48 protein-coding genes and 1 pseudogene (1 of these 49 running past the window's edge) are annotated in these 57,671 nt (G+C 38.6%); 20 read left to right on the forward strand and 29 right to left on the reverse strand.

Features of this window, described 5'->3' with window-relative positions:
- Positions 1–25: 25 nt before the first annotated feature.
- Positions 26–951, reverse strand: a pseudogene (locus P20495_RS09140) (manganese-dependent inorganic pyrophosphatase).
- Positions 952–1,069: 118 nt separating this feature from the next.
- Between P20495_RS09140 and P20495_RS09135 the strand changes: the two are divergent.
- Together P20495_RS09135 and mutM are read left to right on the forward strand one after the other, a co-directional pair.
- Positions 1,070–1,585, forward strand: a complete 516-nt coding sequence (locus P20495_RS09135) for a hypothetical protein (RefSeq protein WP_007581940.1) — start codon at positions 1,070–1,072, stop codon at positions 1,583–1,585.
- Positions 1,585–2,394 carry a bifunctional DNA-formamidopyrimidine glycosylase/DNA-(apurinic or apyrimidinic site) lyase gene (gene mutM, locus P20495_RS09130; protein ID WP_008136585.1) on the forward strand — a complete coding sequence of 270 codons (810 nt, stop codon included), beginning with the start codon at positions 1,585–1,587 and terminating at the stop codon, positions 2,392–2,394. The genes P20495_RS09135 and mutM overlap by 1 nt, the downstream gene beginning before the upstream one ends.
- 218 nt (positions 2,395–2,612) lie before the next feature.
- Here the strand turns inward: mutM and P20495_RS09125 are convergent, their stop codons facing one another.
- The 7 genes from P20495_RS09125 to lptD all read right to left on the reverse strand — a co-directional run bounded on the left by P20495_RS09125 (position 2,613) and on the right by lptD (position 11,353).
- Entirely contained in the window at positions 2,613–4,628 is a 2,016-nt protein-coding gene (locus tag P20495_RS09125) for a methyl-accepting chemotaxis protein (protein WP_007376556.1), read from the reverse strand.
- 137 nt (positions 4,629–4,765) lie between these two features.
- A complete protein-coding gene (locus P20495_RS09120) occupies positions 4,766–5,584 on the reverse strand; it encodes a symmetrical bis(5'-nucleosyl)-tetraphosphatase (protein WP_008136587.1) in 819 nt (272 codons plus the stop codon).
- A gap of 16 nt (positions 5,585–5,600) precedes the next feature.
- The gene (apaG, locus tag P20495_RS09115) at positions 5,601–5,990 is read right to left on the reverse strand and encodes a Co2+/Mg2+ efflux protein ApaG (protein ID WP_007376554.1); all 390 of its coding nucleotides are present in this window, start codon (positions 5,988–5,990) and stop codon (positions 5,601–5,603) included.
- Positions 5,974–6,780: a 16S rRNA (adenine(1518)-N(6)/adenine(1519)-N(6))-dimethyltransferase RsmA gene (gene rsmA / locus P20495_RS09110; RefSeq protein ID WP_007376553.1), complete on the reverse strand. Its 807-nt coding sequence runs from the start codon at positions 6,778–6,780 to the stop codon at positions 5,974–5,976. The genes apaG and rsmA overlap by 17 nt, the downstream gene beginning before the upstream one ends.
- A complete protein-coding gene (gene pdxA / locus P20495_RS09105; RefSeq protein WP_008136591.1) occupies positions 6,777–7,769 on the reverse strand; it encodes a 4-hydroxythreonine-4-phosphate dehydrogenase PdxA in 993 nt (330 codons plus the stop codon). The genes rsmA and pdxA overlap by 4 nt, the downstream gene beginning before the upstream one ends.
- Before the next feature lie 2 nt (positions 7,770–7,771).
- Positions 7,772–9,067, reverse strand: a complete 1,296-nt coding sequence (gene surA / locus P20495_RS09100; RefSeq protein WP_008136592.1) for a peptidylprolyl isomerase SurA — start codon at positions 9,065–9,067, stop codon at positions 7,772–7,774.
- A 39-nt stretch (positions 9,068–9,106) separates the two neighbouring features.
- Positions 9,107–11,353, reverse strand: a complete 2,247-nt coding sequence (lptD, locus tag P20495_RS09095) for an LPS assembly protein LptD (protein WP_008136593.1) — start codon at positions 11,351–11,353, stop codon at positions 9,107–9,109.
- Positions 11,354–11,465: 112 nt separating this feature from the next.
- Between lptD and P20495_RS09090 the strand changes: the two genes are divergently transcribed.
- The 3 genes from P20495_RS09090 to djlA are packed head-to-tail and all read left to right on the forward strand — an operon-like array spanning position 11,466 to position 14,019.
- Positions 11,466–12,467, forward strand: a complete 1,002-nt coding sequence (locus P20495_RS09090) for an aminoglycoside phosphotransferase family protein (protein ID WP_007376549.1) — start codon at positions 11,466–11,468, stop codon at positions 12,465–12,467.
- Positions 12,464–13,123: an N-acetylmuramate alpha-1-phosphate uridylyltransferase MurU gene (murU, locus tag P20495_RS09085; protein ID WP_007376548.1), complete on the forward strand. Its 660-nt coding sequence runs from the start codon at positions 12,464–12,466 to the stop codon at positions 13,121–13,123. The genes P20495_RS09090 and murU overlap by 4 nt, the downstream gene beginning before the upstream one ends.
- A gap of 29 nt (positions 13,124–13,152) precedes the next feature.
- Positions 13,153–14,019 (forward strand): co-chaperone DjlA, encoded by an 867-nt coding sequence (djlA, locus tag P20495_RS09080; RefSeq protein WP_007376547.1) that lies wholly within the window; start codon positions 13,153–13,155, stop codon positions 14,017–14,019.
- Here djlA and P20495_RS09075 read toward each other — a convergent pair.
- Together P20495_RS09075 and rluA are read right to left on the reverse strand one after the other, a co-directional pair.
- Positions 14,002–14,892, reverse strand: coding sequence for a DUF3530 family protein (locus P20495_RS09075; RefSeq protein ID WP_374700025.1), 891 nt, complete (start codon positions 14,890–14,892; stop codon positions 14,002–14,004). The two genes, djlA and P20495_RS09075, sit on opposite strands and share 18 nt — an antisense overlap.
- A 133-nt stretch (positions 14,893–15,025) precedes the next feature.
- Positions 15,026–15,679 (reverse strand): bifunctional tRNA pseudouridine(32) synthase/23S rRNA pseudouridine(746) synthase RluA, encoded by a 654-nt coding sequence (rluA, locus tag P20495_RS09070; protein WP_008136599.1) that lies wholly within the window; start codon positions 15,677–15,679, stop codon positions 15,026–15,028.
- 130 nt (positions 15,680–15,809) lie between these two features.
- Between rluA and P20495_RS09065 the strand changes: the two genes are divergently transcribed.
- The 3 genes from P20495_RS09065 to P20495_RS09055 are packed head-to-tail and all read left to right on the forward strand — an operon-like array spanning position 15,810 to position 17,180.
- A complete protein-coding gene (locus P20495_RS09065) occupies positions 15,810–16,037 on the forward strand; it encodes a hypothetical protein (RefSeq protein WP_008136600.1) in 228 nt (75 codons plus the stop codon).
- Positions 16,037–16,324: a type II toxin-antitoxin system RelE/ParE family toxin gene (locus P20495_RS09060; RefSeq protein WP_008136603.1), complete on the forward strand. Its 288-nt coding sequence runs from the start codon at positions 16,037–16,039 to the stop codon at positions 16,322–16,324. The genes P20495_RS09065 and P20495_RS09060 overlap by 1 nt, the downstream gene beginning before the upstream one ends.
- A 34-nt stretch (positions 16,325–16,358) precedes the next feature.
- Complete coding sequence (locus tag P20495_RS09055) at positions 16,359–17,180, forward strand: hypothetical protein (protein WP_008136604.1); 822 nt, start codon at positions 16,359–16,361, stop codon at positions 17,178–17,180.
- 128 nt (positions 17,181–17,308) lie between these two features.
- Here P20495_RS09055 and rapA read toward each other — a convergent pair whose 3' ends face one another.
- The gene (gene rapA / locus P20495_RS09050; protein WP_008136606.1) at positions 17,309–20,203 is read right to left on the reverse strand and encodes an RNA polymerase-associated protein RapA; all 2,895 of its coding nucleotides are present in this window, start codon (positions 20,201–20,203) and stop codon (positions 17,309–17,311) included.
- 305 nt (positions 20,204–20,508) lie between these two features.
- Between rapA and P20495_RS09045 the strand changes: the two genes are divergently transcribed.
- The 3 genes from P20495_RS09045 (at position 20,509) to P20495_RS09035 (ending at position 26,650) form a co-directional block, all read left to right on the forward strand.
- Positions 20,509–21,906, forward strand: coding sequence for a PhoH family protein (locus P20495_RS09045; protein WP_008136608.1), 1,398 nt, complete (start codon positions 20,509–20,511; stop codon positions 21,904–21,906).
- Between the two features lie 66 nt (positions 21,907–21,972).
- A complete protein-coding gene (locus P20495_RS09040) occupies positions 21,973–25,767 on the forward strand; it encodes a PAS domain-containing hybrid sensor histidine kinase/response regulator (protein ID WP_008136611.1) in 3,795 nt (1,264 codons plus the stop codon).
- A complete protein-coding gene (locus P20495_RS09035) occupies positions 25,751–26,650 on the forward strand; it encodes a diguanylate cyclase (RefSeq protein ID WP_007376541.1) in 900 nt (299 codons plus the stop codon). The genes P20495_RS09040 and P20495_RS09035 overlap by 17 nt, the downstream gene beginning before the upstream one ends.
- A gap of 363 nt (positions 26,651–27,013) precedes the next feature.
- Here the strand turns inward: P20495_RS09035 and P20495_RS09030 are convergent, their stop codons facing one another.
- Both P20495_RS09030 and P20495_RS09025 read right to left on the reverse strand, forming a co-directional pair.
- On the reverse strand, positions 27,014–27,394 hold the full coding sequence (locus tag P20495_RS09030) for a DUF3192 domain-containing protein (protein ID WP_008136613.1): 381 nt from the start codon (positions 27,392–27,394) through the stop codon (positions 27,014–27,016).
- Between the two features lie 185 nt (positions 27,395–27,579).
- Positions 27,580–28,524: a D-2-hydroxyacid dehydrogenase gene (locus P20495_RS09025; RefSeq protein ID WP_007376539.1), complete on the reverse strand. Its 945-nt coding sequence runs from the start codon at positions 28,522–28,524 to the stop codon at positions 27,580–27,582.
- 388 nt (positions 28,525–28,912) lie between these two features.
- Between P20495_RS09025 and P20495_RS09020 the strand changes: the two genes are divergently transcribed.
- From P20495_RS09020 to P20495_RS09000, 5 genes are all read left to right on the forward strand, one after another.
- Positions 28,913–30,046, forward strand: a complete 1,134-nt coding sequence (locus P20495_RS09020) for a 1-acyl-sn-glycerol-3-phosphate acyltransferase (RefSeq protein WP_033015877.1) — start codon at positions 28,913–28,915, stop codon at positions 30,044–30,046.
- A 270-nt stretch (positions 30,047–30,316) separates the two neighbouring features.
- Positions 30,317–30,562: a DUF1289 domain-containing protein gene (locus tag P20495_RS09015; protein ID WP_007376537.1), complete on the forward strand. Its 246-nt coding sequence runs from the start codon at positions 30,317–30,319 to the stop codon at positions 30,560–30,562.
- A gap of 443 nt (positions 30,563–31,005) precedes the next feature.
- Entirely contained in the window at positions 31,006–31,209 is a 204-nt protein-coding gene (locus P20495_RS09010; RefSeq protein WP_008136617.1) for a DUF3283 family protein, read from the forward strand.
- Between the two features lie 2 nt (positions 31,210–31,211).
- Positions 31,212–31,613, forward strand: coding sequence for a GNAT family N-acetyltransferase (locus tag P20495_RS09005; RefSeq protein ID WP_007376535.1), 402 nt, complete (start codon positions 31,212–31,214; stop codon positions 31,611–31,613).
- A gap of 22 nt (positions 31,614–31,635) precedes the next feature.
- Positions 31,636–36,138, forward strand: a complete 4,503-nt coding sequence (locus P20495_RS09000; RefSeq protein WP_007376534.1) for an EAL domain-containing protein — start codon at positions 31,636–31,638, stop codon at positions 36,136–36,138.
- A gap of 15 nt (positions 36,139–36,153) precedes the next feature.
- On the opposite strand, the gene P20495_RS08995 is transcribed toward P20495_RS09000, so the two are convergent.
- Together P20495_RS08995 and P20495_RS08990 are read right to left on the reverse strand one after the other, a co-directional pair.
- The gene (locus P20495_RS08995; RefSeq protein ID WP_033015870.1) at positions 36,154–37,107 is read right to left on the reverse strand and encodes an ion transporter; all 954 of its coding nucleotides are present in this window, start codon (positions 37,105–37,107) and stop codon (positions 36,154–36,156) included.
- The gene (locus P20495_RS08990) at positions 37,107–39,776 is read right to left on the reverse strand and encodes a bifunctional acetate--CoA ligase family protein/GNAT family N-acetyltransferase (protein ID WP_008136618.1); all 2,670 of its coding nucleotides are present in this window, start codon (positions 39,774–39,776) and stop codon (positions 37,107–37,109) included. The genes P20495_RS08995 and P20495_RS08990 overlap by 1 nt, the downstream gene beginning before the upstream one ends.
- Before the next feature lie 114 nt (positions 39,777–39,890).
- Here P20495_RS08990 and P20495_RS08985 point away from each other — a divergent pair, with 114 nt between their 5' ends.
- The gene (locus tag P20495_RS08985) at positions 39,891–40,607 is read left to right on the forward strand and encodes an SIMPL domain-containing protein (RefSeq protein WP_008136619.1); all 717 of its coding nucleotides are present in this window, start codon (positions 39,891–39,893) and stop codon (positions 40,605–40,607) included.
- Here P20495_RS08985 and P20495_RS08980 read toward each other — a convergent pair.
- The 8 genes from P20495_RS08980 to P20495_RS08945 all read right to left on the reverse strand — a co-directional run bounded on the left by P20495_RS08980 (position 40,604) and on the right by P20495_RS08945 (position 47,629).
- Positions 40,604–41,272, reverse strand: a complete 669-nt coding sequence (locus tag P20495_RS08980; RefSeq protein WP_007376530.1) for a hypothetical protein — start codon at positions 41,270–41,272, stop codon at positions 40,604–40,606. The genes P20495_RS08985 and P20495_RS08980 overlap by 4 nt on opposite strands.
- Before the next feature lie 89 nt (positions 41,273–41,361).
- Entirely contained in the window at positions 41,362–43,197 is a 1,836-nt protein-coding gene (locus P20495_RS08975; protein ID WP_007376529.1) for a DUF885 family protein, read from the reverse strand.
- A 79-nt stretch (positions 43,198–43,276) separates the two neighbouring features.
- A complete protein-coding gene (gene hemW / locus P20495_RS08970; protein ID WP_007376528.1) occupies positions 43,277–44,413 on the reverse strand; it encodes a radical SAM family heme chaperone HemW in 1,137 nt (378 codons plus the stop codon).
- Positions 44,410–45,009, reverse strand: coding sequence for an XTP/dITP diphosphatase (locus P20495_RS08965; RefSeq protein WP_007585416.1), 600 nt, complete (start codon positions 45,007–45,009; stop codon positions 44,410–44,412). The genes hemW and P20495_RS08965 overlap by 4 nt, the downstream gene beginning before the upstream one ends.
- Positions 45,010–45,013: 4 nt before the next feature.
- Positions 45,014–45,457 carry a DUF4426 domain-containing protein gene (locus P20495_RS08960; protein WP_007376526.1) on the reverse strand — a complete coding sequence of 148 codons (444 nt, stop codon included), beginning with the start codon at positions 45,455–45,457 and terminating at the stop codon, positions 45,014–45,016.
- A 59-nt stretch (positions 45,458–45,516) separates the two neighbouring features.
- On the reverse strand, positions 45,517–46,050 hold the full coding sequence (locus P20495_RS08955) for a YggT family protein (protein ID WP_007585413.1): 534 nt from the start codon (positions 46,048–46,050) through the stop codon (positions 45,517–45,519).
- Positions 46,051–46,076: 26 nt separating this feature from the next.
- Positions 46,077–46,898 carry a pyrroline-5-carboxylate reductase gene (gene proC, locus P20495_RS08950; RefSeq protein WP_008136620.1) on the reverse strand — a complete coding sequence of 274 codons (822 nt, stop codon included), beginning with the start codon at positions 46,896–46,898 and terminating at the stop codon, positions 46,077–46,079.
- A gap of 17 nt (positions 46,899–46,915) precedes the next feature.
- Entirely contained in the window at positions 46,916–47,629 is a 714-nt protein-coding gene (locus P20495_RS08945; protein WP_033015874.1) for a YggS family pyridoxal phosphate-dependent enzyme, read from the reverse strand.
- 2 nt (positions 47,630–47,631) lie between these two features.
- Between P20495_RS08945 and P20495_RS08940 the strand changes: the two genes are divergently transcribed.
- Both P20495_RS08940 and P20495_RS08935 read left to right on the forward strand, forming a co-directional pair.
- Complete coding sequence (locus tag P20495_RS08940) at positions 47,632–48,672, forward strand: type IV pilus twitching motility protein PilT (RefSeq protein ID WP_008136622.1); 1,041 nt, start codon at positions 47,632–47,634, stop codon at positions 48,670–48,672.
- A gap of 9 nt (positions 48,673–48,681) precedes the next feature.
- Positions 48,682–49,818 (forward strand): PilT/PilU family type 4a pilus ATPase, encoded by a 1,137-nt coding sequence (locus P20495_RS08935; RefSeq protein ID WP_007376522.1) that lies wholly within the window; start codon positions 48,682–48,684, stop codon positions 49,816–49,818.
- A gap of 328 nt (positions 49,819–50,146) precedes the next feature.
- Here P20495_RS08935 and ruvX read toward each other — a convergent pair whose 3' ends face one another.
- The 6 genes from ruvX to P20495_RS08905 all read right to left on the reverse strand — a co-directional run bounded on the left by ruvX (position 50,147) and on the right by P20495_RS08905 (position 54,798).
- Positions 50,147–50,593 (reverse strand): Holliday junction resolvase RuvX, encoded by a 447-nt coding sequence (gene ruvX, locus P20495_RS08930; protein ID WP_007376521.1) that lies wholly within the window; start codon positions 50,591–50,593, stop codon positions 50,147–50,149.
- A 35-nt stretch (positions 50,594–50,628) separates the two neighbouring features.
- On the reverse strand, positions 50,629–51,186 hold the full coding sequence (locus P20495_RS08925) for a YqgE/AlgH family protein (protein WP_007376520.1): 558 nt from the start codon (positions 51,184–51,186) through the stop codon (positions 50,629–50,631).
- A gap of 155 nt (positions 51,187–51,341) precedes the next feature.
- Positions 51,342–52,292 (reverse strand): glutathione synthase, encoded by a 951-nt coding sequence (gene gshB / locus P20495_RS08920; RefSeq protein WP_007376519.1) that lies wholly within the window; start codon positions 52,290–52,292, stop codon positions 51,342–51,344.
- 54 nt (positions 52,293–52,346) lie between these two features.
- Entirely contained in the window at positions 52,347–53,081 is a 735-nt protein-coding gene (gene rsmE / locus P20495_RS08915; protein ID WP_008136625.1) for a 16S rRNA (uracil(1498)-N(3))-methyltransferase, read from the reverse strand.
- 76 nt (positions 53,082–53,157) lie between these two features.
- Positions 53,158–53,634, reverse strand: a complete 477-nt coding sequence (locus P20495_RS08910; protein WP_007376517.1) for a hypothetical protein — start codon at positions 53,632–53,634, stop codon at positions 53,158–53,160.
- A 270-nt stretch (positions 53,635–53,904) separates the two neighbouring features.
- Entirely contained in the window at positions 53,905–54,798 is an 894-nt protein-coding gene (locus P20495_RS08905; protein WP_007376516.1) for a hypothetical protein, read from the reverse strand.
- 78 nt (positions 54,799–54,876) lie between these two features.
- Here P20495_RS08905 and glnE point away from each other — a divergent pair, with 78 nt between their 5' ends.
- On the forward strand, positions 54,877–57,671 hold the 5' portion of the coding sequence (gene glnE / locus P20495_RS08900; protein WP_008136628.1) for a bifunctional [glutamate--ammonia ligase]-adenylyl-L-tyrosine phosphorylase/[glutamate--ammonia-ligase] adenylyltransferase. Its footprint extends 1 nt past the window's final position; 2,795 of the gene's 2,796 nt are visible here — the first part of the coding sequence; its start codon is at positions 54,877–54,879; the stop codon is cut by the window's right edge — 2 of its three bases fall inside, at positions 57,670–57,671.

A 57,671-nucleotide genomic window follows, 5' to 3' on the forward strand; every position in this document is an offset into this window, starting at 1 on the left:
TTTTTAGTGCTATTTGTTAAAGTTATTAGGCTTTTGAAAACGCATCTTGCAGTGGTGGAACTACTTGCTTTTTACGGCTCAGTACACCATCTAACCATACTTTATCATTCTCTGGTTTTACACCGTAAGCCTGCTCAACTAAGTTTGCATCGTCAGATACAATTAGCATTTCTGAGCCTTCTTTCATTATGTCGGTAAGCAGTAAAATACAGAGTGGCGGTTGCCCTCTACTTTTAACTTAGCAATATCGGCTGCAAGGTCTGCTTTAATATCGTCAAAAACAGCAAGGTCGATTACTTCTAGTTGGCCAATGCCTACTAGGTTACCGTTCATGTTGAAATCTTTAAAGTCACGCATTACTAAATCACGTGCTGGTGTGTTTTCTACCGCAGATTTAACGCGGAACATATCCATACCAAGTTCTTTAAAGTCTTCTACGCCTGCAATTTCAGCTAGCGCTTCAACACATTTAATATCGGCAGTAGTACATGTTGGTGATTTAAATATGACTGTGTCGCTTAAAATTGCACACAGCATAATACCAGCGATGTCTTTAGGGATTTCTACACTGTAAAAATCGTACATCATTTTAATAATGGTGTTCGAACAGCCAACAGGACGAATCCAACATTCAAGCGGAGTCGATGATGTTAAGTCACCTAGTTTATGGTGATCTACTACACCAACAACGCGAGCTTGGTCGATATCATCGGGTGCTTGTGTTTTTTCTGTGTGATCTACAATATACACATCTTCACCCGCGTAGCTTAATTTAAGCTCTGGTGCTTCGAAGCCAAATTTATCAAGGATAAATTGAGTTTCAGGTGAAATTTCACCAAGACGAGTTGGAATTGCTGGCTCATCGATTTGGTTTTTTAAATAAGCCAGTGCAATTGCACCACAAATAGAATCTGAATCTGGGATTTTATGGCCCACTACATACATAGACATTGACGGAACTCCTTTAAATTTGCCGATATTCTAACAAAGTCTGCGGCCTTTAACATATAGACAGCGCAATTAAGTTTTAGTTACACTTTAAAATCTTGAATTTACTAGGTGTATTAATATGCGACTGGGCCGTAAAGGTTGGAACAACGTTATAATATTTTCGATGTTGATTATGATCTTCTTCTTAAATGGCTGGCATAAGCAACTTTTGGGAGGGGAGGATAAACCAACATTACAAGCCGTACTCCCCCAGCAAAGTTTTGTACTGACACTGCAATTTGTTGATCAAAAAATTGAGCGAATAGGAACAAGCTGGCGTACAACCCCACTACAAAAAGACATACCGCTTGTGTGGCAAGCATCTGAGCAGCAACTTAGTGATTTAATTAACCAATGGCAAAGCGCGCAATTAATGGGCGTTAACGAATCTGTTGTTTTTAATCCTAATGCGCCTTTATATGTTGCTACATTTGAGTTGGCTGGCGAGAGTTTACCTTGGGTTTATTTGCTTTATAAAGGCGATGGGCAATATTACTTACTCGAAAAGAGTAGCCAACGAATACTCGCACTCGATTTAAAAACTGCACAGCAGTTATTTCCTAGTTTTGATTTTTCACAAAGTGAGTCTAATTAATGCCTGAATTACCAGAGGTAGAAGTGAGCCGAATGGGCATCACTCCCCACGTACAAAACCAAGTTGTTACAAAGGTAAATATTTACAATGCCAGTATGCGCTGGCCAGTGCCAGATGACGTGTATCAACTTGAAGGGCTAATTGTTACTAGTATTGAACGACGAGCTAAATACTTACTTTTACACTGTGAGCTTGGGAGCACTATTTTACATTTGGGTATGTCAGGTAATTTACGTGTTGTAGATAAAAGTGAGCCGCTTAAAAAGCATGACCATGTAGAGTTTATTTTTGGTAACGGTAAAGCACTGCGCTTAAATGATCCTCGTCGCTTTGGTTGCTGCTTATGGCAAGAGCCAGGTGAAGTGCATAAGCTACTCTCTAAGCTTGGCCCTGAGCCGCTTACCGATGATTTTTTTGCTAAACGCGTGTACGAACAGTCGCGCAATAAAAAAGTACCCGTAAAGCAATTTATTATGGATAACGCAGTGGTGGTTGGTGTTGGTAATATTTACGCGAATGAATCGTTATTCAAAGCGGGTATACATCCAAAGCGAGAAGCGGGAAAAGTATCGCTCAAACGTTATCAAGCACTTATCCCTATTATAAAAGACACGCTTGCTGCGGCCATTATGCAAGGTGGTACAACGCTTAAAGACTTTGCACAAAGCGATGGTAAACCAGGGTATTTTGCACAAGAATTATTAGTATATGGGCGTAAAGGCAAGCCATGTATGACATGTGAAAGCGAACTGCAAGAAATACGGCTAGGGCAGCGCAGCACCGTTTTTTGCAGCCATTGCCAAAAGTAATAACACCAGCCTTCTTAATGAAGCGCATTGGCATAAGTAACCTGAACTCTGGATAATAAATCTATCTGGCTAGAGAAAATAAATTTAAATATCACCATGATTCAATACGTTAGTAAACCTCTTAACCAGAGCTCAGGTTAAGTACTTTATTTAAATAAACAAAAACCCCGTTGATACTTGGTATCAACGGGGTTTTTAGTTTGCGCTAATTGCGTTATTTAAACTTTAAACTCATCGACTGATAAACGAAGTTCTTCAGCAAGTTTTGCTACTTCTGAACTTGAGATGTTTGTTTGGCTTGCGCCTTCAGCGGTTTGTTCTGCAATGGCTACGATTGATTCTAAGCGTTCACTAATCTCTTGTGCTACTTGTTGTTGCTCTAATGCAGCAGTTGATATTTCTTCACTGACATCGTGAGCTTGAGATACCGCAAATGTAATAGAATCAAGCGCACTACTAGCTAAGTCTGTTTGCTCAACACACGATACAGCACGTTGTTTACCTTTGCTCATTGCTGTTACCGCAGCTTCTGCGCCTGTTTGTAGCGATTCAATCATTGATTGAATTTCTTGAGTCGACTCTTGTGTTTTACTTGCTAAAGAGCGAACTTCATCGGCTACAACCGCAAAGCCTCGGCCATACTCACCAGCACGTGCAGCTTCAATTGCAGCATTAAGTGCTAATAAGTTTGTTTGGTCTGCAATACCGCGTATTACATCTAATATGCTACCAATTGATGCGCTATCTTGATGTAGTTTATTGATAACTTGAGAGGCGTCGTCTACTTCACGAGCAAGCTGCTCAATCGTCGCTTTATTGTTGTTAGAAATACCTTTAACGCGTTCGGCTTCTTTGTCAGCATTTTTAATTTCACTAAGCGCTTGTTGAGCACTGTTGCTAACTGTTTGCGATGTACTGCTCATTTCAGTGGTTGCAGTTGCTGCTTGTTCAACTTGTGCTTGTTGATTGCGAATTGCTTGGCTTGATTCTGCAGTAATTGCAGACGTTTCTTCTGAAGCGGCGGCCAGTTGAGTCGAGCGAGAAATAATGCCTTTAATTAAGCTGCGCAAGCTATCAATTAAAGTATTACAACTTTTAGATAGTTCGCCAAACTCATCTTTAGCAGTGTCATCTAAGCGTTGTGTCATGTCGCCACTGGCAACAATATCTAAAATACGATTAACTTCAGCAAGCGGTTTGGTTATACGACTAACTGTAATAATGGCAATTGCTATCGCTAAAAGTGTTGCGATAACCATCCCTACCCATGTCCATAAATTAGCTGAATCTACATCGCTGCGCACACCTTTTTGTAACTCAAAGGCAACATTGCTTGCTTGTGCAACTAATTCATCAATTTGATTAAGTGCCATTTTCGTTGCTTGCTCTGATTCGGCAAGCTCTCTTTCGGTCAGTGTGATTGAGTCAATTAGGCGTTTTTTATTTGCAGCTAAACCACTATTACCTTTAATATTATTTTCGAGGGTATCTACATACTCTTTTAAGTTATTGAATAAATCACTGTGAGTTTGCTCTATAGCAGGCTTTATTAACGCTAGAGTGCGTGTTACTTCATCAAAATAGTAGCTTTGTTCGTTTTTAACAATATCAAGTGTATTGAGTGTTTTAACTGTCAGCATGTCGGTACTATTACTTACAACCGACATAAAGTTATTCTCTAAATTATTAGCCGCTTGGAATGCGCGTGCATGATTTTGCTCAAAACCGTCTATGTCCAAAATGTCGAGTACGACAGAATTTGCATCTTCAGCGTTAAGTTCGATAATTTCTAATTGAGACTTTAATGTTTTATTAAGTGCTAATTGTTTACTCTTATCTACAAGCAAGCTCTCTACAGTACTTAAAAAACTTAGGTAGGTTTGTTCTACATTTCTACTGCTTTGGTTTAAAGCTGGATCATCTTTTACGACTGCTTGTAGTTCGCTATGAAGGCTATTAAATAGCTGTTTTTGTTCGAGTACTTGTTTTTTTATTGGCGCCAGTTCATTTGCAGATGAAGTGTAAAAACTCGCTTGAGCGGCTTTACTCATTAAAATGAATTCAGCTTGTAACTCAGAGCTTTTATTCAGAGCTGGAAGTGATAGTTGGTTCACTTTTTGAGTTGAGCGGTCAATATTTGCTATTTTTATTAAAGAATTGCCACCAATTATTAAAAGTAATAGCGTGATAAATATAAAACCACCCCAAATACGTTGGCTTACTGTTAGATTCATATAGGTTTCCACTCAAAAGTACTTCAGTTAGAACTTATCGGCGTTTGTACTGATAAGTTAAGTAATTAAAATCAATTACTTTAATTAATTTTAATTATTAGTCTATAAATCTAACAGATGTATTAGATTATTTCAGGTTATTTAGACAAAAGGTGGGATTTTTCTACAATTTTTTGTTTGCTAGGTAGTTTCATTAGCGTCATGCTGTTACCCCACACACACCCTGTATCTAAAGCGTGTACACATTTATGGTTTGTATTACCTTCAAGGGCAGCCCAGTGCCCAAAAATAATATCCTGTTTAATGTTTAATATATTTGGATGCATAAACCAAGGTGTTAACTCATTATTATTGATTGTTGCGCCTTTTGCACTAAGTTCTAGTTGATTATTACTTGTTAAAAAGCGCATTCGAGTAAAATAATTAACTATGCATCTAAATTTTTCAAAGTCGTCTAGATCATTATGCCATTTCACAGGGTGTGGCTTATACATTTGCTCAAAGAAGGTTTTTGCATTATTTGATTGGTAACAGCTTTGCGCAAACTGTGCATATTTTAACGCATTTTCAATTGACCAATCAGGGTTAAGACCAGCATGAGATATAAAGCTATTATATTTTTTTAAATATAAGGCAAGAGGCTGAGTTTGAAGATATTCAATGTAATGGGTGAGTTTATGGCTATTGAATATTGGGCTAAGTTTGTCTTTTGGGTTAGTTGGTTTATTTAAGTAATAGCAGGCAATCATATGCAAATCATGATTGCCAAGTGTAATCGTTATGCTGTCTTGGTTTTGGTAAATGTAATCTAAGCAGGCTAAAGAGTCTGGTCCGCGAGCGACTATATCTCCTACTAAGTAGAGGTGATCTTTACTTGGGTTAAAATCTACCCGCTGTAGCAAGGTGCTAAATTCGCTAAAGCATCCTTGTAAATCACCTATTACGTAATCAGCCATACAATTTAGTTATCATTTAATGCAAAATATTAGGGCAAGCTAAACGAAACACGTTAATAGGTGCCTGAAACTCAGAACCAAATTCATTGCGTAAAGTATAATGCCCTTGCATAGTGCCTACTGGTGTATCAAGTATAGCTCCACTGGTATATTTGTAGCTTTCACCAGGGCCTATGGTTGGCATTTCGCCAACAACACCTTCACCTTCTACTTCAGTTTCTTTGCCATTTGCATCTGTAATCAACCAATAGCGGCTAAGTAACTTAGCGCTACACAGACTATGGTTTCGAATAGTTACCGAATAGGCAAATACGTATTTTTCGATCTCTGGTTGAGACTGACCTTCTACGTAAAATGTTTCTACAGATACCTTAACAGGCGATCCAATATTACTGCTTGTTGTCATAAATCCAATTAGCTATATCAATAAATTGTTGTAAAGATAAGCGCTCAGCGCGCAACGTTATGTCTATCCCAATGCTTGTAAGCTCTTCTGCTGTTAGTAAGTTGCCCAAGCTGTTGCGCAGTGTTTTACGGCGCTGATTGAAGGCTTCCAAGCACACAGTGTTTAGAATTTTAACGCTTTTAGCCGTGCGTTGTTCTGGCTTTTTAGGGATTAAACGAATAACTGCAGAATCAACCTTAGGTGCTGGCTTAAAGCACTCAGGTGGCACTTCTATCACTGGCATTGCATTACAGTAGTATTGAGTCATTACACTTAAACGGCCAAAGGTTTTACTACCAGGGCCTGCAACCATACGCTTTACGACTTCTTTTTGTAGCATAAAATGCATGTGTTCAATATTGTCTGCAAATTCAAAAAGATGAAACAGTAAAGGCGTAGAAATATTATAAGGTAAGTTGCCAAACACTTTTAATTTTTTGTCGTCTCTTACTAGGCTTGCAAAGTCAAACGTCATTGCATCGCCTTGGTTAACGGTTAATTTAGGGCCTAAAAATGGGTGCTCAATTAAACGTTGTGCTAAATCTTTATCTAGTTCAACAACCGTTAGGTGGCCACTAAGATCAGCGACAGGCTCTGTAATAGCGCCAAGTCCAGGGCCAATTTCTACTAAGTTGTCTTCTGGTTTAGGATCGATTGCAGAGACTATTTTATCGATGATCATTTCATCAAATAAAAAGTTTTGCCCAAAACGTTTACGGGCGCGGTGTCCTAAATGTACTTTATCGGTCATTGATTTTGTGCTTTTTCTTGGGCGAGCTTAATTGCTTCGCGGATCGCTAATTCAAAACTGCCAACGTCAGCTGTACCTGTACCGGCTAAATCTAGCGCCGTACCATGATCAACTGAAGTGCGGATAAATGGTAAACCTAATGTAATATTCACAGAATTACCAAATCCCTTGTATTTTAGCACAGGTAATCCCTGATCGTGATACATAGCAAGCACAGCATCAGCTTCAGATAGATATTTATCTTGGAATAACGTGTCCGCAGGTAATGGACCTATTAAATTCATACCTTGGCTTCTAAGTACATCAAGAGTAGGTGTGATTGTTTCAATCTCTTCACGTCCTAAGTGGCCATCTTCTCCTGCATGCGGGTTTAAACCGCATACCAAAATACGTGGCTTTTCGATACCAAATTTAGTTTGTAAGTCGTGATTTAAAATACCCGCTACTTTAGTAAGACGTTCTTCGGTAATAGCACGCGATACATAAGCAAGTGGGATATGGGTTGTCACAAGTGCGACACGTAAGCCCTCAGTTGCCAGCATCATCACAACGTCAGCAGTATCTGATTGCTGTGCAAAGTATTCAGTATGGCCGCTAAAAGAGATACCAGCTTTGTTAATAATACCTTTATGGACAGGACCAGTTACAACAGCATCGAATGTACCATCCATGTTTTTTTCACTTGCGATACGCAAAGTGTCTAAAACGTATTGGCCATTACCGTCGTTTAATACCCCAAGTTCTACATCAACACCTAAATCAACTTGATGTATATAAACACTACCCGCAGGTGCTACTTTTGCGGGGGCATTTTCATCAAACTTAATTAAATTAATAGGCAAACCAAGATGTTTAGCACGTTCTTTAAGCAGTTTACCATCAGCTAGTACGACAAGCTGAGCATCCCACGCTTGCTGAGCAAGCGTAAGAAGTAAATCTGGGCCGATGCCTGCTGGCTCGCCCGGGGTAATCGCAATTCTTAAGGTCATATTTATTGGTCTGTAGGGAAAATTTCAACGTGAGCTTGCTCGCGCATTTCTTGTTGCCAGTTAAAACTTTCTTCTTTAAATTTACGATTGAACAACATGCCATGAGCACGATTGCGTTTAGCAAGCTCTGTTTTATCAGCTACACGTTTGCCAAGTAACTGAACAATATGCCAACCAAATCGAGTTCTGAATGGTTCACTAATTTCATCTTGTTTAAGAGAAAGTAAAGTATCTCTAAAAGCTGGAACGTAAGTTGTTGGATCAGTCCAATCGTATTCGCCACCTTTGAGAGCTGAACCTGGATCTTCAGAATATTCTTTAGCTAGTTCACCAAAATCAGCGGTACCAGCACGTAAGTCTTTTGCAAAACCAGCAAGCATATTTCGTGCTTTTTCTTCGCTTAAAATAATAGAGGGTTCGATTAGTATATGACGTGAGCGCACTTCAGTTGTTTCTACAACTTGTAGTCCACGAATTTCTTGTACTTTAATTATATGAAATCCAGCGCCAGAGCGAAGAGGGCCAATAATAGCACCACTTTTTTTGCCTTTAACTGCTTCTGCAAATAATGATGGCATTTCATTAATACCCATCCAGCCTAGTTGTCCGCCTTCAAGTGCTTTTGAACCGCTTGATGACGAAATGGCAATACGTTTAAATTCTTGATCATCATTTAATAGTTCTATTACTTTATCTGCTCGTGTTTTTGCTGCAGATATTTCATCAGCAGTCGCATCATTAGGAATATCGATAAGAATGTGACCGATATTATACTCTTCAGAGTTTTGTCCCTGACTTTCCATAATTTTTAGCAAATTATCAACTTCTTGATCGCTAATATAAATTCGGCGATCTACATTGGCGCGTGTAACTTGTTGAGTGGTTATTTCTTTACGGATTTCTTCACGGTATGCTTGAAAACTCTCGCCAGAACCTTCAATGGTTTTACGTAGATCAGCAATTGTACCGCCTTGCTCTTTTGCCATATTTGCTAGCGTTTGGTCTAGCTGGCTATCAGATATTTGTAATCCCATACGTTCAGCCATTTGCATCATCAATGTTTGGCTAACTAAGCGTTCTATTGCTTGTACACGTAAGGTTTCATCTTTAGGAAGTTGTTGCCCTTGCTCTTCGGCTTGTTTTTTAACACGATTTACAATGGTGTCTACTTCACTATTTAAAATAACGCCTTGGTTTACAACGCCAATCACCTTGTCGATTTCTACAGGGGCTGCTAATGCACTTTGGCAAAGGCTGATACTTAAAACTGTTGATACTAATAATTTTTTTAAAGTCATGTTCTCTTTACTACTCTTGCTAATAGTACTGTTGTGATACTAGTTACTAAGAAAATACGGTCTACGATAGCCAAAAATACCTTGTTGTAATAGTTTTTGTGCATCATAGCGGCTTTTACTACCCAGTCCTTTTAATACAAAATTAAAACCAATACTTGAGTCAAAAGTTGCTTGTTCTTGTCCTATTGACTGATTTAAGTCAGTTTCGATTTGGCGATGACCAGTAATTTGGAATGCCCAACAGCATGATTCATACTGTAATCCGCTCAATATTTCGATACTTCTGTTATTTTCAAGATCTCGATGATAGCTTGCAATAAATTGCCATTCGTCACTAATGGGAATACTTGTAAATACACCCGCTTGCTCGATTGTATTTCCTGAGACATCATTTGCATAGCGATGGTTCAATTGTACTAGCTGATTATTATCACCTTTGTAATCAAGTGTTACATTTGACTGAACCATTTGTTTACCATCTGTATCGTATTGAATACCTCCAGCAAGGTACCAACGTCGATGCCAATGTAACATGGTTTGGGCTGCAAATAGTGCATTATAATTAGTGTCTGAGTTTAAACCTTGCTCTGTTGGTTTAGCTGAGTCACTTAAATAAAATATTTGTCCAGCGCTAAAGTTAAACACTTCTTCTTGTTTTTTATCAAACAAACGCGTTGTTGCACCCAATGTAAATTGGTTTGCAGCGGCAATACGGTCAACACCCGAAAATCGAGTGTCTCTAAATAAGCCATAGTAATCGTCTTGTAGCTTAGTTGTATCGAATAACCCAATATCAGATTGGTCTTTATTGGGGGTATATAAATACTGAACTTGAGGCTCCAAAGTTTGAATACCATCTTCAATAAAAGATGATGTATTACGTTCAAAATTTAGTTGAGAATATAAACGAACTTTAGGGATTGTACGTGATACGCTTTCGCTGTATTGCGTGCCATCTAAATCACCATGTTGTTTATAATTTGTTTGCAATAAACTTACTTCAGATAAAAACGACCATGCATGTTGTTTGTAATCAAAGCGAGCTTTAGGCTCTAAATGCACTCGCGTTGCTTGATCTATAATGGCTGAGTCGTTAGTAAAATGACTGATTTCGCCAGAAACTGTAAAATCAAAATTATCAATACGCCATGGGGCTGTTTGAGTAAAGTTGATTTGAGGTATAGCGGTATATGATTCTAAGTGATCACCGAGTACTTCAAAGTTTTGCACTTTAATATCTGTACGCCATGTCTCACCTAAGTGTGTTAGTGCGCCAGTTCGGTAAAGTTGGGTATCGGTTTTATTTGCATAGTTAGAATCAAGATCAGTAATGTAATTGTCATCACTTACGTTGGTAATATCTACATTAGCTCGCCAGCTCTCACCTAAATAACTTCTTTGTTGCCAATGAAACATATAACGTGAATCAAGAGTTGGCTCTGAATCGTCTTTATTTAAGTACTCTACACCGACCAAACCTTCATGTTGCTCAGTTAAGTACCGAAACTCTGTTTGCAGTTGCAAGCCTTTACGAGACATATAGCGCGGGGTAATAGTGGCATCAAAATTTGGCGCTATGTTCCAGTAATAAGGTGTAATTGTTTCAATACCATAGCGATCTGAGCTGGAAATATTAGGCTTTAGTAATCCTGATTTACGACGTTCATCGAGTGCAAATGTAAAATAAGGCAAATATAAAACAGGTGTATCAAGAATTCTTAGTATCGCATTGTGAGTTTCACCCCAGCCTTCCTCGCGGGATAAATTAATTTCGTCTGCTTCTATTTCCCATACAGGGCTTTGACCAGGACAAGCAGTAAAGCTTGCATTCATGAGCACTAAGCCAGAATTATTCACGGTCAGCTTTTCTGCACCACCTTTACCTTGTTGATCGGTTAAACTGTAATCTGCACCAAGTAGGCTAATTTCTGAGTTGCTTAAATCGGCGTTTAGCCCTTTGCTGCTTATTTGGCTAATTGTGTCACGATAAGTAATTGGTCCGGTTGCATTTAATAAACCACGCTGTTTATCTATCAACGCAGTTTGTGCGGACAAACTCATATTAACGGTGTTAATATCAACATTGCCGGTAAATTCAGCACTTTGAGTGCCGAGGAGCTCTACATCATCAGCTTTAATATCAACAGTACCAAGCTCAAGGCCTGGAAGTGGTTGCCAAGCTCTGGTTTGCATTGAAATGCCACAAAGGTTGTGCGTCAGTTCAGTTTCGGCAAGCGATGGTGCGCTAACTACGCTTAGCATCAATATGCCCCAGGTTTTGCTCATTTATTGACCTTAATGCTTTGTGATTAAATATAATTTACACATAATAAAGGAAAATAATGGCAAATACAGTAATTGACCTAATTAACTTAGTTAAAAATAGATATCTTATAAAATGACACGCTTTGATAATTTACAACAATTTATAAACACACACTTTAATACGCAGCCTACTTTGTTAAGTGCGATAACAGGGGATGCTAGTTTCCGTCGCTATTACCGTTTAACGTGCAGTAATGAGCATTTTATTGTGATGGATTCAGAACCCCAAAAAGTAAATAACGCGCCTTATATATCACTTAATAAGGTATTTACCGAGCAAGGCTTTTTACTTCCAAAAATAATTGCTAGCGACGAGCAGCAAGGCTTTTTTATACTAAGTGATTTAGGCAGTAAGCATTTGGCTGATATGCTAGATGATGAAAATCGTATTGAGTATTACAAAGCTTTAATAAGTTTAAGTGCTCAATGGGCAAAAACACCACCCTCAGCTGTTATGCAAGCTTACAATAAAGACTTTATAAAACTTGAGCTCGATATATTTAGTCAGTGGTTAGTAAACGACTTTATAGATGAATCCCCAACTGCAGCGTATCAAGCTATGTGGCAAACAAGCTGTGAGTTACTCACTCAGGCTATGCTTGTGCAGCCTACAGTAACCGTGCACCGTGATTATCACAGTCGAAATATTATGAATAGTAATGGCCTGTGGGCGATTATAGATTATCAAGATGCGGTACGTGGTCCGCTTTGTTACGATTTAGTATCGCTGCTTCGAGATTGCTATTTTAAACTTCCGGCAAAAGAGCTAACAAGCTTGCTTAATTTTGCTTATAGCGAGTTCACTGCTCAAAATTTAATGGTTAATACCTCATTTGATGAGTTTAAATATTGGTTTGATTTAACCGGTATTCAGCGCCACTTAAAAGCAGCTGGTATATTTTGTCGATTATATTTACGCGACGGGAAAACAGGTTATTTAGATAATATTTTACCCACACTTGATTATATTATTGAAGTGGCTGCTAATTATCCCGAGCTTAAAGCATTGAGTGATTGGACTAAACATACCATAGTGCCAAAAGTGACTGAAAAGTTAGCAAAGGAGCGCACATGAAAGCGTTGATTTTAGCCGCAGGACGCGGACAGAGGATGATGCCGCTAACACAGCATATGCCAAAGCCAATGTTAAAAGTAGCAGAAAAACCACTTATTGAGCATCATATAAATAACCTCAAAGCTGCCGGAATTACCGATATTGTAATAAACCTCGCTTGGCAAGGTGATAAAATAAAAGATTACTTTAACGATGGCAGTCAATTTGGGGTAAACATACTTTACAGTCAAGAAGTTGAAGGTGGTCTTGAAACTGCTGGCGGTATTATTCAGGCGCTACCTCTGCTTGGAGAGTCTTTCATTGTAGTTAATGGCGATGTATATACCGATTATGATGTAAGTGCGCTAATGCAGCTGCATTTGCAAGCGGGTGAGGCGCATATTGTGCTAATACAAAACCCACCACATAATCCAGATGGTGATTTTGCATTAAGTCATTTATCGCCAGAGAGTCAAAAGTATACATTCTCAGGGATCAGTCGGTATCAGGCTGATTTTTTCAAAGGGTTAACGCAAGGGAGGCGTCCTTTAGGGCCTATTTTACGTGAAAAGCTAAGTAAGCATTTAATCTCTACTGAGCTTTATATTGGTCAGTGGGATGATATAGGTACACCCGAACGTTTGAATGACTTAAACAAACGCCTTGCGGCGCATTAACTAAATTTTTTAAAAAGGCAGCATTATAAATGTGGGGAAAAATACTCGGTTTTTGTTTTGGCTTTATGTTTGGCAAAATTTTTGGTGCCATTTTAGGTTTATACCTTGGCCATTTATTTGATAAAAGCTTAAAAAGTAACTTTGATAAAGCGGGTGGCTTTTCAAGCTTGTTTAACGATGCAGATGTAAACGAGCGCCAAGCTTTGTTCTTTTCGAGCTGTTTTGCCGTAATGGGGCATATTGCTAAATCGAATGGCAGAGTTAGCGAAATGCATATAAAAGCCGCCAACTTGTTTATGGATGAAATGGGTTTGAAAGGCGAAGAGCGCCGCGAAGCACAGCAGGCTTTTCAGTCGGGTAAAGAGGGCGACTTCTCACTTAAAGAAACCGTGCACGACTTTAAAGAACGCTTTGCTAAGCGAAACGACTTGATGCAATTGTTTTTAGAAATACAAATTCAAATGGCATTCTCTGATGGGGTGTTAGCCGAACAAGAAAAGCAATTGTTAGCAGAGGTAAGTAAGCAGTTAGGGATTTCGAAAACGCATTTTGCATTTGTATTAAAACGCTATCAAGCAGAATTTAACTTTAGAAAGCAACAACAGCGCTTTAATCAACAGCAACAAAGCCAAGGGCAAAGTAGCAGCTACCGTGAAGGCTCGGGTCATCATGTCCCACCCAATAATAATATGAATCGTACACAGGCATTGGCGTTATTAGGGCTTAATGATGGTGTGACTGAGCGTGAGATAAAAGTAGCGTACCGTAAACTTATGTCCCAACATCACCCAGATAAATTGGTATCGCAAGGTTTACCAAAACACATGATGGAGCTTGCAGTTAAAAAGAGCCAAGATATTCAAGCAGCTTATGAATATTTAAAAAAGGCGGCGTAAAAAGCCGTCTATTTCTTTTGTTAGACGTGCGTGTTGATCCGGTTGATCGCGCAGGCCAAATAGCTGGCGTTGGCGATAATCAAATTTAGCATTTCGGTTAACCCAGCGTTGGCGATTTTTAAGGCTCATTAAAATATCATTGCTGTCATTAGCATAGTAAATATCGAGTAAAGCTGGCGTAACAAGTGACGTTGTTTGGCTCAAATCTTTATTACGTTTAGTATTAGGTAAGTAACTGCTTAAACTTATAAATGCATCTACTCTCTGTTCTGGAAAGTCGGCATAGTGCTCAAGTAATACGCCAGCACTGGTACCTTGTGCAATAACCACTACGTTACCTGGCTCTTGCATTGCAGTTTGGTATAGCGCATTAAAGCGAGCAATCAGATTTATTTTATAATTGTCGAGTACTTCATTAGTCACTTTTTCTAAAGCATTAACATAATGAGGTTCTGCATTTTTCTTCATATCTGCAGTCGCAGGCTCTGTGCTTGTAGCTGCATCAGGTGTCGTTGTTTCTGCAGACATTTCTGTTGATGAGTCTGGTATTTTGCTGGCTTGCCAGTCTATGTCGGGTACCGTCATTGCGTAAGTGGTATAGCCTAAGTTATTAAGTTCTTTTCGTAAAAAACTCATGCCAGCATTGTTTGTTGGCACTGATTGCCAGTCGGGTATAAGTAATACAACACCTCTAAAGTCGGCGCTCATATATTCGCTGTATAAACTCAAAAACTCGGTTTCACCTGCAAGTATTGATTTTATTTCGTCATTTGGAAGCAAGCGTTCAATATCGTTGTTTTCAATACTTGATAATGTAGGAGGGGCAATATGCTCAGCAGCTGTTACCTGTACGCTTAAAAATAGCGTACACATTAGTAATACGTTAAGTATACTTTTTAAAAACTGCGCAGATACCATAAGAAGCTCAAATAATGAATACTAATTAGGTATCGGCGTACTACGGTAAAAGTTTAGCACTATGGCTTAATAATCATTAATGCAATGATTAAAACTCAGGTTCGGCTTCAAATGTAAGTACTTGCTCAGTTGTAGGGTGCTTCAACTTCAGCATTTGTGCGTGTAATTGTAAGCGAGGAGCTGCGGCAAGTGCGTCTTTATGGGCATAGAGCCTATCACCTAAAATAGGATGTCCTAAACTTAGCATATGTACACGTAACTGATGTGAGCGCCCAGTTATTGGCGTTAGCTCTACACGGGTAGCATCGGCTTCGCGCTCAAGTATTTTAAAGTGCGTAAGCGATGGCTTACCATTTTCGTGATCAACCATTTGTTTAGGGCGATTAGGCCAATCACAAATAAGCGGCAGATCCACGGTTCCCGTATCGACCTCAAGCTGCCCAAATACACGTGCAATATAACGCTTAGCTGTTTCGCGTTCTTGAAACTGCATACTTAAATGCCTGTGCGCTGCTTTATTCATAGCAAGGCAAAGTATGCCTGATGTTGCCATATCTAAACGATGAACTATTTTAGCTGTTGGAAAAACACGATTAACACGGTTAATTAAGCTGTCGGCGTGTTTAGGATCTTTACCAGGGACTGTTAATAACTCGCTTGGCTTATTAACGATGAGCAAGTCGTCATCTTGATACAGTATTGTTAAATACGGATTCATTGGGGGATTGTAATTAACTAACACGGCCGACCTTAATGATTTTTAAGGGCGCTATTTTAGTGGAGCGAGACTGAAGGCTCAAGGGAAAAATTTATTGCGTGTTTTTTGTTCTGGTGTAAAATTACACCAACTATTGCAAGCAAGGTTTAATGTTATGGCTAGACAAAGTATTACGCTTACTGAGAAAAATGATTTATGGCTGCGTAATCACGTTGAAAACGTGGGTGATTACGCAAATAAAAGTGAACTGGTAAACGACCTGATCAGGCGTGCTCGAAGAGCTGAGGTAATAAATAGTAAGCTTGTAAAGTCTGAGCAAAGTGGCTTTAGCACTCAATCTGCAGATGAAATGCTAGCAGAATTCAAATCAAGCACGAAGTAATGCGTACATACAAGCTTTCAAACGATGCTAAAGAAGATTTACGTCGCATTTACCAGTACGGCTGTGATGAATATTCACAACAGCAAGCAGATAATTATTTTTATGCTTTTTTTACTATGTTTGAAAAACTAGCAGCAAACCCTTATTTCTACCAATCAGTTGAGCATATACGTAAGGGTTATCGGCGAGCAGTCTGTGGTTCAGACAGTATTTATTACAGGGTTACCGAAGAAAATGTAGAAATTATGGCTATTTTGGGTGGACAAAATACACAAGAGTGGTTGTGAAAATTTAATCTGGATACCAAGCAAAGGAGGTTTCATGTATGGAAATATAGAGTTTTATTGCAGTCGATGTGGTGAATTAAATAGTCATGAGCCCGATTCTAATAATGACTTACCTCTTGCTATTGACGGGGAGGTTGAGCACCAATTAGAAATCCTTAATTGCACTAACTGTGACAATCCTTTTCAGGTGCATGTAAGTAAAGATCCTAACTCTTTAAATTTTGATTATCACCTAAATGATGGTTATAAGCTAGGAGAAGGAGAAAGTGAGTATCAAGCTGTATTTAAAAGTGCCGTATTTAACTTAGAGCAATTAACCTATCATCTTTTATCAGAAAACTATGTCAATAATACTTATTTTAATAGACTGTTTTATACTCAATGTATCATTACGTTGGAGACTTACTTTGGTGATGCATTAAGGTGCCATGTACTCAGTTCAGATGAGTATATAAAAAAGTTCATCCTTACTTCGGAAAAGCTTAAAAATGAGACGTACTCTCTTAAGCTTATTATTCAAAAACCTAATTTATTAGAAGATATAGTCACCGGTAGATTATCAGAAATTCTTTATCATAATCTCGGGGTAGTTAGTAAAATATATATGAATGTATTAGATATTGATCTTCAAAAGCTGATAGTAAATGAAAGGCGATATTTTGAGACTGCAATACTTATTAGGCATGATTGTGTTCATCGAAGTGGAAAGACAAAAGATGGAAAAGCTCATTATATTTCAAGGGATGATATCAAAAAGCTTGCAATCTCAGTCAGCCAATTGATTTTAAATTTACATGATGCAATGCAATATCTCGACGTGAACATAAGCGAAAATATTGGAGGTATTAGCTTCTAGTTAATATAGATTGTGAGTCTAGTGACGGAATAGTTACTGTGTTTTAGATGTATTTTTATGAAAAAAAGTGCGATATAAATACCGCACTTTTATTTAACTTACGCTTATTAGCAGTCTTTTCTGAAACCTTAGTGCGAAACAACAATTAAGCGAATGGCATCAAGTTGTAACTGCGTTTTTTCAATATACGTAGTTAGGTCGTTGCGCTGCTTATCGTAGAAGGTAATTTCTTCTTGGCGAATATTCGGGTTAATTTGTTTTAGGGCAACAAGTCGCTCTTGCTCTTCACTGAGTGACGTTTGCATTTTAACAAGCGACGCTGCGCGAATAACTTCAAGTTTTTCTTGAGCCATATCTTTAGCGCTAGTGATCATAGGGTGAACAGCGCTTTGCAGTGCACCTGCAAGCTTACTCGCTGTTTGGCGGCCAACGGCTGATAGCTGCTGATTAAAGCCTTCAAATGCCACATTCTCACCTAAGTTATTACCTGCTTTATCGAGCAATATACGAATTGGTGTAGGCGGTAAAAAGCGACCAACTTGCAATACTTTTGGTGCCATTGCTTCTGCAACAAAAATAAGCTCAACAAAAAAGGTGCCAGGCGGTAATTTTTTGTTTTTAAGCAGTGCAACTGATGCGCTACCAAAGTCATCGTCACAAATCATATCCATAGTGCCTTGCACCATAGGGTGATCCCAGCTGATAAAGTGTACGTCTTCTTGCGAAAGTGCCGTGTCGCGATCAAACGTAACCGTCATGCCATCGTCTTTAAGCGATGGGAATGAGGCACTTAACATATGTTCCGTTGGCTTTAAGATAATGGTGTTTTCGCCTTTATCTTCTTGGCTTACGCCAAATGTATCAAACACGTTGATCATGTAGCTTGGCAACTCAAACTGGTTATCGAGTTTTTCAATATCAGCTACAAGCGAATCTGCAGCACCTTGACCCGATGAATGTAGCTCTAGTAAACGATCTCGTCCGCTTTCCATTTTTTTACGCAGTACTGCATTTTGCTGTGCTACTTGCTCAAGTAATGGATCGAGTTCGTCTTCATCGCAGTTATGCGCAGAAATATATTCAAGTAAGTCATCACGGAACTCTTTATAAAGCATTTGCCCCGTTGTTGATGTAGATTCGAATGCATCTAGACCTTCGTTGTACCAACGTAGCAATACTTCTTGAGCGGTGTTTTCAAAATATGGCACATGAATGTTCACATCTTGTGTTTGACCTATACGGTCTAATCGACCAATACGCTGCTCTAGTAAATCTGGGTTCAGTGGTAAATCAAACAGTACTAAGTGATGCGAGAACTGGAAATTACGACCTTCTGAGCCAATTTCTGAACACAGTAATATTTGTGCATTATCGTACTCGTCTGCAAAAAATGCAGCAGCGCGGTCACGCTCAATAATAGACATACCTTCGTGGAATACCGACGCTTTAATTGCTTCGCGCTCACGCAGTATTTGCTCAAGGCTGATAGCTGTTTCAGCTTTAGCACATATAAGTAGTACTTTTTCGCGCTTAAGCGTTTTAAGAGTGTCGATTAACCAATCTACACGTGGATCGAATAGACCCCAGCTTGCGCTTTCGCCTTCAAACTCTTGAAATATTTTTTCAGGAAAAAGAGCGCGGTGTGCACTTAGTTCAGGGTTTTGAATGCCGCCCATATTACCGAGAACCGACATAGCCGTTTTATACTGTTTTGGCAGTGCCATAGGGTAGGCGTGTAATTTACGACTTGGGTAGCCATCAATGCCGCTGCGGCTATTTCTGAATAATATACGACCTGTGCCGTGGCGATCGAGCAGCATGTTAAGTATTTCTTTACGTGCCGGTAAATCACCTTGCTGTGCTTTTTCAAGAATATCAGTAATATCGGTTTCTTTTAATAGCTCAATTAGTGTGGCTTTGGCTGTGTCGTCTAGCCCTTGCTCTTGCAGTAATTGATTTGCAGCTTCAGCAACGTCTTTATAATTTGCTTCTTCTTCTTTAAACACGTCGTAGTCGTAAAAACGATCAGGGTCGAGTAACTGCAAACGTGCAAAGTGGCTGCTGTGACCAAGTTGATCAGGCGTTGCGGTAAGTAAAATAAGGCCCGGAATATCTTGGCTAAGCTCTGCCATACGTTGATACTCTGAGCTTGGCTTGCCGTTATTTATACTTAGGTGATGGGCTTCATCTATAACTAGTAAATCCCAATCAGCAAGCGTTGCTTGTTCAAACCAGCGTTTTTTCTTGGTTAAAAATTCAAGACTGGTAAGTACTAGTTGCTCTGTATCAAACACGTTTGGAGAATCTGCAAACGCTTCGTCGCAGCGTTCTTCATCAAAAATAGAAAAGTGTAAGTTAAAGCGGCGTAGCATTTCTACTAACCATTGGTGCTGTAGATTTTCTGGTACAACAATAAGTACGCGGCTCGCACGACCACTAATAATTTGTTGATGTAGTATCATGCCTGCTTCAATTGTTTTACCAAGGCCTACTTCATCTGATAAAAGTACGCGTGGTGCAAAACGTTTACCCACTTCTTGGGCAATATAAAGCTGGTGCGGAATAAGATTAGCACGTTGACCAATTAAGCCTTTAATAGGCGATTGCTCACGTTCAAATTTATGTAACCACGTTTGGTAGCGAAGTGTATAGCGATCAAAACGATCGACTTGGCCCGCAAATAAACGATCTTGTGGTTTATTAAACTTAATAAAATGATCTAAAAAGGTTTCTTTAAGCTTGGCAGTTTCGCCATTATCAACACGGGTGCCGTGATAACAAAGTAACTCGCCTTGTACTTCAATAGACTCTACTTCTAATTCCCATTCTTCAACGCTTTTGATCACATCGCCAGGATTAAATGCCACACGGGTAACAGGTGCTTCTGCACTAGAATAAACACGGCTCTCACCACTGGCAGGAAATAATATGCTGACCTGACGGCCTTCAATGGCAACAACGGTGCCTAATCCTAAATCTGACTCTGTATCACTGATCCAACGCTGACCTAAGGAAAAATTCATGTATGTCTCGTCTATGATGAAAAAGGCGGCTATGTTACCTGTAAGCTAACACCACTGCAAGGCGCTATTTGGCTCACTTTTAATTAATTTTGTAAGTGTTAATTATTACTATTAAAACAGCTTGTTTATGACTCTTTTTTAGGTAAATCAAAACTAATTACAGTTTGTAATAAAACGGACTTTTATGACAAATAGACTAAACTTACATTATGCCTTAGCAATTAAGTATTGCAGGTTTAAGTTTTGCCCGTTTTACTTAGTTATTTTGGTATAGCATAAAAATCATAAAACGTAAGGAAAGTGCTATGGAAAAAGCTTCGAACCTTGAAAGTAAAATGTATGTGCTAGATACCAACGTACTACTTCACGAACCACTCGCTTATTTGTCTTTTCAAGAGCATGACGTTGTTATCCCAATGACGGTGCTTGAAGAGCTTGACCACATAAAAGACAGAAAACACGACGTAAGTCGTGATGCGCGCGTCGCTATTCGTGGATTAGATGAAGTTCTTAAAAATGCAACGCCCGAACAAATGCTACAAGGCGTGGCGCTGCCAAGTAACAAAAAGGCAAAAGCGAGCTCTGCAGGTACCCTCATTATTGTAAACGACCATTTATTTGCCGACTCCATTTCTGGTTTACCAGGTAACGAAAACGACCATCGTATTATTAATTGCGCCGTGTACTTACAAAAGCAGCACAGTGATTCAAAGGTTATATTGGTTACAAAAGACATAAACATGCGCCTAAAAGCCAAAGGCGCCGGGCTTAAATATGTTGAGGATTACCGCACCGACCAACTTATTGACGATATAAGCCTGCTTACTAGTGGTTATAAAAAAATTGAAGGGGATTTTTGGGAGCATGTAGGGGAGTGTAATACTGAGCAACACGGACGTGATACGTTTCATCATGTGCCTAAAAACTTAATACCTGATGTATTTTGTAATGAATATTTACTTGATGGAGGGGATCAGTTTGCGGCACGTGTTAAATCGTACGATGACGAGCACATAACGCTAAAAGATATTGGCGTTGAGCGTTTAATGCATCAACAAGCATGGGGCGTTAAACCTAAAAACATTTATCAAGGTATGGCGCTTGATGCACTACTCGATACAAGTATTGAACTTGTTATTTTAACCGGCCCTGCGGGGTGTGGTAAAACCTTGTTAGCGCTTGCCAGCGCCCTTGAAATGGTCATCGAAAAAGGTATTTACGATAAAGTAATAGTCACCCGTAATACCCCTGAAATAGCAGAGTCCATTGGTTTTTTACCCGGCACAGAAGAGGAGAAAATGGCGCCATGGCTTGCAGCCATTACTGATACGCTGGAGGTATTGCACAAAGGCGACGAAAATCCGATATCAAGCCGAAACTACATTATGGAAAAAGCCAATGTGCAGTTTAAATCGGTTAACTTTATGCGTGGGCGTAGCATTCAAAATGCGGTGGTAATTTTAGATGAGAGCCAAAATTTAACGGCATCTCAACTTAAAACGATTATTACTCGCTGCGGCGAAGGTACTAAATTAATTTGTACGGGTAACTTGGCGCAAATAGACAGTAACTACCTAACACCGGTGACTTCGGGCTTAACGTACATAGTAGAGCGTTTTAAAAACTTTGAGGGCAGTGCAACGATAAACCTTAACGGGGTTGTACGTAGTCGCTTAGCGTCATTTGCAGAAGAAAATTTATAACTTGCGCTTAACAAATTGGCTCGATAGTCTATCGATTGATTTTCGAGCCATAACGCAGGCAGTACGTTGAATTTTTTACCTCTTAAACATTATTATCGTTCTTTATTTGTTGCGCTTTTGGTTCCATTAGTTGTAGCTCTTTTATTATGCTTACATTTATATAATATTAAGCTTGAACGCATTGTTGAAAAGCGCGAAGCCGATTTTATCAATGTATCTGCACAAGTAAGTCATGGCATGCAAGCGGCAAGTGACTTACTTACTACGATGTTTACATTGTACGAACTGCCTCCTTATAATCAATTAAATAGCACTCTTCTTGAAGGTATTAGCCAGTATGATGGTTACTACTATCGTCATTTTATAAACCAAGGCACTGAAATTGTTGGTAAAGGAGATTTTTCACTTTCTACTCGTGAGCTTTTACAGTGGCAGCAATTAGTCGCGTTAGGCCCTTCTTTTAATACGACGCTTTCGCTGATGCAGTCACTTTCAGCAGTCGCTTATGTGGATGAGCGTGGTATTGCATATGTGGCAAGGCGTAATAAAAGTAAAAGCTTTTTATTAACCGAAATTTTAGACGGGCAATTTAAACCCGAGTTTTCTCCAAATAACCTTTCATCAAGCCCAATAATTAATATAGATGGTAAAGCTTATTTTGCTATAGGCCGTCAGCGAGAACCTGGTTCAAGCGATTACATTATTTTAATTTACGATGTGCAGGCAATGTCTACTTGGCTAAAAAAAGTATCACCTAATCACGGTGAATATGTATTTATGAATCAGTTCCATCACATTATTGCCAGCTCAAAAAATCTAATTGACGAAGCCATCGATCTAAAAACCTATTGGCCAAACATCGCAGGTCCGGAGAATAAACTGACGATATTAACCAGTAATACTAATTATTTTATGCAACCAATGGGCAATTTGCCTATTCATGCTGCATTTCACGAACCTAAATCAAATTTAGTAAACTCTATTCGTTACGAAGTATTATTAGAATTTATATTTTTAACACTATTTTTAAGCATTATGTTTGGTGTGTTTTTTTGGTTAAGCCAGCGTATTTTTATAAAACCGATGACGCATTTAATGCACTATTTAGAGCAAAATGATACACAACAAAATAAACAATTAGATTATCAAATTCCTCTTAATTGGCAGCCTTGGTTTTCGAAAGTAAAACGCGTATTTGCTAAAAATAAGCAGCTGGTGGAATCACTGCAAAATGCTAATAAAGATCTTGATAAGCAAGTGCAGCTGCAATCCGAAAAGCTAAAGCGTAGCTATGAAGCAAAAGAACGCCACCTAGCATTACTCAACACGATGCTTAACAGTGTGCCCGATTTAATTTATTTTAAAAATATTGATGGTTTGTTTTTAGGGTGTAATAAGGCATTTGAAGCGTATATAGGTAAAGAGCAAACAGCGTTAGTGGGTAAACGCATGGAGGAAATTAGCAATGATGATGAACAAATTAGCGTTTTAGAAAAGCAAGTTTTACAAAATCGTCACGATGTACAACAACGAATAGACACAGAGAATAAGTCCTATCAATTAACCATAGCTCCTTTTTATAATGAGCATCAACATTTGTTGGGTACAATGGGAATAGGACGAGATATAACTGAGCAGCAACAAACGTTGTACGCTTTAAAAGCTTCAGAATCTAAATTTAGAAGTGCGATTGAATTTGCTGCTAATAGCGTTGTGCTGCTGTCGCTTGAGCACACGATTGTACAAGTTAATAAAGCGACCAGAAAATTATTTATAGAACATCCTGTTTTAGTAGGAGAGCAGCTTAAAATGCTCTTTGACGACAGCCAATGGCAAGAAATAAAAATCACTTTAGCAAAGTTACTCGACGACAAGAAAAAGGTATACCATTTAACCTTAGCGCAAGGGAAATTAGCCAATTGGTTACAATTGAGTGTATCACTTGTGTGGGATGAAAAACGTGATCCTTCTTATTATGTTATTCATTTACAGGATGTAAGCGCACTAACTAAAGCTAAGCATGATGCTGAACGAGCAACCCTTGCTAAAAGCCGTTTTATTGCTAATTTAAGCCATGAAATACGCACTCCACTTAACGCGGTATTGGGCCTACTTGATATGTTAATAGATCAGGGGCTTACCCAAAAGCAACTACAACAAACAGGCCAGGCTAAACACGCTGCGCAAAGTTTATTATTGATGCTTAACCGAATGCTGGATTTTGCACGCGTAGAAAGTGCGCAAGCTGAACTTAAGTTAGCGCCATTTAATATTGTAGAGCTAATTGATATTTGCGATAGCTTAACGGCGCCGCTGTGTGAAAATAAAAATGTTGAGTTTATTATTGATGTAGACCCTTTAATTGCTCCTGTTTTTATATGCGATAGTATCCGCTTACAGCAAATTTTAGGTAATCTACTAACGAATGCGGTTAAGTTTACAAGCTCGGGCTCTATTGTACTAAAAATGGATTTAGTACAAAGCGTAAGTATTGAACAACAGCTTATCTGTTTTCGTGTAATTGATACTGGCTGCGGGATTGATAAAGCTGATCAAAGGCGTTTGTTTGATGCTTTCACGCAAGGCGATGAATCATCAACAAGAATCCACCAAGGCGTTGGATTAGGACTCGCTATTGTTAAGCATGCGGTATCACTAATGGGTGGTGAAATTGCATTAAATAGTGAGAAAGGTCATGGTTGTGAGTTTTATTTTAGTATTTTGTTACAGGTGGATACAACAAAAAGTAGCGTATTACCAGCAAATGCATTAGCCGTTATATCTGAGCAAAGCTATGAGCTACAACGTGTTGTGGGCGCTTTACCGAAGTTAATAAGTATTGACCTAAAGGAAGCGTTAGAATATCCCATAAAGTTAACCGAAACTGAAAACTTAATTATAGATGCTGATGATTTACCTAAATTACTAAGTGTGCAAGCAATCAACGATTCATTATCTTCAAAAGCAATTTCAGTGGTTATCATCAACCATCAACACACATTAAATTTGTCAACAAGTCAGCTGCTATCAGTTCAACATGTTAAAGCATCAGCACTTGCTCAACGCTTGCTTAATTTGGATGTTGCCTCGCAGCCTAATATAAACAGTGAAATAGTAGTAACGAATGAACAGGTGTATAAAAGGGGTATAGCGGGATTATTAGTGTTAGCAATTGATGACAACCAATTAAACTTAGACATTATTAGCAGTGTGTTGCATCAAGCTAAAGTTAATGTTGTTACAGCTATGAGTGCCGTTGAGGGAATAGAACTATTACGCGTTTTAAAGCCTGATTTAATTTTAATGGATGTACAAATGCCGCATATTGACGGCTGTCAAGCAACGGCTTTAATTCGCCAACAGTTTGACACTAAGCAATTACCTATTTTTGCATTAACCGCTCATTGCGAACCAGCTGATGTTGAGCGCTCATTAAAATGCGGTATGAATAAACACTTAACAAAGCCTGTAGTGGCTGACGTACTCATTGATGCAATTGCAGACTTAGGGCTCTCCAAACCTAGCTTTTTTGAAGAATCATTTGCATTAACGCAGTTCAGTTTTGATGAGGCATTACTCAAAACCATGATTGATAAGTTTGCTAATTTGTGCCAAACCCAGCTCACCCAAATAGAAGGAAGTACCAATAGAAATGATTTGGTACGCTTAGTGCATAGTATAAAAGGTGTGGCAGGCAATTTAGGCTTCAAGCGGTTATCACTTTGTGCCCAACAATGTGAACATCAGTTTAAGACAACCAATGAGTCTGTTGAAATTTCGTTAAAAGAGCTTATTATGCAGCTAGAGCAGGTAATTGTTTTTATAAAAGGCTTGGGAGCAATGGATGTCGAAAAAAGCTAAGGTATTAATTGTTGACGACGATCCTCTTAACCGTTTAGTGCTCGAAAAAACACTCAAAGGTGAGCATGATGTGTTTTTAGTTGAAAGCGGTGAAAAAGCACTGACTTTTGTGAAAACAACACAGGTTGATTTGATCATTCTCGACGTTGTAATGCCGGGTATTGATGGCTACGAAGTACTTGTGCAATTAAAAGAAAACCCAATCACACAGTCTATCCCCATTATTTTCATATCAGCTAATCAAAGCCATGAAGATGAATCTAAAGGTTTAGAGCTGGGGGCTATGGATTATATAATTAAGCCATTTAGTGCTTCAATTGTCAGGGTGAGAGTACGTAATCAGTTACTCATTAAACAAAAAAATGACTTGCTTGAGATGTTAGCTTCAATTGATGGCCTAACAGAAATACCTAATAGACGTTATCTTGATGAAAATTTATCTCGTGAATGGCGCAGAAGTAAACGAGGTAGCACACCCCTGTCGGTATTACTGATGGATATAGATCACTTTAAACGTTATAACGATTGTTATGGGCATCGTGCCGGTGATGAGTGCTTAAAAAAAGTGGCGCAAGTACTTGTTGCTCAGTGTAAACGCGGTGGTGATTTTGTAGCTCGTTATGGCGGAGAAGAATTTGCTGCCGTGTTACCTGGTGTTAATAAACACGAGGCTATTCAATTTGCTAACACATTACGAAATGCTGTAAACGCACTGAAGATAGAACATAAAGCGTCACTTAATGCTGAACATATAACTATTAGTATCGGAGTAGCAACGACTGAAAGTGGTAAAGTGTATGCTGAGCAAACACTTTTAGAAGAGGCTGACTTAGGTTTGTATGCAGCGAAAGATGCTGGGCGTAATCAAATTATTGCACGCTAATTGAGCTTTGTTCTCCTAAGTGACCTGTATTGCGTATAATAAACTACTTTTACTTCTTATCTTATAACAACTAACACCAGCGTGCTGAGTGGACTTACAATAGGAAAAAGTTGGTTTGTATATGCCATACCAACTTGCATAAATCTTTGATCAATTTAACGAATTAAATTGCACTATAACGTCGTTAAAATTTTTTATTTAGAACAACACGCCCTAAATACAAAAACTTTTGCCTAGTTCTAGCGTAATTTTCTTAACGTTAAATAGACCCCATATATAAGCAGATTGGTATCACACTCCTACAAATAACCTAACCTAAGTTCCATCAATAAAGGCGGCAATAACAATGTAGTGACGGTTTTTTTAATTATTTATCATTCCCAAAGCACTTTCGCCCATACCGACTAATTTGTCATTTTTAAATATCAGTGGAGTACATTCATCTTTCGTTGTTTTTCCGTCAGAATGAAGGCTATGCGTTACGTAAAACAGTATTTGATAAACATCATCACTTTTTTTTAATAATTCAGTGAAGTCAGGTGTTTTTAATTTAGTTAACACGGATTGATAGCTACTATCCATTGCAAGCTCTGAAATGGCTTCACGATTATTTTTATTCTTAGTTTCCCAACTAGATGAATTTTTACCAGCCCAATGTGTTTCTGTTTCGCCATCTGACACTGCAATAACACAGCCTGTTAAAAATGGAGCGATTAAAGCTGCAGCTAAAAGTGATTTTTTCATTTTTATTTACCTTAATAAAGTTTTTAATTTGTTATTAGCTGTATTAAAGCAAAGGGTATACCATAATTATAAGTTGTTATTAATCATTGTCTTAAGTTGTCTTGGCTGTTTTTATCTAGCAAAATATTAAATGTGTTAGTAAAAACAGCCATTTTTTAGTTTTTTTGATTACTACAATAAAATCACTACACCAAGCGGTTACGTGATTCACCATTATTAAATGCAGTAATATTTAAACTTACTTCATTAATTAAGCGTACGATAGATTCAGTACTTGCCCATGCAATGTGTGGAGTGAGTAATAAATTATTGCCTTTGTAATTAGCAAGTGGATTTGAAAGCTCGGCAGGCTCTTTAGTTAGTACATCAACACCTGCGCCTGCAATTAGGTTTTGCTCAAGTGCTTTAGCTAGGTCGGCTTCGTTAATAATGCCACCACGTGCGGTATTAATAATAATGCTACTTGGCTTCATCATTTTAAGCTCATTAAGCGAAATTAAATCACGTGTTTCATCTGTTAGCGGGCAGTGTACGCTGATTATATCTGCTGTTTTAATGGCGTCTTCAAAAGGCGTACGACCATCTCGACATTTAACCCCTTTACGCTCTGCTACAATAACATTAGCGCCAAATGCCTCAGCCACTTTCGCAACACCCTTGCCTAACGTACCACCGCCTATAATGGCAAATGTTTTACCTTGTAGGTCGTTAAAGCTGTAATCGAGTATGCAAAACATGTCACTTTTTTGCCACGCGCCTTGCTGGCAATCCGCCTGATAGCGGTGTGTGTTACCCAGTAAATTAGTAATTAAAGAAAACGTATGTTGAACAACAGAAGGTGTTGAATAGCCAGCTACATTAGTTACGGCAATACCAAATTCTTTAGCGGCTTCTAAATCAACATTATTAGTACCAGTTGCGCTAACGCAGATTAGTTTAAGCTGAGTCAGTTGACTAATCGTGTCGCGATTTAAAACTGCTTTATTAGTGATTAATACATCAGCATCTTGGCAATGTTCAATAACTTGCTCTGGGCTAGTAAGTTCATAAGTCGTTAATTTACCAAGTTGTTCAATACAAGTAAGAGATGTTTTAGCTAATGTAGCGTTATCAAGAATAGTAATGTTCATTATGAGCCCTAAAATAAGTGGATCTGAAAGAGTTAAAATCGTAAAAAAGAGGCTTACGATCCATCAAAAATCTAAAATATGGGCTTAAGGTACTACGAAAGAAAGGCTTTGTTAATGGTATTACTACCAAATGATTAGAGGGCTATGTAGTAGTGGTCAGCCCACTAACAGATTGAGAACATGGTATTTTGCTAGACTGATCAGTTTTTTTGCACTTATAAGCAAGCCTATGGTCATAGAAGGTAATTAAACTCGGCTTTAAAGCAAGTTGCTAAAATAAAAAATCGTTTTTTGGTTATTTCGCATTTTAGATTGGCTGAGTTATAATCGGATATAGACATAAACGGTGCGCTTTAGCGTGCCGTTTTTTAACATTGTAGATGTAGTAATGAGTGAATTAGAAGATAAATACGCAGATATACGCCCATACAACGACGACGAAGTTGCGGCTTCGCTTACGCGTTTAATCAACGATAATGCGTTTATTGATGTAATAGCAAAATACAACTTACCGCGTTTTTTATCGGCAGTGCCTTTTATTGCACGTCCACTGGTAAGAAGCCAGCTGCGTAAAAAATGGGGGCAGGTAAAAACTGTTGAAGACGTACAGAACGAGGTTGCACAATACCTTGATAAGCTAGTAAAACGCACCACGTCAAAAGTTACTTTTTCAGGTCTCGATGAATTAGACCCTAAACAAGCTTATTTATTTATCTCTAACCATCGCGACATAGTACTGGATCCAGCATTAGTCAATTGGGGTTTGTTTCAACACAAAATGAAAACAGTGCGTATTGCCATTGGCGATAATTTATTACAAATACCTTATATCACTGAACTTATGCGCTTAAATAAAAGCTTTATAGTTAAGCGCTCAGCTAAAGCACCTAAAGAAATGCTAAAAGCACTTACTCAACTTTCATCCTATATTTATGATTCGTTGATGAGTGGTAATTCAATTTGGATTGCACAAAAAGAGGGGCGTGCGAAAGATGGATTTGATCAAACGGATCCTGCGCTTCTAAAAATGCTGCAACTTAATGGGCGCAAGCAAAAGAAAGAATTTGGTGATTATATAAAAGAGTTAAAAATAGTCCCTGTTTCTATATCTTATCAATACGAGCCGTGTGCTATTTCTAAAGCTAAAGAGTTATATCATAAGCAACTCCACGGTGAATATATTAAGTCTGCTGGTGAAGATATTGCCAGTATTGTCGAAGGCTTTAGTACCGCCAAGGGACATGTTCATTTAGCGTTTGGACGGCCTATTGAATCCAATTGTGATAGCGCAGAAGCGTTGGCAAAAACGATTGATCAGCAAATAGTGGATTCATTTTATTTACACCCCGGAAATTATATTGCTGGTGGCTGTAAAAAAGCAGTAATTGACTCACCAGATACAGCCACCTTCGAACAGCGAATGGCTAATGTACCTGAAGAGCTTAAACCGCTTGTACTTGCAATGTACGCTAAGCCTTTTCATCGTAAGAGTGAGATTAATATTAAAAGTTGTGAGCACTAAGCGGGGTCTGCTTACCTTTTTAGATTAAACATACGCTGCCCTTTGAGCTCGCTCTTGGGCGACTTACTCTTTGTTGCCCTGTATTTACTTTGCCCACGAGGTTGCAGACCTCGCGCCGTGATTCAATTGCGTCTAAATAGAACTTTTATGCTGAAAGGTCACATGTGAGTTTAATAACCTTTGAAAAGTGACTGTTTATTTGTCACTTTTTTTTTGCTTAAAAAAAAACGCTATACTAAAAGTCTGACCTTCTTAAGTGGTATTAATACAATGCAACAAATTGAAATATTTGATATTCCAAGCCCTTGCAAAAGTATTTGTCTAGTGAATAATAGAGGGTATTGCAAGGGATGCTACCGCAGTCGCGATGAGCGTTTTACTTGGAACTCACTAAGTAATGCCCAAAAAAAGAAAGTGCTTAGTTTATGTCAACAACGCTACAAACGTTACCTGCAAAAAGATCAAAAAAATTCAGCGTTAAATAGTAAAACCGAACAGCAAGGATTTGATTTTTAATTCTTATCTGCCTTTTGGCACATATAATGCCAGTGCTGCATAGAATTTGAATAATTTAGCGCTGAAAATAGCTGCTTGGGATAGATTTATTATCCAAAGCTTCGATTAATTAGCCAGTCACTAAAGTACTATTTACGGCCACAAAGCTACTGTTACGACTATTAATCTATAATCGATACCTCATAACTAATTCCATCTAAAGCTTGCTTTTCTATGTGCCAATTGTGTTCTTGGAACACACAAAACGGTTGTTAAAATACGACGGGATAAAAATAAATTAATCAACAATAATAAGATGCTAAAATGTTGTGGCTGCTATTTTAAATTACTACAGAAGTAAATAAAATACGCGGCGTATAATGCAATATGGCCACCTTATTGGTTGGTTTATAGCATTATTGCTATTTAAGCTGGTAATTTATTGGAATGAATTAGGAAATACTATGAGCTTTAACTTATGTCTGTTACCACGTGAAGAAAAATACCAAATTCAGCTCGATTATGAAGCGTCATTTTGGGCGTATCAAATTAAACGCAATAAAAAAACGCGTGAACAAGTGTATAACACTATTCATAGCCGTCCGATTGCTGAGCAAATGTTTTTAAAACAGCAATTTGAACAGTATTTGTCAATGATGCTAAGTTAGGTATGTATAAGGTTGAAATATTAGAACAAGTTAAAAGTCCACTTGTTAATAAATTTTATAAGCAATACAGCGTAAGGGGGCGTGCTAATAAGCAAGATCAACTTTGGGTTATTTATAATAAAACAGATATTGTTGCTGCGTGCCGCTTACAACATAAAGCCGAATTTTTATTTTTGTCGACCGTTTTTGTCGCTCCTCAGCATAGATCTAAAGGTTTAGCAAAGCTATTAATAACAACACTCCTAGAGAAGCAAAATAAAGTTGTTTATACCTTTGCCTACAAAACACTAGTTGATTTATACCGTACTATTGGTTTTAACCAAGTGTTAACATATACTCTTGCTTTACAAGTACTTTTCGATACTTACAAACACCGCAATGTAGTCGCCTTAAAATACCCATAGCATCAAATAATATGGAATAAGCATGAGCAGATGTGTTAACTGGATCATATGTAGTTTAATAGCTTTTACTGCTATTTTAAGCTCTCAAGTAGGCGCACAAGTGAAGCGTTTATCTCCAAACGAAGGTTTGTCACAGAGCTACGTTAACACTATGCTTATTGATAATAGCGGTTACTTATGGCTTTCGACAGAAGCGGGATTGAATCGCTATGATGGTTATCAGGTTATTCCTATTAATGGCCCTAATGGCGAATTAGAAGAAGCTATTATTGACCGTATTTACCAAGACCCTCAAGGCCATATTTGGATTGCATCATTGCTTGCGGGCTTGTTTAGGTACGACCCTGCAACTAACTCATACAAACAATTTCTAGAAAAACCCACTAGCGAAGAACAAATTATTAACGAGTCTGCTTTTAGCATGCTAGCGATTGATGAAAAAACACTGTGGATTGGACGAGGTAGAGACTTTGCAAAGTTAGACATTGAAAGTGGCATAGTAACTTCTATTTTTGAGCTTTCACATGAATATAAGAACACTTTAGTTAGGGAGCTTTTTCACTACAATGGCTATATTTTTATTGGCACTAGCCACGGTGCTTATGTATTTGATATCGCAACGGAACAAATACGTCCACTACAGCATTTAAAGGGCGAGCCTGAACATATTTACCAAAATAATGTGAAGGCGTTCGCTTTAGACGAAAGTAATCAACTTCTCGTTGGTGCTGTAAAGGGGTTGTATCAAGTAGATATCACTAATTTATCGGAGATGTTTGAGCGCCCCGACCTACCATTTAAAAATAAGGCTTTGTTGGCAGATTTAAATATTTGGCAAATTGTTAACGCCCATGGAAAAGTAGATTTAGCTACAGATAAAGGATTGTTTAAGTTTGACTTAACCAGTGGTGAATTGATTAAAAATACGCGTATAACGCAAAGTAAATATACGCTTGCTGATACTAGTATTATTGATATGGTAAAAGATAAATCAGGCGGCACATGGGTGGCGACCAAAACAGACGGCGCATTTTATTTATCAAACGATAATTATAATTTTAGCAATGTTGATGGCAGTTTATTAGGTGGTGATGGATTGTCGCATCATTCGGTGTGGGGCATTACCGAATACAATGATAAATTATGGTTAGCCACGCACAATGGCATAACCGAGGTCGATTTAAAAGCCAATACAGGAAAGGTCTATTTAAAAGACTATAAAGTAGATTTACTAACAACCGAATTTACTGTTTATGAAATAATGCCTTATAAAAATAAATTGTGGCTTTACAGTAACCGAGGGCTGTTTGTTTTTGACCCAATTACACATGATGTTAGTAAACCAATAACAAAAAATCCTGCTAACCAAGATAAAATAAAAGGCTGGGTGCATGGTGTTACACTTATGCCAAATGGCGATTTATATTATGTGCACTCAGATCATGGCGTGTTTATTTATAACATTGATACGCAAATAGTGACTCGTTTAGGTGGTGAATTTGCACAATTTCAACCTTTCCTAGCCCATGGTTTTTTACCACCACTTTCTAGTAAACCCGATTCACCATTGTTTTTTAATGCGGGAATTTTATATCAAGTAAACCCTGAAAATTTTGCATTGAAAATGATTTATAAAGTACCCAAACAGCATGAAAATGTTGCTATTAGTGTGTTGTCGTATGTTATAGATAACAACAATATTTTATGGATATCATTGTCTAATTTTGGCCTAATAGGACTTGATGCTTTAACTTATCAGCTAGTACATACAATTGATTTGGAAAAAAATAAATTGGGCACTTTACTCTATGACATGGTGCTAGATGATGACGGCATGATTTGGATGAGTAGCCACAAAGGTATCTGGCGGTTAAACCCAAAAACATTACATTTTCAACAATTTACTGTATCTGAAGGGCTGCTTTCGGCTGAATTTAATAGCAACGCAATGGCACGCCTAAAAGATGGCCGTATTGCATATGGTGGCTTAAAAGGTCTCACCTATTTCCAGCCAATGGAAAATAAAAATACTCAGGTGCTAATTGATCATGTCAATATTACACGAGTCAATTTGATGTCGCGTGATTTATCGTTTGATTTAAAGCAGCCACTAAATGAAGTTATTCTGAACCATGATGACATAGGACTTGAAGTTGCTTTTTCTGCTATGGCATTTAGTAATCAAGAGCGTATTATTTATGAGTATCAATTAGGCAATGGCCAGAAAACGTATACTCGCAATAATAATCGCGTTTTATTCCCTAAACTTAATCCGGGTAACTACCAATTAAAAGTGTGGGCGAAAGATCCACTTACAGGCAAATACACAGCACCTGCAACTTTAAAAATAAGAGTAAAATACCCGCTTTGGCGAGCGCCTTATTTTATGGTGCTATATGCAATGTTACTCGTTGCATTTGTAACAATGTGGGTGATGCGACGCAATAAAATTCAACGGATTCTATTAGCAGCAAATAAAGAGAGCAAAGAAAGTGAAGCCCGCTTAAAAATAGCGTTGGAAGGCAGTGAATCTGGGGTATGGGATTGGCAGTCAAGTAACCCCTCCATTTATCAGCCTCGGTTAAAAAATGAACTTGGCTACGATAATGAAACAGTGAGTTTGGATGATTATTTAGCTAAAATTCACCCGCAAGATAAACAATTATTTCGCTTAGAATGGTTAGAATTTTTATCTACTGATAAAGGTTACTTTAACTGTACCTACCGCCTGCGCCACGCAAAAGGCTATTGGCGGTGGTATAAAGATTTTGGCAAAGTTGTAGAGTGGGACGAAAAAAACCCGCAAAAAGTGGCGGGGACCTACACTAATATGACCCGTGAGATGGTATTTGAAGAGCATGCATTGCTGTTTACCGCAGCATTTGAGCAAACCCGTGATTGGGTGCTTATACTCGATAAAAACTTTAATATCCGTGCCTCAAATAAATCACTTCAAACAGCCTTTAACTTCTCTGCTGAGTCGCTTTCTAGTCGCTCTCTAAATTTAGGAATTTCACGCAGCAATCGTTTTGGCTATTTACGGATTATACAAAAACTATTAGTTGGCGAGCATTTCACTTGCGAAGATACTGTAGTGCTCGCAAATGGTGAGTCTCATTATGTATTAGTGAAAATAAGTGCGGTGGCCGATAACGAGCAACGATTAAATAGTTATGTTGTTATATTAACGGATATAAGTGCTCAAAAATCAGCTGAAAATGAACTTCATTTGCTCGCTAATTACGATGTATTAACGGGATTACCAAACCGTACGTTGTTTAACGATCGTGTTGGGCATGCGTTAGAACAAGCAAAAAAGCACAGCTGTAAAGTTGCACTGTTATACATAAATATTAAGCGCTTTAAGTACTTTAATGATTCCTTAGGGCACGAAGCGGGTGATGAATTAATTAAAAAAGTCGCAGAGAGATTAAAATGTGCATTACGCCCATCAGATAGTGTCGCACGTTTTAGTGGTGATGAATTTGTTGCGCTCGTAGAGGATGTTCATAAAATAGAAGAGGTTTTACTTATATGCGTAAAACTAATGGATTGCGTAAACCAAAATATTAGTGTTAGCGGACAGGTCGTTAATATTAATTTAAGTATTGGTGTTGCTATATCTCCTGATGATGCAAAAGAAAGCGCTACATTATTAAAAGCGGCTAACATTGCGCTTTACCATGCTAAAGATTCACTTGAAAGTAGCTATCAATTCTATAAACAAGAAATGAATCAGCATGTACAAAAAACACTTCACCTGGAGTCACAACTTACTAAAGCTTATCAAGAACATGAATTTTGTAATTATTACCAACCCATTGTTAACGCAAAAACTTATATTACAGAAGGGTTTGAAGTGTTATTACGCTGGCCTGAAAATAATCTTATCCAAACTCAAGAATTTTCTTTAGCGGCTGAAGGCATTGGTTTAATAACAAAGATAATGCTGCAAACATTGGCACGTGCTTTAGAGGATTTGAAAGAGTGGCGTAAGGTATCGCCGAAGCTTTATTTATCAATAAATTTATCGGCACTTGATTTTGAGTTTATAGAGTTAGTGCCAGAGATCAGAAAAGCGCTAAGTAATGCCAATATACCGTCAGACGCGATTGTATTTGAAATTACCGAGTCGATACTTATGCGTGATTCAAAACAAGCATTGCACAGCATGGAGATGCTTAAAAGTTTGGGCTGCAAGCTTTATATGGATGATTTCGGTACTGGTTATGCTTCATTGACTTATCTAAAACGTTTTCCTATCGACGTACTAAAAATTGATAAGAGCTTTGTACAAGACATAGGCATAGATTCTGACGACGAAGCCATTATTCAATCAATACTTGCCCTTGCACACAGTTTAGGTAAAGAATGTGTAGCAGAGGGGGTTGAAAGCTCACATCAGCTCGCCTTTTTAAAAGAAAGAGGATGTAGGCATTTCCAAGGCTACTTATTTAGTAAACCTGTACCAAATAACGAAGTACTACCACTTATTAATCGCGATTGGAGTGATATGTTCAATTGATAATATTGTACTTATTTAAGGCCTTTTACCGCAGTGCCTGCAAAATAAATGGCCATTGTGCTCATTTAACTGTGTTTTAATAGCCTTATTAGCTTCTAGTTTACTCAAGCCTAACTTATAGCGTAGCTCTTCTAGGTGTTCTTGTTGAGTATCATTAAGAGTACCATTTTGAATTTGTTCATGTACGGCATCTTCAAAAAACTGGCGGCGTTTACGTATTTGTTCTGAAAAACTAGACGCGAGTAAACCGGTAGGTATAGCAACCATTCCCATGCTCAGTAGTGTGATAACCCCGCCGAAAAACTTACCTAATGGCGTTATAGGTACTACATCGCCATAACCAACGGTTGTTAATGTTGCCATTGCCCACCACATAGCAGCGGGAATCGAGCCAAATTTATCGGGTTGTATGTCGTGCTCAATTAAGTAAATTCCGCATGAAGCCAAAATAAGCACCACTGCCATAATAAAAAAAGCAGCCATTAGTGAACTACCTTCATCGTTAAAGGCTTTTAAAAGTAGCTGCATGGCGCGTGAGTAGCGTGTGAGTTTAAACACTCTTAATAGTCGAAGCACACGTAAAAAACGTAAATCGAGAGGAAATAAAAACATCATTAAGCTCGGCAAAATCGCGATTAAATCAACAATTGCCAAAGGGGAGAAAAAATAACTAAGCCGACGTTTGGTATTAGATCCTTTTATTGCAGCATATTGTGTTTTATCTACGCAAGCCCAAAGTCTGGCTAAGTACTCAATAGCAAAAATAGCGACTGAGACAATTTCTAAAACTAAGAATTCGTTGTAATACTGCTCTACCACACTTGGGATTGATTCAATAACAATGGCTACAACGTTGATCATTATTAAGCTAATGAGTGCAATATCAAGAATATGCCCTGCTCGGCGGTACTGGCCTGTGCCTTCAAACAGGCAAGCCAATTTTTGTCTTAAAGTCTGCGAATTATTCATTATGTAAGTTTGAGTACCATGTTAATACTGCCCTCTTCAAAGTCGCGGCTAATTTTAAAACCTAGCTTACGGGCAAGCTCAATCATCCCTGTATTCTCAGGTAAGGTTATGCCTTCAATCGACTCCACACTTTGGCGTTTGCAGTGATTAATTGCAGCGCTCATTAGTATACGACCAAGCCCTAAGCCTTGGCAGTCTGAGCGTACTACAATAGCAAATTCAGCATGTAGGTTATCGGGATCCATAATGACGCGAGATACACCCAAAGTGCGGGTTTTACCTTCAAAGCGTTGGCAAACAATAAACGCCATTTCACGGTCGTAATCAATTTGGGTCATTTTAGCGAGTTGATCGTGGTTAAACTGTGGAAGCTCGCCAAAAAAGCGTTTATATCTGTCTTCTTTATTAAGTGACTCGTCAAATACTTTATGAGCTTGTTCATCTTCTGGTTTTATCGGTCTGAGCGTAGCTTGGGTGTTATTCTTAAGTGTTACCACTTCAACAAGCTCAATAGGGTAGGGACGAATAGATAACCGCTTACGATTGCTCTGAGCTTGATAGCGATTAAGTGTCATAGTGGCATCGAGCACTAAAAACTGCCCATTACTGGCAAGAATAGGATTTAGTTCCATTGAGCTAATGTCAGGTTGATCAATAACTAACTGAGAAATACGCGTTAGCAGTGCACACAAACGATACTTATCAACTTTTTCGGGGAGTATGCGCTCCTTTAATACGCCTTTGTCGTGCGCTGCAGCAATTAAATACTTTGCCAAGTTCATATTTAGTGGAGGCAGTGCAACGGCGGCTTGTGCATATTCAAGGCCGGTTCCTGCTTCACCTAATAATATAACTGGGCCAAAATTAGGCTCTGTTTTAATCGCAATTCGCAGCTCATTTGCCCCTGCTCGCGGCGCCATTTTTTGTAATGAAAACCCCTCAATAACAGCATCCGGATACGTGTTTTTAATACGGATAAGCATCGCAAAAGCAGTTTGTTCAACCTCGTTGGCGTCGTTTAAGTTAAGCACCACACCACCGACTTCAGACTTCGAGGCAATACTTGGACTAATAAGTTTTAACGCGACTGGAAAACCAAGCTCAATGGCTTGCTCTTTGGCTTCTGTTGGGGTGTAAGCGACCTCAGTTTGAATGCATTTAATACCATAGTGGTTTAATATTTGGCTTGCCTGATGAGTAGGTAAGTAGCTTTGTCCGTCATCTAAAAACTCATTAATAAGCGCTTTAGCGGCCACTTTATTTATTTTAGCGTCATCAGTGTTCGACTCAGGTGTTTGCGTTAAATGCTTTTGGTTACGGCGATACGTTACCAAGTGCATAAACGCGCCTACAGAACCCTCTGGTGTTCTATAAGTGGGTATTGCGTTGTTTGAGCACACTTTTCTGGCGGCGTAAGATGCGTCTTCACCCATAAAGTTAGTTATAACGTAAGGGCGCGCCATTTTGGGTAATGTTTGTAAGGTTTCTACAATAATGTTGGCGTAGTCTTCGCTGGGCGCAAGCGCTGAGGGAGTATGGATAATCAGTAAGTTTTTAACTTCTTTTGCGTGCAGTAAAATTTCTAATGCTTGCTTATAACGCGCAGGTGCAGAGTCGCCAAAAATATCCACAGGGTTTGAGGTGGTTTCTGATTGCGGAATGACTTTATTTAGCGCATTTCGGGTTTCAATGCTTAGTTCTGCTAATTTACCGGAACTTTGAATAAGTTCATCAACGGCCATAACACCTGGGCCACCACCATTAGTTAAAATTGTCAGTTGTTCTACTTTTAATAATTTTGGATGCATGGCGAGTGTTTGTGTCGCTGCAAATAGCTCTCGTAAATCATTTACACGCAGCATACCCGCTCGTTGAAATAACGCATCGTAAACAGCATCAGAGCTTTGCTTTGCGCCGGTGTGAATTTCGGCTGCAAGTGCGCCCGCAGTTGTTTTACCTGTTTTAATCGCAATTACAGGCTTACTAAAGGCGGCGGCCCTTGCTGCTGATATAAAGCCACGAATATCTTCAATGTTATCTATGTAGAGTAAAATAGCTCTGGTTTTAGCATCACGACCTAAAAAGTCGAGTAGTTCATTAAAGTTTATATCAAGGCAATCGCCTACTGATACAAAATATGAAAAGCCAATTTCTTTGTTTTTAGCCCAATCTAAAATGGTTGAGCATACTGCTGCTGATTGCGATACAAATGCAATTTTACCTGGGCTTGCCACGGTATGTGAAAAGCTCGCATTTAAACCAATATGAGGGATCAGCAAGCCTAAGCAATTGGGTCCAAGCAAAGTAACTTGTTTGGCTTGAGCGCATGCTTTAAGCGCGCTTTTTTGTTCCCCAGATAGCCCATCGGCAATAACAATAGCCGTTTTGCAGCCAAGCTCTCCAAGCTGCTCAATAATATCAATTAAGGTATTTTTGTTAGTACAAATAACAGCAAGGTCGGGTACTTTTGGTAAGTCAGCAATAGAGGGGTAAGCAAGTACGCCATGTACTGCGCTATGGCTTGGAGTAACGGGCATTATCGGCCCTTTAAAACCGCCTTGAAGTAAGTTGCGCATAACCACAAAACCAGCCCGAGTTGATACGTTAGAGGCGCCAATAACGGCCACTGAGCTTGGGTTAAAAAATTGGGTTATACGCTTAAGGCTCATGGTTTTTCCTAGGCTGATTAAATTTTGCGTTATTTATAGTCTCAATGTACCCTGTTTACTGTGTTATTTCGAGCGTATCGATGCTTATTATTTATATCAATCAAGGAGATTATTGTGAATAAAACCCTCGGTTTTTACATTGTTATAGCGGCTATTTGTTTAAGTATAGGCCTAATTAGCTTAGGGTTTATTTTAAAAAGTACCGCTCTGGGTGTAAAAGAGATGGAACGTACTGTGCAGGTTAAGGGATTGGCCGAGCGAGAAGTAATCGCCGATACGGTAATTTGGCCTCTGCAATTTAGTGATGCCGACAATGATCTTGAAAAATTAGTCAGCCGAGTTGAGAAAAAAAATGATGCGGTAACTGCTTTTTTAAAACTCCATGGTTTTGACGACGATGAAATAACTATAGGTAGCCAGTCAGTTATTGATAAACAATCACGTGAATACAGTAATGAAAATCAAAAGTTTAGATACATAATACGCTCAAATATTATTGTTTATTCAAATGCACCAGATAAAGTACAAAACGCGCTGAGTAAAGTAAGCCAGCTTGCTAAACAAAATATCGCAATAGTGCAGGATAGTTACGAAACAAAAGTTGAATACATTTTTACAGGCCTCAATGATGTAAAACCTGCGATGGTGCAAGAAGCAACTGAAAAAGCGCGTGAAGTCGCTAATAAATTTGCTAAAGACTCTAATTCAAAATTAGGCAAAATAAAAACAGCTCGCCAAGGGCAATTTAGTATCAGTAATCGCGATTCAAACACTCCACAAATCAAAAAAATACGCGTTGTTACTAGTGTTGAATATTATTTAGATGACTAAATTGCTCTAATTAAATGCGCCACCTGTGCGGTTGAACGCTGCAAGTAAGCAGCACTAAGTAAAATGCTAGTTTCGTTAAGGCCTGCGCCTTTTAGTGTATTTGCCAGTTGCTGTTTAGCCATTGGGTTTTGTTTTTGCTCTATTTCCATGAGTGCTAATAACGCTGAAAACTCATGTTTAACCGGCGTGCTTGGCTTATTCGCATACGCAATGTAACAAGCTACGGGTGTTAGGCCGCGATCGTTTGGCTGGGCAAGCGCTTTTACTAAATCATCGTTAGATTCAAACAGCATTAAAGAGCGCACATAATTAAAAGGTAATTTTTGATCGTCGGCGTGTTTAAATACATTATGCAGCGCGTTATTGCCCCGCACGTCTTGCGCTAAAAAGCCTTTATTAACTTTAAGTGCTGGGGTAAAAAAGGTTAACGTATCTGTTGTTGTCAATTGGTTTATAAACGCGGCTGGAGGTGCATTGGTAGTTAAAATACGCGTTGCCACATTTTGCATAAAGTCGTATTTAATGCTCATACGCTGAGTGCTTTCATATAAATGATTTAGCTGCAATGTCTGTTGGGCTGGGCTTAACTGTTTAAAGTCGTTATCAAGCTCATCTAGCTGATGCTTTGAAATACGTGCGTTAAGTAGTTGTATGCTTAAATCCATTATTATTTCCAAAGTCTTTTTTGCTACTATAAAACAAAAAAGGTCGCAAATGCGACCTTTCATCTTTAAAGCAATTGTTTAAATTGGTTTTAAGCTTTTTTGCTTGCTACCCATTCATTAACAAAGTTTTCTAGTACATTAAGTGGTACAGGACCATTTTTAAGGACAACGTCGTGGAACTGGCGAATATCAAACTTATCACCCAGTTGCTTTTTAGCGTCTTCACGAAGTTCTAAAATCTTAAGCATACCCACTTTATAAGCCGTTGCTTGTGAAGGCATTACAATGTGACGCTCAACCATTTTAACACCGTCAGATGTTGCATTAGGCGTGTTATTTACGTAGTAATCAATACCTTCTTGGCGAGTCCACTTCATTGCGTGAATACCCGTATCAACCACTAGACGACATGCGCGCCACAGCTCCATTGAAAGGCGACCAAAATCTGAGTAAGGGTCTGAATACATGCCCATTTCTTTAGGAATGAATTCTGAGTATAAACCCCAACCTTCAATATACGCAGTGTAGCCACCAAATTTACGAAACTTAGGCACGCCTTCTAGTTCTTGCGAAATAGCTATTTGCATGTGGTGACCCGGAATACCTTCGTGGTATGCCAGCGCTTCCATTTGATACGTTGGCATAGCTTCCATATCGTAAAGATTCGCGTAGTAAATACCTGGGCGTGAGCCATCAGGAGCTGGCTGTTGGTAAAATGCTTTGCCCGCTGCTTTTTCACGGAATGCTTCAACTGCTTTTACTTTTAAATCAGCTTTTGGTTTAACAATGAATAGCTCATCTAAACGTGTTTTCATTGTATCGATAAGCCCTGTAGCTTCATCAAGGTAGCGTTGTTTACCTTGTGCATCATTAGGGTAGTAAAATTGTTTGTCAGTTTTCATAAACTGCATAAAGGCTTTTAAGTCGCCTTTAAAGCCAACTTTATCTTTAATTTCACGCATTTCATCATGAATACGTGTTACTTCAGACAGGCCAATTGCATGAATTTCTTTAGCCGTTAAATCTGTAGTTGTAGTGCGCTTAAGTGCGTTGTTATAAAACGCTTCGCCATCAGGTAATTTCCATGCGCCATCACGGTTATCTGCACGTTTTTCTAACTGTGCTAGGTAGTTAATTAGCTTAGAGTAAGATGGTTTAACAGCCGATTTTAATGCATCTGATGCATCGCTGATTAACGAGTCTTTTTCGTTTTGGCTAATTTCAAGCACTGCTACTTTACGTTTAAAATCAGCAAGCAATGTAGAATCATCGCCTTTTTCGAATGGGGCACCGTGAATAATGTTTTTACTTGAATCAATAACATGCGGGAACACAAATTTAGGAGCGATAATACCTTTTTCTGCACGTACATTTAAATCAGTAATAAGCTGATCAATAACCTCAGTAACACCATTTAAACGTGAAATGTAGTCTTTAGCTTCTTTTGCATTACTAATTGAGTGCTGATTAATTAAAAACGCAGGGATCATAGAATGCGTACCAAACATTTGGTTCACAGGGTAATTATGGTAACGCCATTTAAAGTCGGCAATTGAACTTTCAAGATCTTGTTTTTTTAAGTCGTAACTTACTTTTGTTGCATCATCTAATAAATCACGATTAATTGCTTTTAATGCAACTAGGTCAGCTTTTGTTTGTGCTAAATCTTTAAGCTTTCTTTCTTCGCTGCCATCGTCCCACTTATCGTAATCTTGCTTAATACCCATATATGTTTGATATACAGGACTGCTCATTACATCGCGATTAAATGTATCTTCAAAAAATGCATTCGCTTTGTCGATTTCACTTTGTTGTGATTGAACTGCTTGTGCAACAGAGGCTGGAGTTGATTGTTGTGTTGTTTGCTGGCAACCAGCAAGCAGTGCAACGCTTACAGCCGCTGCAATAAAAGTAAGTTTACGCATTGTTTTCCCTTTTGTTGTTAGAAACCCATTAGGGTGTTTTATATTTATTCGTTTTATATTGTCGTGTAGTGCCTTAGCGCTACACGAACAATTCTAGTAGGTCATTTAAAAAGCGATGACCTTTTAAGGTTACCTGCCAATGACTGTCTGTTTGAGTCAATAAACCTTTATTAAGTGCTTGGTTTAGTGCGCTTTGTTGACTTTGCAGTGGCAGTGTTGTTAGTTTATTAAAATCATTAATTGGGCAAGGCTCAACAAGGCGAAAGCGATTCATAAAAAATTCAAATGCTAAATCGTCTTGCTCTACATGCCAGCTTTTGTACATATACGGTTTAATTAAATCCATATAACCGCGCGGGTGCTTAACCTTTTCGGTGCGCGTTATAAGCCCTGTATTTTCATCAGTAACCTTACCATGTGCGCCGCAGCCAATACCAAGATAATCGCCAAAACGCCAATAATTCAAGTTATGTTGGCATTGATAGCCCGGTTTTGCATAACCCGATATTTCGTATTGTACGTAACCGGCTTGTTTGAGTAATTCTATTCCTTGTTCTTGAATGTCCCACAGTGTTTCGTCTTGTGGCAAGGTAGGGGGTTTTGAAGCAAACTGCGTATTGGGTTCAATAGTTAGTTGATACCAAGATATATGTGGTGGATCGAGCGCTATAATTTGCTTTAAATCACTCAGTGCATCGTCAAGTGTTTGCCCTGGTAAGCCGTGCATTAAATCAAGGTTAAAGCTATTTAAACCGGCTTCTTTAGCCTGCTGCGCAGCATAATTAGCCTCGTCGCTGCCATGAATCCGACCAAGTGCTTTTAACTTGTCGTTTTGCATGCTTTGTACACCAATAGAAATACGGTTAATGCCTGCTTTTACGTAATCTTTAAAGCGACCTGTTTCTACTGTACCAGGGTTGGCTTCAAGGGTAATTTCGCAGTGTTCTTCAAGCCCAATTAGGTTGTCGACTTCATTTAATAATCGGGTATAAGCTGCACCAGTTAATAAGCTCGGAGTGCCGCCACCAATAAAAATACTGTGAATTTTACGCCCTTTTACTAAGTGCAAATCAGCTTTTAAGTCATCAATTAAATGCTGAACATATTCAGCTTCAGGTATTTCACCTTTTTGTCCGTGGCTATTAAAATCGCAGTACGGGCATTTTTGCACGCACCAAGGTACGTGCACATATAAGCTCAGTGGTGGAAGGTTCACAGGCCGCCTTTTTGCTGTAGCTCTAGCAATAGTTTTTGTAGTGCTTGGCCGCGATGACTCACTGCATTTTTTTGCTCTTTTGTAAGCTCAGCACTGGTACAATTTTTCTCTGGTACAAAAAATACAGGGTCGTAACCAAAGCCACCGTTGCCATTTTGAGTGAGCGTAATTTCGCCTTCCCAGCTTGCACTGCAAATAAGGGGGGTAGGGTCATCTGCGTGGCGCATTAATACCAGTACACACCAAAAACGAGCACTACGGATAGGGTTATTACCCAAGTCTACGAGTAACTTATCAATGTTATCTTGATCGCTGGCACCTGGGCCTGCAAAACGGGCAGAGTAAACACCGGGTGCGCCATTTAGGCCATCAACTTCTAAACCTGAGTCATCGGCAATAGCAGGCATGCCAGTAATTTTAGCTGCATGACGCGCTTTAATAATGGCATTTTCAACAAAGGTAGTGCCGGTTTCGGCAACTTCACCTACGTTAAAATCGCTCTGTGGAACTACATTAATATTCAGAGGGCTTAGCATGTTAGCTAGCTCATTTACTTTGCCAGGGTTACCTGTAGCAAGTACTAAAGTTTTGGTCATGTTATTAATCTACGTAAAATTTTTGCTGAAACTGTAATTTTTGAAATTGATTACTTTGTTGTATTTCAATCTCAAAGCGTAAAATCTCTTCGTTGGTATAATCAACTTGGGCAAGGTAATAAATTGAATCACCTTCTTTTACTTCTTTAAAAGTAAGCGTTTGTTTATTGCCAAGTAGGTTTCTAGCTGTGCCAGTAAGCTTTGCTGTTTGGGCTGTATTTTCGGCATCATTTTTTAAAACAGAAATATTCACAATGCCTTTGTATCCGCTTCGCTCAAGGCCATACGCTTTTGCTATTTTTGGCTGAATAAAAGTAGAAGGAAAGGCGATGTAATGCACTTGCCAAGGGCCAAGCTCTTTATATTGTGCGCCTTGCATTTCTTCGCTTTGCGCGTTAAATGCAAATGCTAAACAAGCAATAAAACAAAACTTAATTAAACGGTTCATTATGTATTCCTCAAAACATATAAAAAAGAGGCCTTTGGGCCTCTAATTAAAAATCCATATTAGACTAAAAAATCCATAAGCAGCATTTGCAAAAACTGAATACCAATAATAAGCACTAAAACTGATAAATCTAAGCCACCCATTGATGGCAATATTTTACGAATTGGTTTTAGCATTGGTTCAGTAAGCTGATGGAAAACCGCTTCTATAGGGTTATAACCTTGGCTAACCCAACTTAAAATAGCGCGAATAATAAGTACCCAAAAAACTAAGTTAAGGCCTTCTTTTAGTACCGTTATAAGTGCTTGTATAATTACAGGCTGTATTGCCCACGCATTATATATAACAAGCATTAAAGTACTGATTTTGGCTACAGCGACTATAAATGCCAACAGCAGAGATGCTAAATCAAGTCCGCCAAATCCAGGAATGATTTTACGCAGTGGTTTTACTGCAAACGAAGTGGCTTTAACCACAAACTGGCTCATTGGGTTGTAAAAGTCGGCTTTTGCCCACTGCAGCCAAAAGCGCAGTAATACCACCATTAAAAACAAATCAAACAGGGTACTGATTAAAAATTGCATGGCATTCATAGTGTAACCTTCAATAAAAAGTGGTTTTAAAGTTCTTTTTCCATTTGCTCTGCACGCGCAATACACGCATCCATTGCATCGCCAACGGTTTTAGTTAAGCCTTCATCTTTTAAGTGCTCAACAGCTGCGTGAGTAGTACCGCCTTTAGATGTTACGTTCGAACGTAGTTGCGAAATACTAATATCAGGCTGGCTAAGTGCCATTTCGGCGGCGCCAAGGGCTGTTTGTTGCACTAAACGACGAGCGTCTTCGTCGTTAAAGCCCAGTGCTTTGGCTTTTTCTTCAATGGCTTCCATAAACAAGAAAAAGTAAGCAGGTGATGAGCCGGTCACAGCAATAATATCGTTTATTTGTGACTCTTCTTCAACCCATACCACAATGCCAGTGCATTCAAAAACTTGTTGTACAAATTCGTGTTCGCTTTGTGTTTCGCCCGCACCATATAAACCTGATACTCCGCGACCTAATAAAGACGGTGTATTTGGCATGCAACGTATCATTTTAACGTCTTGACCTAGCATTTCGCGCAAACGTTTTACGGTTAAGCCCGCAGCAACAGAAATAAACAGTTTATTGCTAAAGTCTATGCCTGACTCTTGAAACGATTTACATAAATCGCCCATCATTTGTGGTTTAACAGACAAAACAATTACATCAGCATCGCGCAGGGCTTCGTTATTGTCACTGGTGGTTTGCACCTTGAAATCAAATGCTACCTTTGCAAGCTTTTCTTGGTTGCGGTTAGTTGCAATAATATTACTTGCGTTAAAACCGTTTTTTACCATGCCACCAATAATGGCGTAACTCATATTACCTGTGCCTATAAATGCGATTTTTTTATCTGACATAAATCTGTTATCACCTTTTAAGTTCGTGTTCCAAAAATGTCTGTGCCGATCCTCACCATGGTTGAACCTGCACTAATGGCAGCTCCAACATCGTTACTCATACCCATCGACAAAGTATCTACTTGAGGATATTGGGTCTTTAGTTTATCAAAGCAAGTTTGCAATTGCTCAAAAGATTGAATTTGTGTATCCAGTTTGTCGCTTTTAGCAGGAATTGCCATTAAACCTCGAAGTGTTAGGTGCTCACATTGGTTTATATAATCGGCAAGTTCATCTATTTCATCGCGGTGGCAACCTGACTTTGCTTCCTCATTACTTATATTTACTTGAATAAGTACATTTAGAGGCGCTTTATCGCCTGGGCGCTGGGAGTTTAATCGTTTCGCTATTTTCATGCGATCAACGCTTTGCACCCAGTCAAAATTGGTAGCCACTAAGGCACTTTTATTGGATTGAATAGGGCCAATGAAATGCCAAATGATGTCGCTATATGACTGTAGTTGAGCTATTTTATCTATAGCCTCTTGAACATAAGATTCACCAAATTCGCGCTGGCCGTGTTTGTAAGCTGCAATTATATCTTCGCTTGGTTTCGTTTTAGACACTGCCAGCAAGGTTATTTCGTTGTTATTTCGCTGTGCATTTTTTGCAGCCATTGCAATTCTAGCGTAGGCGGATGTGAGTCGTTCTGCTATTGTAACCATATATTTATCAGTTAGTTGTGGAGTCATAAATGGATATTACCGAATTATTAGCGTTTAGTGTGCAACATAAAGCATCCGATTTACACCTATCGTCGGGTGTTTCACCTATGATACGCGTAGACGGTGATGTTCGTCGCATTAATATACCTGCATTAGAAGATAAAGACGTAAACAGTCTGGTTTACGATATTATGAACGATAATCAACGCAAGGACTACGAACAAAACCTCGAAGTGGATTTTTCGTTTGAAGTACCTAATTTAGCACGCTTTCGTGTGAATGCGTTTAATTCTAATCGCGGACCAGCAGCAGTGTTTCGTACCATACCAAGTGAAGTGTTAACGCTTGATGATTTAGGTGCGCCAGAAATTTTTAAAAAAATATCTGATACTCCACGAGGACTAGTTCTGGTTACAGGGCCTACGGGTTCGGGTAAATCAACAACACTTGCCGCGATGGTCGATTATATAAATCAAAATAAACATCATCATATTTTAACAATTGAAGATCCAATCGAGTTTGTTCACGATAATAAATTAAGTCTAATTAACCAGCGAGAAGTGCATCGCGATACACATAGTTTCTCAAACGCGCTACGTAGTGCTCTGCGTGAAGACCCTGATGTGATATTAGTCGGTGAGCTACGTGATTTAGAAACAATTCGTCTTGCAATGACCGCAGCCGAAACCGGGCACTTGGTATTTGGTACGCTACATACCACTTCAGCACCAAAAACGATTGACCGTATTATCGATGTATTTCCTGGTGAAGAAAAAGCAATGATCCGTTCAATGTTGTCTGAATCATTACGCGCAGTAATTTCACAAACATTACTTAAAAAAGTGGGTGGTGGGCGAGTCGCTGCACATGAAATTATGATTGCAGTGCCTGCTATTCGTAACTTAATTCGTGAAGATAAAGTAGCGCAAATGTATTCATCTATCCAAACTGGCGCATCCGTTGGTATGCAAACAATGGATCAGTGTTTAACAAACTTAGTTAATCACGGTATTGTTAGTAACGTTGCAGCTAAAGAAAAAGCACAAGACAAAACACAATTTGGCGGTTAAGGAACTATTATGACGTTATCTTTAAATCATTTTTTACTGTTAATGATTGAGAAAAAAGGCTCTGATTTATTTGTATCAAGTAGGTTGCCTGTAAGCGCTAAAATAAATGGCGAACTTATCCACTTAGGTGATGAAAAGTTAACTGATGAAGAAGCGCTCGATCTTGTTGAGTCTGCTATGAGCGAAAAGCAAAAAGCGGAGTATCACGCAACTAAAGAATGCAACTTTGCGATTGCAACTGACGAAGGGCGTTTTCGTATTTCTGCCTTTTGGCAGCGTGATAGAGCCGGTATGGTTATTCGTCGAATAGTTACGCAAATACCTGATGTAGAAGAGTTAGGTCTGCCTTCTACGCTAACGGATGTAATTATGTCTAAGCGTGGGCTTGTGTTATTTGTGGGTGGTACAGGGACGGGTAAATCAACGTCTTTAGCGGCGCTTATTGGTTATAGAAATCGTCATCAACGTGGTCACATTTTAACAATTGAAGATCCTATTGAGTTTGTTCACGAACATCGTAAAAGTATTATTACTCAGCGCGAAGTAGGGCTTGATACAGAAAGTTTTGAATCAGCACTCAAAAGCTCATTGCGCCAAGCACCCGATGTAATTTTGATTGGTGAAATACGCTCACAAGAAACCATGGAATATGCACTTAGCTTTGCTGAAACAGGTCATTTATGTGTTGCTACACTACACGCTAATAATGCTAACCAAGCTATTGATCGAATAATGCATTTAGTACCTAAAGAAAAGCACGATAAGCTTAAATACGATTTAGCGCTAAATTTGCGCGCTATTATTGCTCAACAGTTATTACCTACTTCTGATGGTGAAGGTCGTGTTGCAGCAATCGAAATACTACTTAACTCGCCGATGATTGCAGAGCTCATTAAAAATGGTGATATTGGTGGTATTAAAGAGGCGATGGCAAAATCGAAAGAAATGGGCATGCAAACTTTTGATCAAGCATTATTTGAACTTTATAAACAACAATCAATTAACTATGCTGATGCGCTGCACCATGCTGACTCGCCGAATGATTTACGTTTGATGATTAAACTACGTAATAATGAACAACAAGGAGCTGGTTTTTTACAAGGTGTAACGATAGATGGTTTAGATGGAAAAGACAGTAATTACTAAATGCTAAATGAAAAATATAAAAGCGCCAAGTTGGCGCTTTTATATTTTATACGGCCTTATTATTCACCGTAACTAGGGCGTGTTGATCTTTGTGGATTGAAATTTGTTCAATCTAGGGGCGATTAAATCGCGGCGTGAGGTTTGTAACCTAGTGGGCTAAGTAAAAACCGAGCAACAAAGAGTTAATCGTCCCTAGAAAGAACCCAAAGGGCAGTGCATGTTTGGTATTTATGCTGCGTTATCGCCTATTTATGGGGAATAACCACACTACATAGGCTCTTCCTTGCCTAAAAACCAAACATACTGCTGCAAATTCACCCACCAAAGATCAACACGCCCTAGATTCAAAAAAACTTTCTAAAATAATAACCGCAGACATATTATCTACATTACCTTTACCCAAGTTTTTATAGCCGCCTTGCTCGAATAAACGAGCTTTAGCATCGGCTGTTGTTAAGCGCTCGTCTTGCGTTTGCACAGGAATGCCGTAATGGTTATGCAGCCTGTTAGCAAACTTTTTAGCTTTAAAGGTTACTTCTTGTGAAGTCCCATCCATATTTAGCGGTAAACCAACAACCATTAAGTCAGGCTGCCACTCGGCTACTTGTACGGCGATATGGTCCCAGTTAGGAATGCCATCTTGTGCTTTTACAGCCTTAAGGCTAGACGCACTGCCGGTTAACTCTTGCCCAATAGCAATACCAATACTTTTGGTGCCAAAGTCAAAGCCCATTACAGTGCGTTCGCCTTGCGGCTTAAGCGATTTCTTTGTCATGTTTGTCTTGTTTAAGTTTTAAATAATTAAAATTACTATGCGTGACCGGCTTCAGGGCTTAGTTGGCTTATATCAAAGCCCAGCATTGAAACCGCTTTTTCCCATCGTTTTTCAACGGGCGTATTAAAAATGATCTTCGGATCAGCTTCTATAATTAACCAACTATTATCAAGCAGTTCTTGCTCTAGTTGACCTTGCTCCCAACCTGAATAACCTAAGGTAATGATAAACTGCTCGGGTGCTTGTGCGGTTGTTAAACTTGCGAGTACATCTTTAGATGTAGTGATCATAATGTCACTACTGAGCTTTTGACTTGAGGTGTAACCCAGTTTTGGAGAATGCAGTACAAAGCCTCGATCGGTTTTAACCGGGCCACCTGCATATACAGCAACTTGTGCAGCTTGCTGGGTTTTATCATTATCTATTTCTATTTTGTCCAGTAGTTCGCCAACGGTAACATTAATAGGTTGGTTGATCACCAAGCCCATAGCCCCATCTTCATTGTGCTCACAAATATAGGTAACAGCACGTTTAAAAAAAGGGTCTTGCATTGACGGCATCGCGATTAAAAAATGATTTTCTAATGACTGCATAGATTTCACCCTTTTAAGTTAGTGGACTTTGAGTATGGCATATACCTATGTTTTTAAAACTAAATAAGCTTATGTATATCATTAAAAATTAATGCAGCAGTGACTGCATTAATTTTTAATGCGAAAAAAGCTATAAGTAACGATTAGGTATGTGCTTATTTACCTAGTTTTTTCTCAATTGCGTCAAATAAAATACCCGTAATTGAAATATCATAAGCCGCTTCAATTTCGCGCACGCACGTTGGTGCAGTGACGTTAATTTCAGTTAATTTATCGCCAATAATATCTAAGCCTACAAATATTAAGCCTTTTTCTTTAAGCGTTGGTGCAACAGCTTGCGCTATTTTTAAATCTGATTCGCTAAGAGGACGCGCTTCGCCTCGACCGCCTACAGCTAAGTTACCGCGTGTTTCACCATTTTGTGGAATGCGCGCTAAACAATACGGAATGACTTCGCCATCAATAACCAATACGCGCTTGTCGCCTTGTTTGATCTCAGGAATATAATTTTGCACCATAGCAAAGCGACTGCCGTGTTCGGTTAACGTTTCACAAATTACACCAATATTAGCGTCGTCTTCTCTGATGCGGAAAATAGATGCGCCACCCATGCCATCAAGTGGTTTTAAAATAATGTCTTTATGCTCGGCTAAAAACTCACGAATTTGTTTTTGACTACGTGTAACCAGGGTATCTGGCGTATGTTCGCTAAACCATGCTGTAAATAGCTTTTCATTAGCATCGCGAAGGCTTTGTGGCTTGTTAATTATTAACGTACCTTCTTGTTCTGCACGCTCTAAAATATACGTCGCGTAAATGTATTCAGTATCAAAAGGAGGGTCTTTACGCATTAAAATTACATCAAGGTCGGCAAGGGCTATAGTGGCTTTTTCTTCAAGCTCGTACCATTTTTCTGCATTGTTGAATACTTGCGCTTTAGACGCCGTAGCGTAAGATTTACCTTTACGAAGAGATAAATCATCCATCTCCATATAATAAATTTCGTAGCCGCGTTCTTGCGCTTGCATCATCATTGCAAAACCGGTGTCTTTTTTGATGTTAAATCCACTAATAGGATCTGAAATAATACCTAACTTAATTGCCATGCGCTGTGCCTTACTATAAATGTTACTGTTTATATGAGGGTGCTTTTAGTTATTTCAATTAGCTAAATCGCCAAATTGAAGCTGTAATGCACTTAAGACCGTTAAAGCGGCCGTTTCCGTTCGTAAAACACGCGGGCCTAAACGAATATCTACAAATTCTAGTTGCTTAGTTAGTGCCATTTCATCATCGGTAAAACCACCTTCAGGACCGACTAAAAAGCGCACGCCATCTTTAGGTACTGTAATGGTTTTAATGCTGTGCTCAGCACGAGGGTGGAGTGTGAGCTTAATTGCATTGGTTTGTTGTGCAAGCCACTGTTTTAAATCAATCGGTGGATTAATGATTGGTATAAAGTTACGTCCTGACTGCTCAGCTGCTGCAATTGCGATTTTTTGCCATTGTTGGTGTTTTTTCTCAAGGCGGTCACCCATTAGTTTTACGCCACAGCGCTGACTAAAAATAGGCGTAATTTCGGTAATCCCTAGTTCAACTGATTTTTGAATCGTAAAATCCATTTTATCGCCACGTGAAACACACTGACCTAAATGAATTTTTAAGGGGGATTCAACATCATGAGCATTAAATTCATATGGCATTACTACAACTGTTTTTTTAGTTACTTCAATTATTTCACTAAGGTATTCGCCGCCTTCGCCATTAAAAATAGACACATTTTCGCCTACTTTCATACGAAGTACACGGCCAACGTGGCCTGCAGCGTCTTCATCTAACGAAACGGGGGTATTTAAGATAATGTTAGATTTTTGATAAATATGAGGAACTCGCATGTAATGTCACTTATAGGTTAGCGCATAAAAGTTATATACCGCTATGGTAAGTAAGCTGTGAGCTTGGTGCAATTATTTATTTTCTATTAAGTTGTTCTGTTAACTCAACTAGGTTCAAAGGAGTTTCCGCTATATCGGTGTGGCAAGATAGATGATTTGAGTGACTTTGGTCTGTTAGTGGGCAAAAGTTAAAACCATTTTCATCTTGGCTAACTAAAATGCGATTTTTATGCAAAGAGTTATAAATAAATCGCTGTGCATCATCGGCCAGTAAGTAGTCGACTTTATTTAGTAAAATACCTTCGATACTGTGATGCTCATGCAAGTAGCTGGCAAGTTCAGAAACACTTATTTCGTTTTCAAAATCGCAATAGCAATAGTCTTTTATAAGCTCATCAAACATCATTTTTACTAATTGGCGCATATTAGAACCCGCGATGACTAAGGGGCTCGATGTATTTCGTCGTTCACTATTAAAATAGTGCTCAGCAAATGATCGGCTAAACTCTTTATCTATGTCTATTAATAAATAGTTAGTCACTTGGAATGGCATAAGTCCCCATCGTATTTAGGTCAGTGTATACAAACTTAATTAAAAGTAGATCGTTTATAGCTGTTTAATTTAAAGAACTCACTGAAAAATAACTTGAGCCAAAAATAGTCAATTTATCTTACACAGCTGAATTCAACATTAACGATGTTGAATTCACGTGCAGTAAGCCCACTATTGATGTGTAAATTCACCTTATTTTTCCAAGCGCTAAATAAATTTTAATATCATAGCAATCTAGTACGCTGGCCAACCTTTTCAGTCAAAGGGAGGCTAAATAGAAAACATGCTAATTAGCAAGTAGCCAATAGCACAAAAAACAGCAAATTCAATACAAGCAATCCCTATGTTATCTTGATGATCAACCTCAAGCGCTGTATCAATATTAGGTAAGGATATAACTTTTATTACAAAAGTAAGCGCATACAGTAATATCCACATTACACCGCAGTGCATGACGAGAGTGAATAAATTTTCTACCATTTTACCATTTTGAAATTCAGCACTGGATAAACCAGCATACACAGCGAGTGCTAAACCAATCGACTTACCAGCATAGCGTATCCCTATCGAGGTGTTCTCTAAATTAAAGTTGCTCTGTAATGAAGCTCCTTGATTCGCTTTTGCAAAGCGGTACTCGCGGATTTTACTATCAAAAGCGAACATACCTTGCAGGACAAAAAAACTAACAAAAGCAATTAGCAAGTTACTTAGACCTTGTGTATGGGTCCATGTATAAAGCCCTAAAGTCATAATGCAGTTAGCGATTAACATACCTGAATCGACTAATGCAGCACATACGTTTTGTTTTAATATAGCGGCTTCTTCATTAAAACGATGGAGAATCCATTTTCGATGAATTAAGTGTCCCGCTTTGATAAAAATAAACAGTAGAATAATTAGTACAATCACTTTTAAAGGGTTGGATTGCGCAGTACTTACGCTAATTTCATCAAACAAAAAAGCCATAGTTGCAATAACAACTGATATTTCAGAGGCAAAACTAATCCCCATTGCAAAGTTATCGTGCTGCGCAAGTTCATCTTTAAGCGCTTGTTTTGCTTTAATTTGAGTTACGACTCGTAGGCAAAATATAGTTATGCAAATAACCGCAAAACTAATAGCAATCGCAACAAAACTAGTGTTAGATAATGACAAATAAGACATGGTATTCCTAAGTAGAGTTAACCTTTCTAGGTTTTAATCATTCTAGTACGGTTACTGATGATATAAAAGAGAGTATTGATGAGTAACGTAAAGCAACTTCCTATTCAATTACAAAAACTTGGCTTAATGCGCTTTGAGCAGTTGTACCCAGAGCAAAATAAAGAGCCCGCTATTGTAAAGTTACTCGGATTAAGTGACTTTGCGTGGCGTAGCTTAAGATCCCAGCCAGACTTAAAAGAGTGGCTAACATGCAAAGACAAAATACAAAGCCGAATTATTAACTCTCCTTTTGAAAATAGAAATTTAGCTGAGATAGATGAAAATGAATGCCATAAGATACTTCGTCAGTTTCGAGAGAAGTACTGGCTTAAGGTCGCATTTTTAGATCTATGCTGTAATCACCCAATTGCTGATAGCATAAAATACATTAGCCAGCTTGCTGATATGTTGATAGAAAGTGCGAATCAATGGGCGCATACGCACGTTGCTAAAATTAATGGCGAACCTTTAGATGAGGGTAACCGAGCAATGCCATTAATGGTACTTGGTATGGGTAAGCTAGGGGGGCAAGAACTTAATTACTCATCAGACATAGATCTTATTTTTGCTTATCCCCGCAGTGTTAAAACACAAGGTGGACGTCGAAACTTAGAGGCGCAAATATTTTATACAAAGGTGGCACAAAAGCTAATTGCAGCGCTAAATCAAACGACCGGTGACGGGCAAGTATTTAGGGTTGATATGCGACTTCGCCCGTTTGGTGAAAGTGGCCCACTTGTTATGAGCTTTAACGCAATTGAAGACTATTACCAAGAGCAAGGACGAGATTGGGAACGTTATGCCATGTTAAAAGGGCGTTTAATTGGCACACCTAATCAGTATTGGGATGAATTTAATCAGCTTTTAAAGCCATTTGTATATCGTCGCTATATTGATTTCTCAGTGATTGAATCACTACGAAAAATGAAGTTAATGATTGCCCAAGAAGTGCGGCGAAAAGGTTTAACTAATAATATCAAACTAGGTGGTGGTGGTATTCGAGAGGTTGAGTTTATTGTTCAAGCGTTGCAAATGGTAAGAGGTGGACGAGAAGCTAACTTACAAACGCAATCATTACTTAAAGCGTTAAAGGAGTTAACGGTTAACCAAGTTATTAATGAGCTTGAAGCGCAAGGTCTTGAGAAAAATTATCTTTATTTACGTAAAGTTGAACAGTACTTGCAAATATTCGACGACCAGCAAACACAAACATTGCCGGATGATGAGTTAAACCAGCAACGCCTAAATACTTTATTAGAGCAGGATGATTTTGGCGCAACATTGGTTGAAATAGATCACGTCATGCAGCAAATACATAATGAATTCACACAGGTGATTGGGGAAGAAACTGAGCCTTTAGATACAAGTGAAGGGGCATTTGTGAGTGCATGGGATCATGGTGATATTAGTTTTTTAAATGAGCCAAAAGATGATTGGCAATTACCATTAAAAGATTTTAAACAACGTATATCAAAGGCAAAAATAGGTAATCGGGGGCGCGATATTCTCGATAAATTAATGCCAGCTTTACTAAAACAGTTAAATAATTTTAACGCCAGTGGTGCAGCATTTTCTATGGTTTGCCAAATACTAAATAAAATTATTTCGCGTACTGCGTACTTGGAATTATTATACGAAAACCCAGGAACATTAAAGCAGCTGGTACTATTGTGTTGCCATAGCAAATGGATAGGAGAACATATATCTCGCTATCCTATCTTACTTGACGAGCTTATTGATCCTGCAGTTTTGTATAAGCCGACCCCTTTAACTGCTTATAAATATGAAATAAGGCAATATTTCTTACGCATTGAACATGATGATTTAGAACTACAAATGGAATCTCTAAGGCAGTTCAAACAAACACATCAATTACGTATCGCAGCAGCTGATGCTACTGGAGTAATTGATGTTATGAAAGTAAGCGATCACTTAACAGCACTGGCCGAAGCGATTGTTGATCAAGCTGTTAATATTGCATGGCATAATACGGTTAAGCGTTTTGGCATGCCGCCTGGCACTGACGATGAAAATAAAGGGTTTGCCGTAATTGCTTACGGTAAAACAGGGGGATTTGAAGTGGGTTACGATTCAGATCTTGATTTAGTTTTTGTACATAACCACGACGGTTCTAGTCAAACTGATGGCGATAAGCCAATTGATTCAAGGCAGTTTTATCTAAAACTCGCACAACGCCTAATGCATTTATTTAATACACGTACCGCATCGGGGATTTTATATGAGCTTGATACACGCTTACGACCTGAAGGTGCATCAGGGTTGCTAGCGATCAACCTTGAAAGCTTTAATCATTATCAGCAAACTCAAGCATGGACGTGGGAACATCAAGCACTTGTTCGTGCTCGCTTAATTTTAGGTCAAGATGAGCTAGTTGAACGCTTTCTAGAAATTAGAAAAAATATACTGAGTCAACAACGCGATGCTACAACACTAAAAGATGATGTTATAAAAATGCGTGAAAAAATGCGTGATCATCTAGCAAAAGGAAATACTGATCAATTTGACTTAAAGCAAGATATTGGTGGTATGGCTGATATTGAATTTATTACGCAATATATAGTGCTCAAATATGCCTATAAATTTGAAAAGCTAATAGTTTATTCTGACAACGTAAGAATTTTAACTGAGGCTGCTAAAATTGGTTGTATTACTGAAGAGCAAAAGCAACAGTTGGTCAAAGCGTATATTGATTATCGTTCTTGCTACCATGTACTGAGCTTAGATCAGCAAGGTAAATTAGTATCACGAGAAGCATTCCAGAATGATATTACTCATGTAACACATATTTGGAATAGCATTTTTGCGTTAAGTTA

It is taken from the genome of Pseudoalteromonas sp. BSi20495 (assembly GCF_000241185.1).
GTDB classification, from domain to species: Bacteria; Pseudomonadota; Gammaproteobacteria; order Enterobacterales; family Alteromonadaceae; genus Pseudoalteromonas; species Pseudoalteromonas fuliginea.

What these genes read in the sequence shown, in the direction of transcription:
- rsmA (WP_007376553.1), bottom strand. Translation starts at nt 6,780, where the DNA reads ATGACCGATAAAGTACATTTAGGACACCGCGCCCGTAAACGTTTTGGG.
- P20495_RS08990 (WP_008136618.1), bottom strand. Translation starts at nt 39,776, where the DNA reads ATGAGCCTTAAGCGTATAACCCAATTTTTTAACCCAAGCTCAGTGGCC.
- P20495_RS08955 (WP_007585413.1), bottom strand. Translation starts at nt 46,050, where the DNA reads ATGAATGCCATGCAATTTTTAATCAGTACCCTGTTTGATTTGTTTTTA.
- proC (WP_008136620.1), bottom strand. Translation starts at nt 46,898, where the DNA reads ATGTCAGATAAAAAAATCGCATTTATAGGCACAGGTAATATGAGTTAC.
- P20495_RS09000 (WP_007376534.1), top strand. Translation starts at nt 31,636, where the DNA reads ATGAGCAGATGTGTTAACTGGATCATATGTAGTTTAATAGCTTTTACT.
- P20495_RS08935 (WP_007376522.1), top strand. Translation starts at nt 48,682, where the DNA reads ATGACGTTATCTTTAAATCATTTTTTACTGTTAATGATTGAGAAAAAA.
- P20495_RS09030 (WP_008136613.1), bottom strand. Translation starts at nt 27,394, where the DNA reads ATGAAAAAATCACTTTTAGCTGCAGCTTTAATCGCTCCATTTTTAACA.
- murU (WP_007376548.1), top strand. Translation starts at nt 12,464, where the DNA reads ATGAAAGCGTTGATTTTAGCCGCAGGACGCGGACAGAGGATGATGCCG.
- P20495_RS09005 (WP_007376535.1), top strand. Translation starts at nt 31,212, where the DNA reads ATGTATAAGGTTGAAATATTAGAACAAGTTAAAAGTCCACTTGTTAAT.
- gshB (WP_007376519.1), bottom strand. Translation starts at nt 52,292, where the DNA reads ATGGCAATTAAGTTAGGTATTATTTCAGATCCTATTAGTGGATTTAAC.
- surA (WP_008136592.1), bottom strand. Translation starts at nt 9,067, where the DNA reads ATGACTTTAAAAAAATTATTAGTATCAACAGTTTTAAGTATCAGCCTT.
- P20495_RS09135 (WP_007581940.1), top strand. Translation starts at nt 1,070, where the DNA reads ATGCGACTGGGCCGTAAAGGTTGGAACAACGTTATAATATTTTCGATG.
- P20495_RS09120 (WP_008136587.1), bottom strand. Translation starts at nt 5,584, where the DNA reads ATGGCTGATTACGTAATAGGTGATTTACAAGGATGCTTTAGCGAATTT.
- rsmE (WP_008136625.1), bottom strand. Translation starts at nt 53,081, where the DNA reads ATGCGAGTTCCTCATATTTATCAAAAATCTAACATTATCTTAAATACC.
- P20495_RS09055 (WP_008136604.1), top strand. Translation starts at nt 16,359, where the DNA reads ATGTATGGAAATATAGAGTTTTATTGCAGTCGATGTGGTGAATTAAAT.
- P20495_RS09015 (WP_007376537.1), top strand. Translation starts at nt 30,317, where the DNA reads ATGCAACAAATTGAAATATTTGATATTCCAAGCCCTTGCAAAAGTATT.
- djlA (WP_007376547.1), top strand. Translation starts at nt 13,153, where the DNA reads ATGTGGGGAAAAATACTCGGTTTTTGTTTTGGCTTTATGTTTGGCAAA.
- P20495_RS09035 (WP_007376541.1), top strand. Translation starts at nt 25,751, where the DNA reads ATGTCGAAAAAAGCTAAGGTATTAATTGTTGACGACGATCCTCTTAAC.
- rapA (WP_008136606.1), bottom strand. Translation starts at nt 20,203, where the DNA reads ATGAATTTTTCCTTAGGTCAGCGTTGGATCAGTGATACAGAGTCAGAT.
- P20495_RS09010 (WP_008136617.1), top strand. Translation starts at nt 31,006, where the DNA reads ATGAGCTTTAACTTATGTCTGTTACCACGTGAAGAAAAATACCAAATT.
- P20495_RS08965 (WP_007585416.1), bottom strand. Translation starts at nt 45,009, where the DNA reads ATGACCAAAACTTTAGTACTTGCTACAGGTAACCCTGGCAAAGTAAAT.
- mutM (WP_008136585.1), top strand. Translation starts at nt 1,585, where the DNA reads ATGCCTGAATTACCAGAGGTAGAAGTGAGCCGAATGGGCATCACTCCC.
- apaG (WP_007376554.1), bottom strand. Translation starts at nt 5,990, where the DNA reads ATGACAACAAGCAGTAATATTGGATCGCCTGTTAAGGTATCTGTAGAA.
- P20495_RS09060 (WP_008136603.1), top strand. Translation starts at nt 16,037, where the DNA reads ATGCGTACATACAAGCTTTCAAACGATGCTAAAGAAGATTTACGTCGC.
- ruvX (WP_007376521.1), bottom strand. Translation starts at nt 50,593, where the DNA reads ATGACAAAGAAATCGCTTAAGCCGCAAGGCGAACGCACTGTAATGGGC.
- P20495_RS09065 (WP_008136600.1), top strand. Translation starts at nt 15,810, where the DNA reads ATGGCTAGACAAAGTATTACGCTTACTGAGAAAAATGATTTATGGCTG.
- P20495_RS09075 (WP_374700025.1), bottom strand. Translation starts at nt 14,892, where the DNA reads ATGTGTACGCTATTTTTAAGCGTACAGGTAACAGCTGCTGAGCATATT.
- P20495_RS09125 (WP_007376556.1), bottom strand. Translation starts at nt 4,628, where the DNA reads ATGAATCTAACAGTAAGCCAACGTATTTGGGGTGGTTTTATATTTATC.
- P20495_RS08925 (WP_007376520.1), bottom strand. Translation starts at nt 51,186, where the DNA reads ATGCAGTCATTAGAAAATCATTTTTTAATCGCGATGCCGTCAATGCAA.
- P20495_RS09090 (WP_007376549.1), top strand. Translation starts at nt 11,466, where the DNA reads ATGACACGCTTTGATAATTTACAACAATTTATAAACACACACTTTAAT.
- P20495_RS08980 (WP_007376530.1), bottom strand. Translation starts at nt 41,272, where the DNA reads ATGGATTTAAGCATACAACTACTTAACGCACGTATTTCAAAGCATCAG.
- lptD (WP_008136593.1), bottom strand. Translation starts at nt 11,353, where the DNA reads ATGAGCAAAACCTGGGGCATATTGATGCTAAGCGTAGTTAGCGCACCA.
- P20495_RS08940 (WP_008136622.1), top strand. Translation starts at nt 47,632, where the DNA reads ATGGATATTACCGAATTATTAGCGTTTAGTGTGCAACATAAAGCATCC.
- P20495_RS08945 (WP_033015874.1), bottom strand. Translation starts at nt 47,629, where the DNA reads ATGACTCCACAACTAACTGATAAATATATGGTTACAATAGCAGAACGA.
- P20495_RS08975 (WP_007376529.1), bottom strand. Translation starts at nt 43,197, where the DNA reads ATGCGTAAACTTACTTTTATTGCAGCGGCTGTAAGCGTTGCACTGCTT.
- P20495_RS08995 (WP_033015870.1), bottom strand. Translation starts at nt 37,107, where the DNA reads ATGAATAATTCGCAGACTTTAAGACAAAAATTGGCTTGCCTGTTTGAA.
- pdxA (WP_008136591.1), bottom strand. Translation starts at nt 7,769, where the DNA reads ATGACCTTAAGAATTGCGATTACCCCGGGCGAGCCAGCAGGCATCGGC.
- P20495_RS08910 (WP_007376517.1), bottom strand. Translation starts at nt 53,634, where the DNA reads ATGCCATTCCAAGTGACTAACTATTTATTAATAGACATAGATAAAGAG.
- P20495_RS09020 (WP_033015877.1), top strand. Translation starts at nt 28,913, where the DNA reads ATGAGTGAATTAGAAGATAAATACGCAGATATACGCCCATACAACGAC.
- P20495_RS09025 (WP_007376539.1), bottom strand. Translation starts at nt 28,524, where the DNA reads ATGAACATTACTATTCTTGATAACGCTACATTAGCTAAAACATCTCTT.
- P20495_RS08960 (WP_007376526.1), bottom strand. Translation starts at nt 45,457, where the DNA reads ATGAACCGTTTAATTAAGTTTTGTTTTATTGCTTGTTTAGCATTTGCA.
- P20495_RS09045 (WP_008136608.1), top strand. Translation starts at nt 20,509, where the DNA reads ATGGAAAAAGCTTCGAACCTTGAAAGTAAAATGTATGTGCTAGATACC.
- P20495_RS08905 (WP_007376516.1), bottom strand. Translation starts at nt 54,798, where the DNA reads ATGTCTTATTTGTCATTATCTAACACTAGTTTTGTTGCGATTGCTATT.